Consider the following 41,537-nt stretch of genomic DNA (forward strand, 5'->3'; position numbering starts at 1 on the left):
CCTGTTGCGCCTGCTGCTTCTGCAGATCGCTCAGCCATTGCTGATAATCATCGAGGTCACCTTCAAACACATCCACTTTGCCATCGTGCACCAGATAGAGATCGTCGGTGGTCGCGCGCAGCAGGTGACGGTCGTGCGAGACCACGACCAGGGCACCTTCGAAGTCGATCAGCGCTTCGGTCAGCGCCTGGCGCATATCAAGATCAAGGTGGTTGGTAGGTTCATCCAGCAGCAGAAGGTTAGGGCGCTGCCAGACAATCAGCGCCAGCACCAGTCGCGCTTTCTCACCGCCGGAGAAGCGCTCGGTGTTTTCAGTGACTTTGTCGCCACGGAAATCAAAGCCGCCCAGGTAGTCGCGCAGTTGCTGTTCCAGTACTTTAGGCGCTATGCGTGCCAGATGCTGCAGCGGCGACTCATCAGCCCGCAGGTACTCCAGCTGATGCTGGGCGAAGTAACCAAGCTTGATCCCTTTCGCCAGCCCCATCTTGCCATCCATCGCTTCCAGCTCTCCCGCCAGCAGCTTAATCAGGGTCGATTTACCGGCACCGTTACGACCCAGCAGGCCAATGCGCGAGCCTGGCACCAGGTTGAGCTTGATGGCGTCGAGAATAATACGATCGCCATAACCTGCGGTGACCTTCTCCATCTTCATCAGCGGATTAGGCAGGTTTTCCGGCTTGCGGAAGGTGAAGCTAAAGGGGTTGTCGACATGGGCAGGCGCGATCATCTCCATGCGCTCCAGCATCTTGATACGGCTCTGTGCCTGCTTCGCCTTAGTGGCCTGAGCACGGAAGCGATCAATGTAGCTGTGCAAGTGCGCCACTTTCTCCTGCTGGCTCTCATACAGCGCCTGCTGCTGAGCCAGTTTGGCGACGCGCTGCCGTTCAAAGGAGCTGTAGTTGCCGGTGTATTCGAACATCGACTCCTGTTCGATATGGATAATTTTGTCGATGACCGGATCGAGGAAATCACGATCGTGCGAGATCAGAATCAGCGTGCCTTCATAACTCTTCAGCCAGCGCTCCAGCCAAATGACCGCATCAAGATCGAGGTGGTTGGTCGGTTCATCCAGTAGCAGCAGATCGGAACGACAAATCAGCGCCTGTGCCAGGTTGAGGCGCATGCGCCAGCCACCGGAGAAGTCGCTGACCGGACGCTGCAGCTGTTCCTGGCTGAAGCCCAGACCATGCAGCAGGCTTGAGGCGCGCGCATGGATGCTCCATGCCTGCACCGCATCCAGCTTGCCATGCAGCAGCGCGATAGCATTACCATCGTCGCGGAGATTAGCGTCTGCCAGTTCAGCTTCAAGCTGACGGAACTGGCGGTCGCCATCGATCACGTACTCCAGCGCGGCTTTATCCAGCGCAGGGGTTTCCTGATTCACCCAGGCCAGCGCCCAGTGAGTGGGGAATGTGGCGGTACCGGCATCGCTGGTGATTTCACCTTTTAACAGCGACAGCAGCGTAGATTTTCCACAGCCGTTTTTACCCACCAGCCCGACATTCTGGCCGGGATTAATGGTGGCGGTGGCGTTGTCGAGCAGGACGCGGATGCCGCGGCGAATTTGTAAGGCTGAGAAGACAATCATGTAAGCGCCGTATCGTCAGAATATGTTAATTTACTGGCAACATAATGAGATTTTGCTGCGTCGTGCATGGTAGCGGAAAACCGCACCAATGACGACGCTTTGGAGGGAAAGGATGTCGCAGCCACCCAGGGTTTTGCTGCTTTATGCTCACCCGGAATCACAGGATTCGATCGCGAATCGGATTTTGCTACAGCCGGCTCAGGCTCTGGAACATGTCACCGTGCACGATCTGTACGCGGCCTATCCGGATTTTTTTATCGATATTCATCATGAACAACAATTACTGCGCGAACATGACGTCATCATTTTCCAGCATCCAATCTATACCTATAGCTGTCCGGCGCTGCTGAAAGAGTGGCTGGACAGGGTTCTGTCACGCGGCTTCGCCAATGGCGTGGATGGCAATGCGCTGGAAGGAAAATACTGGCGCAGCGTGGTCACGACCGGAGAACCGGAAAGTGCCTTTAAACAACAGGGTCTGAACCGCTATTCGCTTAACGACATTATGCGTCCTTTTGAGCTGACCGCGCAGATGTGCCGTATGCACTGGATGCCGCCGATGATTATTTATATGGCGCGTCGTCAGAGTCCTGAATTAATGAAAAATTACGCTCGCGCCTATGGTGACTGGCTGGCAGCACCGCTGCCGAATGGAGGGGTATAGATGGAAGGGCAAACGCTGCTGACCGCCGGGGTGATTTATCTGGTCGCGGCGGTATTGATTGTACCGGTGGCAGCGCGCCTCGGTATTGGTGCTGTTCTGGGTTATCTGGTGGCGGGTATCGCCATCGGCCCGTGGGGATTAGGCTTTATCAGCGACGTCGATGAGATTCTCCACTTCTCTGAGCTCGGTGTGGTTTTCCTGATGTTTATTATCGGGCTGGAGCTGAATCCGGCAAAGCTGTGGGCGCTGCGCCGCTCCATTTTTGGCGTCGGCGCAGCGCAGGTCATCTTCTCAGCAGCCATTCTCGGCGGCTTATTGTGGCTGACCGCCTTTAGCTGGCAGGCTGCGATCATCGGCGGTATAGGTCTGGCGATGTCCTCGACCGCCATGGCGCTGCAGCTGATGATGGATAAGGGCATGAACCGCAGCGAAGCGGGGCAACTGGGCTTTTCAGTGCTGCTGTTTCAGGATATCGCGGTGATTCCTGCCCTGGCGCTGATCCCGCTGCTGGCCGGAACCGACAGCGGTCATATCGACTGGATGAAGGTCGGCATGAAAGTGCTGGCGTTTGCCGGGATGCTGGTGGGTGGACGCTATCTGCTGCGGCCGATCTTCCGCTACATCGCTGCATCGGGCGTGCGCGAGGTCTTTACCGCAGCTTCGCTGTTGCTGGTGCTGGGTTCCGCGCTGTTTATGGATGCGCTGGGCCTGTCGATGGCGCTGGGGACATTTATTGCGGGGATCCTGCTGGCGGAAAGCGAATACCGGCATGAGCTGGAAGTCGCTATCGACCCGTTCAAGGGTTTACTGCTGGGCCTGTTCTTTATTTCAGTTGGCATGGCGCTCAACCTCGGTGTGCTCTATACCCATATTGTGACCATTCTGCTGGGTGTCGTGACGCTGGTGGCAGTGAAAACGCTGGTGCTCTATGTGCTGGGGCGCATTTATGGCCTGCGCAGTTCCGAGCGTCAGCAGTTCGCGGGCGTGCTGAGTCAGGGGGGCGAATTCGCTTTCGTGCTCTTTTCAGCGGCCTCTTCTGCAAAACTCTTCTCTGGCGATCAACTGCCGATGTTGCTGGTGACGGTTACCCTGTCGATGATGACCACGCCGCTACTGATGAAAGGCATCGATCGTCTGCTGGCACGACGCTTCAACGAGCCGGATGAAGATGCAGAAAAACACTTTGTTGAAGATGACCAGCCGCAGGTGATTGTGGTGGGCTTTGGTCGGTTCGGGCAGGTGGTGGGCCGTCTGTTGATGGCGAATAACAAACGCATCACGGTGCTTGAACGCGATATTAGCGTGGTGAGTCTGATGCGGAAATATGGCTATAAGGTCTACTACGGCGATGCCACGGAGCTGGAGCTGCTGCGGGCGGCCGGTGCTGCCAGCGCTCAGTCAATTGTGATCACCTGTAATGAACCGGAAGATGTGATGAATATTGTACATCTGTGCCAGCAGCATTTTCCGCAGTTACAGATTCAGGCGCGCGCCCGTGGCCGCGTTGAAGCACATGAGCTGTTACAGGCGGGCGTCACGCAGTTCTCACGTGAGACGTTCTCCAGTGCGCTGGAGCTGGGACGTAAGACTCTGATGACGCTGGGGATGCATCCGCATCAGGCGCATCGCGCCCAGCAGCATTTCCGCCGGCTTGACATGCGTATGCTGCGCGAGCTGATGCCTAATCTCTCTGAGAGCGCGCAGGCTTCGCGCGTCCGTGAAGCGCGGCGTGAACTGGAAGATATCTTCCAGCGCGAAATGCAGCGCGAAAAGCGGCAGATCGACGGCTGGGATGATGAAGAATAACCTTTATAAACAGGCAGAAGAAAATGCGTAAACGTTTTATTGCCGGTGCGACATGCCCCCACTGCCAGGAGAAGGACACGCTGGCGATGTGGCGTGAAAATAATGTCGATGTCGTGGAGTGCGTGAAGTGTGGTCACCAGATGCGTGAGGCGGATAAGCAGGCGCGCGATCAGGTTCGTACCAATGAGCAGGTTATCGGCATTTTCCATCCTGAGTAGCGGAATCGGGCAGCTTTTTTTACGCTTAAACTTACAGCGGGATTGAATTCCGTTACAATTGTCGCCATTAAGGCTGAAGTCGCAAGAGAAAGTGAAACCCCTCTTGTACTCAGCCCCGAACCTTTCTGGTTGGTGTTATTGCACGCAAGAATAGACCAATGAGACGGGATCTCAGCTCTCAACGGTTAGGAGATATCATGAAAGTAGCAAAAGACCTGGTGGTAAGCCTGGCCTATCAGGTACGTACAGAAGACGGCGTGTTAGTTGACGAGTCACCGGTGAGTGCACCGTTAGACTACCTGCACGGTCATGGTTCCCTGATTTCTGGTCTGGAAAATGCGCTGGAAAACCACATTGCCGGCGACAAGTTTGACGTGCATATTCCTGCAAACGATGCTTACGGGCAGTACGACGACAACCTGGTACAGCGCGTTCCTAAAGACGTCTTCATGGGCGTTGACGAACTGCAGGTTGGCATGCGCTTCCTGGCAGAGACCGATCAGGGTCCGGTACCGGTGGAAATCACCGAAGTGGAAGATGACCACGTTGTGGTTGATGGTAACCATATGCTGGCGGGTCAGAACCTGAACTTCAACGTTGAAGTCGTTGCTATCCGTGAAGCCACCCCGGAAGAACTGGCTCATGGCCACGTTCACGGTGCAGATGGCCATCATCACGACCACGATCACGGCCATGATCATGATCACGACCATGATCAAGGTAAAGGCGGCTGTGGAACTGGCGGTTGCGGCTGCAGCCACTAAGTCTCAACAGACCTTTAAAGGCCACCTCCGGGTGGCCTTTCTTTTGGCTGTTACTCTGGTTCTGCCCGGTTGAACCGGGGCCAGATGACCCGCAATCAGTAGTGCGGGGGTGGCGTTTCTTCAGACTGTGAGGCGACGATCGAGGGCGCATTCGCTTTGAGCTTGTCGGTTAAGATGCGCATCTGTTCACGCATCTTATTCATCTCCAGCTCGTGCTGAACCACCGCGCTGTTCAGCTGATCGATAGTCATCTCCTGAAAGGCCAGTTTGCTCTCTAACGTCTCCAGACGTTGTTCCCACTCAGATTGTTGCATAACCTGTTCCTCTGTTAAGGTGCGACTCCGGGCGTGATTCTACGACCTGAATGTCAGGAATCACCTGTTTTTTTCATGATTGACGGCGTTGCGCTTGAAAAAAGGCAGCGCGGCATCATCTCTGATGAAACTTCCCGATGTTATAAAGGTCGGAGGTAGACCGGGTAATTACATTGTGGGAGTGTTCGACACTGCCACGTAAAGTTATAGTGTGGGCCCTGAAGTCCGCAATGTTTCCCGAGGTTAGACGCTTCGGTTTTGGAGAATGGATGAAATCACTGTTTAAAGTCACATTGTTAGCTACCACTATGGCTGTTGCACTGAATGCACCGATGGCAATGGCAGCAGACACCGCTGCGGCGCCACAGGCTGCACCAGCCGCTGCGCCGCAGTCCGCGCCTCAGGCACCTAAAAATGCTGCTTTCAAAGATGAAGACCAGCAGTCTGCCTACGCACTGGGTGCTTCACTGGGTCGCTACATGGACAACTCCCTGAAGGAACAGGAAAAACTGGGCATCAAACTGGATAAGCAGCAGCTTATTGCGGGTGTTCAGGATGCGTTTGGTGGCAAGAGCAAACTGTCTGATGAAGAGATTGAGCAGACGCTGCAATCCTTTGAAGGCCGCGTGAAAGGCGCAGCCTCAGCGAAAATGGAAAAAGATGCGAAAGAGAACTCTGAAAAGGGTGAAGCCTTCGCAACCAAATTTGCTAAAGAGAGCGGCGTGAAGAAAACCGAAAGCGGCCTGCTGTATAAAGTTGAGAAAGAAGGCACCGGCGACGCACCTAAAGACAGCGACACTGTAGTAGTGAACTACAAAGGTACGCTGATCGACGGTACTGAATTCGACAACTCTTATACCCGTGGCGAGCCACTTTCATTCCGTCTGGATGGTGTTATCCCGGGCTGGACTGAAGGTCTGAAGCACGTGAAGAAAGGCGGCAAAATTAAGCTGGTGATCCCACCAAACCTGGCTTACGGCAAAAATGGCGTTCCGGGCATCCCGGCTAACTCCACCCTGGTATTTGATGTCGAACTGCTTGATATCAAACCAGCGCCTAAAGCAGATGAAAAAGCACAGGCCCCTGCGCCTGCTGCTGCTGAAAAAGCGCAGTAATCTGCTGACCGCCGCCTCCGGGCGGCGGTTTCATTTTAGCCTCACGACAAACCTCTGGCATAAGCCGACGACATTTGCCAGACTAATGCCTGCCTAATTATCCCATATTGAGTCTGCCCATAAGCCGCTGTGACAGGCTCCAGCCATTCAGGGTGATACTCTTCAATGTCTAATCCATTCAATCCGGGTGAACTGAGCGACTTCGATCTTCTGGAGCAGCGCCCGTTCGAACAAACTGATTACGATATTCTGAAATCTTACGAGGCTGTCGTGGATGGCCTGGCGATGTTGATCGGCTCGCATTGTGAAATCGTCCTGCATTCGCTTGAAGATCTTAAGTGTTCGGCTGTGCGTATTGCCAATGGGGAACATACCGGCCGTAAAGTGGGTTCGCCCATCACCGATTTAGCCCTGCGTATGCTGCACGACATGCATGGCGCTGACAGCAATGTCTCCCGCGCCTATTTCACGCGTGCCAAAAGCGGCGTGCTGATGAAGTCGGTCACGATTGCGATTCGCAACCGTCAGCAACGGGTCATTGGCCTGCTCTGCATTAATATGAACCTGGATGTGCCGTTCTCACAGATCATGTCGACCTTTATGCCGCCCGAGATGCAGCAGGTTGATTCCAACGTCAACTTTGCCAGTTCAGTCGATGATCTGGTGATGCAGACGCTGGAGTTCACCATTGAAGAAGTGAGCGCTGACCGCAATGTGTCGAACAACGCCAAGAACCGTCAGATTGTGCTCAACCTGTATGAGAAGGGAATCTTCGATATCAAAGATGCCATCAACCAGGTGGCTGATCGGCTGAACATCTCGAAGCACACCGTCTATCTCTACATTCGCCAGTTCAAAAATGGCGACTTCCAGGGACAGGATCGGTAATGCGTTACACGCTGATGGTCACCGGCCCGGCTTACGGAACGCAACAGGCGACCAGTGCATACCTCTTTGCCCGCGCGCTGCTGGCGGCGGGCCATGAGCTTGAAAGTGTTTTCTTCTATCGCGAAGGGGTGCTGAATGCTAACCAGCTCACCGCGCCGGCCAGTGATGAATTTGACCTGGTGCGCGCGTGGCAGGCATTACATCAGGAGGAGGGTGTGGCACTGAACATCTGTGTGGCGGCCGCGCTGCGGCGAGGTGTCAGCGATGCGCAGGAAGCGGCCCGGCTCCAGCTGGCAGGCAGTAACCTGCAGCCGGGCTTTACACTGAGTGGTCTGGGGGCGCTGGCGGAAGCGGCGCTGAGCTGTGAACGCATGGTGCAGTTCTGATGAATCGTGTCGCATTTGTTTTTACCCGGGCACCTCACGGCAGCAGTGCAGGGCGTGAAGGATTGGATGCCGCGCTGGCCACGGGTGCACTCAGCGAAGATATCGGCCTGTTTTTTATTGGTGATGGTGTGCTGCAGCTGAATCTGCATCAGCACCCTGAGACGATTAAGAGCCGTCACTATGCGGCGACCTTTGGCGTGCTGGCGCTGTATGACATTGAGCAGTGCTATCTCTGTCGGACATCGCTGATAGCGCGTGGGTTAGAGGTTGACGCTGACCGGTTGCTGGATGTTACGCTACTGGACGCGCCGGCGTTGCGGCAGATGCTGGCCAGCTACGATCGCATCCTGACTTTTTAAGAGACGTTAATGCTGCACACTTTAATGCACTCACCGGCACACAGTGACCTTGAGACTCTGCTTTTAATGGCAGATGCAGGCGATGACCTGCTGCTGCTGCAGGATGGCGTGCTGGCCGCCTTAGCGGGGAGTCGCGCATTGATGCAGCTTTCCAGGAGCAACACGACACTGTGGGTGCTGGACGAAGATGTTCAGGCTCGCGGCCTCACTGCACAAATTTCGACCAGTGTGCAGTCAATAGACTATAATGGCTTTGTCACGCTAACGATCAGGCATCAGCAACAAATCGTGTGGTAATCGGCTAAAACCTGGTTATTTCTTGACACCCCTTTGACTCAGCCCTAAAATTCTGCCTCCTCGTAATTCTACGAGGCGATTTATTACGTGTTTACGAAGCAAAAGCAAATCCAGGAGCTATTTAATGGCAACAGTTAACCAGCTGGTTCGCAAACCACGCGTCCGCAAAGTTGCAAAGAGCAACGTGCCGGCGCTGGAAGCTTGCCCGCAAAAACGTGGCGTTTGTACTCGTGTGTACACCACCACTCCTAAGAAACCAAACTCCGCACTGCGTAAAGTCTGCCGTGTGCGTTTGACCAACGGTTTTGAAGTTACCTCCTACATTGGTGGTGAAGGTCATAACCTGCAGGAACACTCCGTGATCCTGATCCGTGGCGGTCGTGTAAAAGACTTGCCAGGTGTGCGTTACCACACCGTTCGTGGCGCGCTTGACTGCTCAGGTGTTAAAGACCGTAAGCAGGCTCGCTCCAAGTACGGCGTGAAGAAGCCAAAGGCTTAATGGTTCTCCGTTAAGTAAGGCCAAACGTTTTAAATTAAATGTCATAATAAACTCATAGAGTTTTGGACAATCCTGAATTAACAACGGAGTATTTCCATGCCACGTCGTCGCGTCATTGGTCAGCGTAAAATTCTGCCAGATCCTAAGTTCGGATCAGAGCTGCTGGCCAAATTTGTAAATATCCTGATGGTAGATGGTAAAAAATCTACTGCAGAATCAATCGTTTATACCGCGCTTGAGACCCTGGCTCAGCGTTCAGGTAAAAACGCACTGGAATCTTTTGAAGTAGCTCTGGAAAACGTGCGTCCGACTGTCGAAGTTAAGTCACGTCGCGTTGGTGGTTCTACTTATCAGGTACCAGTTGAAGTCCGCCCGGTTCGTCGTAATGCTCTGGCAATGCGCTGGATCGTAGATGCTGCTCGTAAACGCGGTGATAAATCAATGGCTCTTCGCCTGGCGAACGAACTTTCTGATGCTGCAGAGAACAAAGGTACTGCAGTTAAGAAACGTGAAGACGTTCACCGCATGGCAGAAGCCAACAAGGCGTTCGCACACTACCGTTGGTAATCACCACGTAGTTGTTAAACCAGCGGGCGCTCAATCAGCCAACCCGCTGGGGTCGACTTACCTTGAACGCCCGAGAATCAGAGGAATCAAATGGCTCGTAAAACACCCATTGCTCGCTACCGTAACATCGGTATCAGTGCGCACATCGACGCCGGTAAGACTACCACTACCGAACGCGTTCTGTTCTACACCGGTGTAAACCACAAAATCGGTGAAGTACATGACGGCGCAGCAACCATGGACTGGATGGAGCAGGAACAGGAACGTGGTATTACCATCACTTCCGCTGCGACCACCTGTTACTGGTCTGGTATGGCCAAGCAGTTTGAACCGCACCACATCAACATCATCGACACCCCAGGACACGTTGACTTCACCATCGAAGTTGAACGTTCTATGCGTGTGCTTGATGGCGCAGTAATGGTTTACTGTGCAGTTGGTGGCGTTCAGCCACAGTCTGAGACCGTATGGCGTCAGGCTAACAAATATAAAGTTCCACGCATTGCGTTCGTTAACAAAATGGACCGCATGGGTGCTAACTTCCTGAAAGTTGTTAACCAGATGGAAGTTCGTCTGGGCGCAACTCCAGTTCCTCTGCAGCTGGCTATCGGCGCAGAAGAGAAATTCACTGGTGTGGTTGACCTGGTGAAAATGAAAGCTATTAACTGGAACGACGCAGATCAGGGCGTCACCTTCGACTACGAAGATATTCCAGCTGATATGCAGGAACTGGCTGAAGAATGGCATGCGAAGCTGGTTGAAGCCGCTGCTGAAGGCTCTGAAGAGCTGATGGAGAAATTCTTCAGCGGTGAAGAACTGACTGAAGAAGAGATCAAAACATCTCTGCGTAAGCGTGTTCTGAACAACGAAATCATCCTGGTTACCTGTGGTTCTGCATTTAAGAACAAAGGTGTTCAGGCGATGCTGGATGCAGTTGTAGAATATCTGCCAGCACCGACTGACGTTACCGCGATCAACGGTATGCTGGACGACGGTAAAGACACGCCGGCTGTTCGCCATTCTGACGACAGCGAGCCGTTTGCTGCACTGGCGTTCAAAATCGCTACCGACCCGTTCGTGGGTAACCTGACCTTCTTCCGCGTTTACTCCGGTATTGTTAACACGGGTGACACTGTGTTCAACCCGGTTAAGTCAAACCGTGAGCGTCTGGGCCGTATCGTTCAGATGCACGCTAACAAGCGTGAAGAGATTAAAGAAGTTCGTGCGGGTGATATCGCAGCTGCGATCGGCCTGAAAGATGTGACCACTGGTGACACCCTGTGTGATCCAGATAACGTCATCATCCTTGAGCGCATGGAGTTCCCGGAGCCGGTAATCTCTATCGCCGTTGAGCCGAAAACCAAAGCTGACCAGGAAAAAATGGGTCTGGCTCTGGGCCGTCTGGCAAAAGAAGACCCATCATTCCGCGTATGGACTGATGAAGAATCAAACCAGACCATCATCGCGGGTATGGGTGAATTGCACCTCGACATCATCGTTGACCGTATGAAGCGTGAATTCAACGTTGAAGCAAACGTGGGTAAACCACAGGTTGCTTACCGTGAAGCGATTCGTACCAAAGTTACCGATGTCGAAGGTAAACACGCCAAGCAGTCTGGTGGTCGTGGTCAGTACGGTCATGTTGTTATCGACATGTACCCACTGGAGCCAGGTTCGAATCCGAAAGGCTACGAATTTGTCAACGACATCAAAGGTGGTGTAATTCCTGGTGAATACATCCCTGCGGTTGATAAAGGCATCCAGGAGCAGCTGAAATCAGGCCCTCTGGCTGGCTATCCGGTTGTGGATCTGGGCGTGCGTCTGCACTATGGTTCATACCATGATGTCGACTCCTCAGAACTGGCGTTTAAACTGGCCGCATCTATTGCCTTCAAACAAGGCTTTAAACAAGCGAAACCAGTTCTGCTTGAGCCTATCATGAAGGTTGAAGTTGAAACGCCTGAAGAGAACACGGGTGATGTCATCGGTGACCTTAGCCGTCGTCGTGGTATGCTTAAAGGGCAGGAATCTAACGCTACTGGCGTTCAGATTCACGCTGAAGTTCCGTTGTCTGAGATGTTCGGATACGCAACTCAGCTGCGTTCTCTGACCAAAGGTCGTGCTTCTTACTCCATGGAGTTCCTGAAGTATGACGATGCGCCGAACAACGTAGCGCAGGCCGTTATTGAAGCTCGTAGCAAATAAGCTACGGTTTAAATTTGAACTGATGCCTTCACCCAGATGGTGAAGGCACAACGTAAGGAATTATCGCCATGGCGAAAGAGCAATTTCAGCGTAACAAACTGCACGTAAACGTGGGCACCATCGGTCACGTCGACCACGGTAAAACCACCCTGACTGCAGCTATCACCACCGTACTGTCTAAAACTTACGGCGGCCAGGCTCGTGCATTCGATCAGATCGATAACGCACCAGAAGAGAAAGCACGTGGTATCACCATCAACACTTCACACGTTGAGTATGAAACCCCGACTCGCCACTATGCGCACGTTGACTGCCCAGGCCACGCCGACTATGTGAAAAACATGATCACCGGTGCTGCGCAGATGGACGGCGCGATCCTGGTTGTTGCTGCGACTGATGGCCCGATGCCACAGACCCGTGAGCACATCCTGCTGGGTCGTCAGGTTGGCGTTCCTTACATCATCGTGTTCCTGAACAAGTGTGACATGGTTGATGATGAAGAGCTGCTGGAACTGGTTGAAATGGAAGTTCGTGACCTGCTGTCAGCCTATGACTTCCCAGGCGACGATACGCCAATCGTTCGTGGTTCTGCTCTGAAAGCACTGGAAGGCGAAGCTGACTGGGAAGCTAAAATCCTGGAACTGGCTGAGCATCTGGACAACTACATCCCAGAACCACAGCGTGCGATCGACATGCCGTTCCTGCTGCCAATCGAAGACGTATTCTCAATCTCTGGCCGTGGTACTGTTGTTACCGGTCGTGTTGAGCGCGGCATCGTTAAAGTCGGCGACGAAGTTGAAATCGTGGGTATCAAAGATACTGCGAAATCAACCTGTACCGGTGTTGAGATGTTCCGTAAGCTGCTGGACCAGGGTCAGGCAGGCGAAAACTGTGGTGTTCTGCTGCGCGGTATCAAGCGTGAAGACATCCAGCGTGGCCAGGTTCTGGCTAAGCCAGGCTCAATCAAGCCACACACTCAGTTCGAGTCAGAAGTTTACGTTCTGTCTAAAGACGAAGGTGGCCGCCATACTCCGTTCTTCAAAGGCTATCGTCCACAGTTCTACTTCCGTACAACTGATGTGACCGGCTCAGTAGAGCTGCCAGAAGGCGTTGAAATGGTAATGCCAGGCGACAACATCAAAATGGTTGTTACCCTGATTCACCCAATCGCAATGGACGAAGGTCTGCGCTTCGCAATCCGCGAAGGTGGCCGTACCGTTGGCGCGGGTGTTGTTGCTAAAGTTATCGCTTAATTGTGATATCTGTAGTGGTCGTGTAACGGCCACTGTTGCAACACAGTGAAAAGAGCACTTCGGTGCTCTTTTTTTTTGCTTAAAAAGCGACATAACCCTGTAAAGGGTGGGTTTGTAATAAAAACGATTCGTATTTACACTGTGTGCAGAAAATGTACCCGAGTGATGAATCAATGTACGTCTGCCTGTGTAATGCCATCAGTGATAAAACGCTTCGTGAAGTCGTGCGCCGCTATCAGCCTAAATCTATCCAGCAATTGCGTCAGTTTGTGCCAGTTGGCAAACAATGCGGCAAATGCATTCGCGCTGCGCGGGAAATCATGGATGAAGAGATGCAACATGCACCGCTATATAAAGAGATAGCCTGACAGCGATTACTACGTGAATACCCACAATATTTGTCGAGTTTTTTTGACTTCTTTTTAACCGCATCTACGCTCTAATAAACCAGACGCGGAGAGTTAACAATGAAGGGCGATATAAAAGTTATCAGTCATCTCAACAAACTGCTTGGAAATGAACTGGTTGCCATCAATCAGTATTTTCTGCATGCACGCATGTTTAAGAACTGGGGTCTGACGCGCCTCAATGATGTGGAGTACCACGAGTCGATCGATGAGATGAAGCATGCCGATAAATATATCGAGCGTATTCTTTTTCTTGAAGGCATCCCAAACCTTCAGGATCTGGGACGGTTGCGAATCGGTGAGGATGTTGAGGAGATGCTGAGTTCAGACCTGAATCTTGAGCTGGAAGGTGCTAAGGATCTTCGTGAAGCTATCTCCTATGCTGACAAAGTCCATGACTATGTCAGCCGTGACATGATGATTGAAATTCTGGCGGATGAAGAACATCACATCGACTGGATTGAAACGGAACTTGAGTTAATCCAGAAGATGGGTATCCAGAACTATCTGCAGGCTCAAATCAAAGAAGCGTGAAACGGGTCTGTAGAACGATTGTTACCCAGCCCGCAATGGCCAGGAAAGGGCCAAACGGTAGCGGGCTGTCCCCCTGAATTAACCCTCGCACTTGCAGCATCATGATAGTCGCCAGTGCCAGAACAGTGGCACCCAGCGCAATCCAGGGTAATGCCTGCCAGCCACAGCAGGCACCTAACGCTGCGAATAGCTTCATATCGGCATAACCTAATCCTTCGCACCCGCGAACCTGCCGATAGCTCCAGGCAAGTAGCCATAATGCACAGTAGCCCGACAGGGCACCCCCTATCGCCGTTGTTTCGTTTCCAGTCAGGGTCGCGTGGAGTAATCCCAGCCAGAGCAGCAGATAGCTTAGCGGGTCAGGTATGCAGAAGTGATGACGATCAATGGCAGCTGCCAGGAACAAGAGGCTGGAAGCAGTGAGGATGAAAATAGCCTCGGTAGAATCAGTAAAGCTTTGCTGCACCAGCATGCAGAGCATTGCAAATAGCCATTCAGTGATAAAGCTATCTGCACTGAACGGATGATGACAGATACGACACCGTCCTTTTAACACCGGCCAGCTTATCAGGGGCAAAGTGTCGCGCCATAGCAGGCGCTGCTGACAATGGTCACAGTGTGAGCCGGGAAAGCAGACTGCCGCAAACCATTGAGCGGGTGAGAAAGCGGGGGAGAAGCGCGCACAGGCCAGCGAAAGAAAACTTCCTAATACGCTTCCGCCAGCCAGGGCAGCAATTTGAGTAGTGACAGTAGGTGACATCATTCAGCTCCAGACAAAAGACTACAGGCACTCTCATCGGCTTCAGGTTCTGTGTCATCCAGGAATAAAGAACTGCGGAAATTCCCTCACAGCCGAATGACAGAATTATCAGCAATATGGCAACGTAATGCGGCACACGCCTCACGAATCAGCCACTATTTCATGGGTAAAAGGTCAGCACGGGTTGCTTCCTGAACAGATTTACGTATAATGCGCGGGCCTGCAGATATTGCAGGCGCGATTCGAGCAGAATCGCAGACGGCTGAAATATAGGCCGCCTGACAATACTCCCAATTGGGGAGTTATATGCTGAACGATTACACTCTCCCATCAATCGTAATGGGCTCGAGTAGTAATTTTTTTCGTCTATAAAAAGTTTGGAGCTCTGGTCTCATGCAGAACCAAAGAATCCGTATCCGTCTTAAAGCGTTTGATCATCGTCTGATCGATCAATCAACCGCGGAAATCGTTGAGACCGCCAAGCGCACTGGTGCGCAGGTTCGTGGTCCAATCCCGCTGCCAACCCGCAAAGAGCGTTTTACCGTTCTGATCTCTCCGCACGTTAACAAAGATGCGCGTGATCAGTACGAAATCCGCACTCACAAGCGTCTGGTAGACATCGTTGAGCCAACTGAAAAAACCGTTGATGCTCTGATGCGTCTGGATCTGGCTGCCGGTGTTGACGTGCAGATCAGCCTGGGTTAATCAGGTCATCGAGCGATTGAGAGGTTGAAACAATGATTGGTTTAGTCGGTAAAAAAGTGGGCATGACCCGCATCTTCACTGAAGATGGCGTTTCTATCCCCGTCACCGTAATCGAAGTTGAAGCGAACCGCGTTACTCAGGTTAAAGGCCTGGAAAACGATGGTTACCAGGCAATTCAGGTTACCACCGGTGCTAAAAAAGCAAACCGTGTGACCAAACCTGAAGCTGGTCATTTTGCTAAAGCTGGCGTTGAAGCTGGCCGTGGCCTGTGGGAATTCCGCACCGCTGAAGGTGAAGAATACTCTGTAGGTCAGAGCATCAGCGTTGAGATTTTCGCTGAAGTTAAGAAAGTTGACGTAACCGGTACCTCTAAAGGTAAAGGTTTCGCCGGTACCGTTAAGCGCTGGAACTTCCGTACCCAGGACGCTACTCACGGTAACTCCTTGTCTCACCGCGTTCCGGGTTCTATCGGTCAGAACCAGACTCCGGGCAAAGTGTTCAAAGGCAAGAAAATGGCAGGTCAGCTGGGTAATGAGCGCGTAACCGTTCAGAGTCTGGACGTAGTACGTGTTGACGCTGAGCGCAACCTGCTGCTGGTTAAAGGTGCAGTTCCCGGTGCTACCGGTAGCGACCTGATCGTTAAACCAGCTGTGAAGGCGTAAGGGGATAGCAATGGAATTAGTATTGAAAGACGCGCAGAGCGCGCTGACTGTTTCCGAAACTACCTTCGGTCGTGATTTCAACGAAGCGCTGGTTCACCAGGTTGTTGTTGCTTACGCATCTGGCGCCCGCCAGGGTACTCGTGCGCAGAAAACTCGCGCCGAAGTAACTGGTTCAGGCAAAAAGCCATGGCGTCAAAAAGGCACCGGCCGTGCGCGTGCAGGTTCTGTAAAGAGCCCAATCTGGCGTTCAGGTGGTGTGACCTTTGCTGCGAAGCCGCAGGACCACAGTCAAAAAGTTAACAAAAAGATGTACCGCGGCGCGCTGAAAAGCATCCTGTCCGAGCTGGTACGTCAAGATCGTCTGATCGTTGTCGAATCATTTGCTGTAGAAGCACCGAAAACCAAGCTGCTGGTACAGAAACTGAAAGACATGGCTCTGGAAGACGTGCTGATCATCACCGGTGAACTGGATGAGAATCTGTTCCTGGCTGCGCGTAACCTGTACAAGGTTGACGTGCGTGATGCATCCGGTATCGACCCAGTTAGCCTGATCGCCTTCGACAAAGTCGTTATGACTGCTGATGCAGTTAAGCAAGTTGAGGAGATGCTGGCATGATCCGTGAAGAACGTCTGCTGAAAGTACTGCGCGCGCCGCACGTATCTGAAAAAGCATCTAGCGCGATGGAAAAAACCAATACCATCGTTCTCAAAGTTGCTAATGACGCGACCAAAGCAGAGATCGTTGCTGCTGTTGAGAAACTGTTCGAAGTAGAAGTTAAAGACGTAAACACCCTGGTAGTTAAGGGCAAAGTTAAGCGTCAAGGACAGCGTATCGGTCGTCGTAGCGACTGGAAAAAAGCTTACGTCACCCTGAAAGAAGGCCAGAATCTGGACTTCGCTGGCGGCGCTGAGTAAGTCGGAGGAGAAAGACAATGGCAGTTGTTAAATGTAAACCGACATCTCCGGGTCGTCGCCATGTAGTTAAAGTGGTAAACGCGGAGCTGCACAAGGGCAAACCATTCGCCCCGCTGGTAGAAAAAAACAGCAAATCCGGTGGCCGTAACAACAATGGTCGTATCACTACCCGTCATATCGGTGGTGGTCACAAGCAGGCATATCGTATTGTTGACTTCAAACGCAACAAAGATGGTATCCCGGCAGTTGTTGAACGTCTTGAGTACGATCCGAACCGCTCTGCGAACATCGCACTGGTTCTGTACAAAGACGGCGAGCGCCGTTACATCCTGGCCCCTAAAGGCCTGAAAGCCGGCGACCAGATCCAATCTGGCGTTGATGCTGCGATTAAAGCAGGTAACACTCTGCCGATGCGTAACATCCCGGTGGGTTCAACCGTGCATAACGTAGAAATGAAACCAGGCAAAGGCGGTCAGATTGCTCGCTCAGCCGGTGCTTACGTGCAGATCGTTGCGCGTGAAGGTTCTTACGTTACCCTGCGTCTGCGTTCTGGTGAAATGCGTAAAGTCGAGTCTGACTGCCGCGCAACACTGGGCGAAGTCGGCAATGCTGAGCATATGCTTCGCGTTCTGGGTAAAGCTGGTGCAGCCCGTTGGCGTGGTGTTCGTCCTACCGTTCGTGGTACCGCGATGAACCCAGTTGATCACCCGCACGGTGGTGGTGAAGGTCGTAACTTTGGTAAGCACCCGGTAACTCCGTGGGGCGTTCAGACCAAAGGTAAGAAGACCCGTAGCAACAAGCGTACCGATAAGTTTATCGTACGTCGCCGTAGCAAATAATATTAGAGGATAAGCCATGCCACGTTCTCTCAAGAAAGGTCCTTTTATTGACCTGCACTTGCTGAAGAAGGTAGAGAAAGCGGTGGAAAGCGGTGACAAGAAGCCTTTGCGCACTTGGTCCCGTCGTTCAACGATCTTTCCTAACATGATCGGTTTGACCATCGCTGTCCATAATGGTCGTCAGCACGTTCCTGTCTTTGTTTCCGACGAAATGGTTGGTCACAAACTGGGTGAATTCGCGCCGACACGTACTTATCGCGGTCACGCGGCTGATAAAAAAGCCAAGAAGAAATAAGTAGGAGGAAGAGATGGAAACTTTAGCTCAACATCGCCACGCTCGTTCTTCTGCTCAGAAGGTTCGCCTTGTTGCTGACCTGATTCGCGGTAAGAAAGTGTCGCAGGCACTGGACATTTTGACCTACACCAATAAGAAAGCGGCTGTACTGGTCAAAAAAGTTCTGGAATCTGCCATTGCTAACGCCGAACACAACGATGGCGCTGATATCGACGATCTGAAAATCACGAAAATTTTCGTTGATGAAGGTCCGACCATGAAACGCATTATGCCGCGTGCCAAAGGTCGTGCAGATCGCATCCTGAAGCGCACCAGCCACATTACTGTGGTTGTGTCCGATCGCTGAGACTCTGGAGACTAGCAATGGGTCAGAAAGTACATCCTAATGGTATTCGCCTGGGTATTGTAAAACCATGGAACTCTACCTGGTTTGCGAACACCAATGAATTCGCTGACAACCTGGACAGCGATTTTAAAGTACGTCAGTTCCTGACTAAGGAACTGGCTAAAGCATCTGTCTCTCGTATCGTTATCGAGCGTCCTGCGAAGAGCATCCGTGTGACTATTCACACCGCTCGTCCAGGCATCGTCATCGGTAAGAAAGGCGAAGATGTAGAAAAACTGCGTACGGTCGTCGCGAAAATCGCTGGCGTTCCTGCACAGATTAATATCGCCGAAGTCCGCAAGCCGGAACTGGACGCGAAACTGGTAGCTGACAGCATCACTTCACAGCTGGAGCGTCGTGTGATGTTCCGTCGTGCTATGAAGCGTGCAGTTCAGAACGCCATGCGTCTTGGCGCGAAGGGTATTAAAGTCGAAGTTAGCGGCCGTCTGGGTGGCGCCGAGATCGCACGTACCGAATGGTATCGTGAAGGTCGCGTGCCATTGCACACACTGCGTGCTGACATTGACTACAACACCTCTGAAGCGCACACCACTTATGGTGTAATCGGCGTTAAGGTATGGATCTTCAAAGGTGAGATCCTGGGTGGTATGGCTGCTGTTGAACAACCGGAACCGGCTGCTCAACCTAAAAAGCAGCAGCGTAAAGGCCGTAAGTAAGGAGAGTCGCTGATGTTACAACCAAAGCGTACGAAATTCCGTAAAGTGCACAAAGGCCGTAACCGCGGTCTGGCTGCGGGTACGGATGTCAGCTTCGGTACTTTCGGTCTGAAAGCTGTTGGCCGTGGTCGTCTGACTGCTCGTCAGATCGAAGCAGCACGTCGTGCTATGACCCGTGCAGTTAAGCGTCAAGGTAAGATCTGGATCCGAGTATTCCCGGACAAACCGATCACCGAGAAGCCGCTGGAAGTGCGTATGGGTAAAGGTAAGGGTAACGTAGAGTATTGGGTTGCCCTGATCCAGCCTGGTAAAGTCCTGTATGAAATGGACGGCGTACCAGAAGAGCTGGCCCGTGAAGCATTCAAGCTGGCAGCAGCAAAACTGCCTATCAAAACCACCTTTGTAACTAAGACGGTGATGTAATGAAAGCAACTGAGCTGCGTGAAAAAAGCGTTGAAGAGCTGAACACTGAGCTGCTTAATCTGCTGCGTGAGCAATTTAACCTGCGCATGCAGGCAGCATCTGGCCAACTGCAGCAGACTCATCTGCTGAAACAGGTTCGCCGTGATGTTGCACGCGTTAAGACTTTACTGACTGAGAAGGCGGGTTCGTAATGACCGATAAAATCCGTACTCTGCAGGGTCGTGTAGTAAGTGACAAAATGCAGAAATCTGCAGTTGTTGCTATCGAACGTTTCGTGAAACACCCGATCTACGGCAAATTCATTAAACGTACGACCAAGCTGCACATCCATGACGAGAACAATGAATGTGGAATTGGTGACGTGGTAGAAATCCGCGAATGCCGTCCACTGTCCAAGACTAAATCCTGGACCCTGGTTCGCGTAATCGAGAAAGCGGTTCTGTAATAAGAATTGTTTTTTCTGAGGAAACCCTCTGCTTCGGCAGAGGGTTTTTTTTTGTCTGTAATACAGCGTTGATCCATTTGTGCCTGTGACAGTCCAGATTTGATGGCGCTCAAAAATTTAGCAGATTGGCACGTCTAAGCTGAGACTCTTCAGGCAATGAAGCCTGAAAGCTACTGGCCCTAAAGGCCGGAGTTATCATAACTGTACAAGGAAATGTGCCGTGAAAATGGAGAGTCATGACCGCTTACGCCGGTCACTGTTATAGTTGCCACTGTTGGCTGCGTTACCTGCGATTAGCTCTGCCAAAAGCTTGCCGCTATTATCGGGTAGCATACAATCACAACCCACAGGCAATAGCATGGCACAAACGCTGTTACTGAAGAATGCCGAATGCGCGGTCTGCATGGATGCCGACCGTCGTGAAATACGTAATGCCAGCATTCTGATCAAAGGAAATCAGATCGTTGCTGTAGGGGAAGCAGGATCGTTACCCGATAGCGCGGATGAGATTATCGATCTGCGGGGACATATTGTTATTCCTGGCCTGATCAATACGCATCACCATATGTACCAGAGCCTGACCCGCGCTATCCCCGCCGTACAAAACGGCGAGCTTTTCAACTGGCTGACCCATCTCTATCCACTGTGGCAGAATCTGACGCCTGAGATGATTCGTATCTCAACGCAGATCTCGATGGCTGAGTTAATGCTTTCCGGCTGTACCACCACCAGTGACCACCTCTATGTTTACCCTAATGACTGTAAGCTTGATGACAGCATAGAGGCGGCAGCCTTGATGGGCATGCGTTTTCATGCAAGCCGGGGCAGCATGAGCGTCGGTAAATCCCTGGGTGGCCTGCCGCCCGATTCACTGGTCGAGAATGAAGCCGCAATCCTTAAGGATACGCAGCGCGTGATTGAGCGCTACCACGATGACAGTCATGGTTCGATGCTACGTATCGTGGTGGCGCCATGCTCGCCGTTCTCAGTCAGCCGTGAGCTGATGAAGCAATCCGCTGCGCTGGCACGCAGCTTCAAAGTTTCTATGCACACTCATCTGGCGGAAAACGACAGCGATATCCGTTATAGCCGCGAAAAATTCAATATGACGCCAGCGCAGTATGTTGAAGACCTTGGCTGGGTAGGGCCGGATGTCTGGCATGCACACTGCGTTAAACTGGATCAGCACGGTATAGAGCTCTTTGCGCGTACCGGTACAGGCATTGCTCACTGTCCCTGCTCGAACATGCGTCTCGGCTCGGGCATTGCGCCAATAAGACATATGTGCGATGCCGGTGTACACGTCGGAATGGGTGTGGATGGCTCCGCCTCTAATGACAGCTCAGACATGATGGCAGAGGTGCGTCAGGCGATGCTGCTACAGCGTGTCGGTTTCGGCCCGGATGCGATGACGGCCCGTCAGGCATTAGAGCTGGCAACCCTGGGCGGAGCAAAAGTGTTGAATCGTAATGACGTGGGCGCTATTGCGCCAGGCATGATGGCTGATCTTGCTATTTTTGATCTGAATCGCATTGGCCTGGGCGGGGCAGGGCACGATCCTGTCGCCGCTCTGGTGTTCTGTAATCCGGGACGGGTTGCTTACAGCATCATCAACGGAAAAGTCAGGGTGCGTGACGGACAACTGGCCGGAATTGAACTGCCAGCCGTGCTGCATCAGCATAACCAACTGGCCAGAAAACTGGTTGGTTGAGGGCTTAGGGCACTTTATTTGGGAGGCGACGAAAAATAAGGCAGATTACATTTGCTACTGTTCGCACTATTCCCTAGAATACGCCCTCCCTGTCATCAGGGAAAATCAGCGGCTCGATTGAGAGCCGTTTATTTTTTCTACCCATCTGTGAGAACCGGTGTTACAATGCCGCGCCCTCAATTATGGGGCTTTCTAACGACCTGAGGTTTAGGTCCCGAAGTAGTAGTTGACATTAGCGGAGCACTAAAATGATCCAAGAACAGACTATGCTGAACGTCGCCGACAACTCCGGTGCACGTCGCGTAATGTGTATCAAGGTTCTGGGTGGCTCGCACCGTCGCTACGCAGGCGTCGGTGACATCATCAAAGTTACCATCAAGGAAGCAATTCCTCGTGGTAAAGTCAAAAAAGGTGATGTCCTGAAGGCGGTAGTGGTGCGCACCAGGAAGGGTGTTCGTCGCCCGGACGGTTCTGTCATTCGCTTCGATGGTAATGCATGCGTTATTCTGAACAATAACAGTGAGCAGCCTATCGGTACGCGTATTTTTGGGCCGGTAACTCGTGAACTTCGTACTGAAAAGTTCATGAAAATTATCTCTCTGGCACCAGAAGTACTCTAAGGAGCGAACAATGGCAGCTAAAATCCGTCGTAACGACGAAGTTATCGTGTTAACCGGTAAAGATAAAGGTAAGCGCGGTAAAGTTAAGAATGTCCTGTCTTCTGGTAAGGTCATCGTTGAAGGTATCAACCTGGTGAAGAAACATCAGAAGCCGGTTCCGGCTCTGAATCAACCAGGTGGCATCGTTGAAAAAGAAGCTGCTATTCAGGTTTCTAACGTTGCGCTGTTCAACGCGGCAACTGGTAAGGCTGACCGTGTAGGCTTTAGATTCGAAGACGGCAAAAAAGTCCGTTTCTTCAAGTCTAATAGCGAAACTATCAAGTAATTTGGAGTAGTACGATGGCGAAACTGCATGATTACTACAAAGACGAAGTAGTCCAGAAACTCATGACAGAGTTTGGCTACAATTCTGTCATGCAAGTCCCTCGGGTCGAGAAGATCACCCTGAACATGGGTGTTGGTGAAGCGATCGCTGACAAGAAACTGCTGGATAACGCAGCAGCTGACCTGGCAGCAATCTCCGGTCAAAAACCGCTGGTCACCAAAGCACGCAAATCAGTTGCAGGCTTCAAAATCCGTCAGGGCTATCCGATCGGCTGTAAAGTAACTCTGCGTGGCGAGCGCATGTGGGAGTTCTTTGAGCGTCTGGTCACCATTGCTGTTCCGCGTATCCGTGACTTCCGTGGCTTGTCCGCTAAGTCATTCGATGGTCGTGGCAACTACAGCATGGGTGTACGTGAGCAGATCATCTTCCCAGAAATCGACTATGACAAAGTCGATCGCGTTCGTGGTTTGGATATCACCATTACCACTACTGCGAAATCTGATGATGAAGGCCGTGCTCTGCTGGCTGCCTTTGACTTCCCGTTCCGTAAGTAAGGTAGGGTTACTTAATGGCTAAGCAATCTATGAAAGCACGCGAAGTTAAGCGTGCAAAATTAGCAGACAAATTCTTCGCTAAACGCGCTGAACTGAAAGCGATCATCTCTGATGTGAACGCTTCCGACGAAGACCGTTGGGATGCTGTTCTGAAGCTGCAGAGTCTGCCGCGTGATTCCAGCCCTTCACGTCAGCGTAACCGCTGCCGTCAAACAGGTCGTCCGCACGGTTTCCTGCGGAAGTTTGGGTTGAGCCGTATCAAGGTCCGCGAAGCCGCCATGCGCGGTGAAATCCCGGGCCTGAAAAAGGCTAGCTGGTAATTGTCACCAATTGAATCACGGGAGTAACACAGATGAGCATGCAAGATCCGATCGCGGATATGCTGACCCGTATCCGTAACGGTCAGGCCGCAAACAAAGTTGCGGTCACCATGCCTTCCTCCAAGCTGAAATTGGCAATTGCCAACGTTCTGAAGGAAGAAGGATATATTGAAGATTTCAAAATCGAAGGCGACATCAAGCTGGAACTGGAACTTACTCTCAAGTATTTCCAGGGCAAAGCTGTTGTAGAAAGCATTCAGCGAGTAAGCCGTCCTGGTCTGCGCATCTATAAGAAAAAAGATGAGCTGCCAAAGGTAATGGCCGGTATGGGCATCGCTGTAGTTTCTACATCTAAAGGTGTCATGACTGATCGTGCAGCGCGCCAGGCAGGTCTTGGTGGCGAAATTATCTGCTACGTAGCGTAATCGGAGGATACATATGTCTCGTGTTGCTAAAGCACCTGTCGTTGTTCCTGCCGGCGTAGAGGTAAAACTCAACGGTCAGGTAATTTCGATTAAAGGTAAAAACGGCGAGCTGACTCGTACTATCAATGATGCTGTTGAAGTTAAGCATGCTGACAACGCTCTGACTTTCGCTCCGCGCGAAGGTTTCGTTGACGGCTGGGCGCAGGCGGGTACTTCTCGCGCGCTGCTGAACGCAATGGTTATCGGTGTTACCGAAGGCTTCACTAAGAAGCTGCAGCTGGTTGGTGTAGGTTATCGTGCAGCCGTTAAAGGCGACGTGGTTAACCTTTCTCTGGGCTTTTCTCATCCAGTCGATCACCAGCTGCCCGCGGGTATCACTGCAGAATGTCCAACTCAGACTGAGATCGTGCTGAAAGGCGCTGATAAACAGCTGATTGGTCAGGTTGCAGCGGACCTGCGCGCCTACCGTCGTCCTGAGCCTTATAAAGGCAAGGGTGTCCGTTACGCCGACGAAGTCGTGCGTACCAAAGAGGCTAAGAAGAAGTAAGGTAACACTATGGATAAGAAATCTGCTCGTATCCGTCGTGCGACCCGTGCACGTCGCAAGCTCAAAGAGCTGGGTGCTACTCGCCTGGTGGTACATCGTACCCCGCGTCATATTTACGCACAGGTAATCGCCCCGAACGGTTCCGAAGTTCTGGTCGCTGCTTCTACTGTAGAAAAAGCTATCACTGAACAACTGAAGTATACCGGTAATAAAGAAGCCGCAGCTGCAGTAGGTAAAGCTATCGCAGAACGCGCAATCGAAAAAGGCATCACTGGTGTTTCTTTCGACCGTTCCGGTTTCCAATATCATGGTCGCGTCCAGGCACTGGCAGATGCTGCCCGTGAAGCTGGCCTTCAGTTCTAAGGTAGAGGTCTAAGATGGCACACATCGAGAAACAAGCTGGCGAACTGCAGGAAAAACTGATCGCGGTAAACCGTGTTTCTAAAACTGTTAAAGGTGGTCGTATCTTCTCCTTCACAGCACTGACTGTGGTAGGCGATGGTAATGGTCGCGTAGGTTTTGGTTACGGTAAAGCGCGTGAAGTTCCAGCAGCGATCCAGAAAGCGATGGAGAAAGCCCGTCGCAACATGGTTAACGTCGCGCTGACCAACGGCACCCTGCAGCACCCAGTTAAAGGTGCACACACGGGTTCCCGCGTGTTCATGCAGCCGGCTTCAGAAGGTACCGGTATTATTGCCGGTGGTGCAATGCGCGCCGTTCTGGAAGTCGCTGGAGTTCATAACGTACTGGCAAAAGCGTATGGTTCTACAAACCCGATTAACGTGGTTCGTGCAACTATCGACGGCCTGGGCAATATGAAATCTCCGGAAATGGTCGCTGCTAAGCGTGGTAAATCCGTTGAAGAAATTCTGGGGTAATCACGATGGCTAAGACTATTAAAATCACTCAAACCCGTAGTTCAATCGGCCGCTTGCCTAAGCATAAAGCCACTCTGGTTGGCCTGGGTCTGCGTCGTATTGGCCACACCGTTGAGCGTGAAGACACGCCTGCAGTACGCGGTATGGTTAACGCGGTTTCCTATATGGTTAAAGTGGAGGAGTAAGAGATGCGTTTAAATACTCTGTCTCCGGCCGAAGGGTCTAAGCACGCTTCCAAGCGTCTGGGTCGTGGTATCGGTTCTGGCCTCGGAAAAACCGGTGGTCGTGGTCACAAAGGTCAGAACTCACGTTCTGGCGGTGGCGTACGTCGCGGTTTTGAAGGTGGCCAGATGCCTCTGTACCGTCGTCTGCCGAAGTTCGGTTTCACCTCTCGCAAATCAATGATCACTACAGAGATTCGTCTGTCTGATCTGGCGAAAGTTGAAGGCGGTATCGTCGACCTGAACGCGCTGAAAGCAGCCAACATTGTCGGTGTTCAGATTGAATTCGTTAAAGTAATTCTGTCTGGTGAAGTATCTACACCGGTAACGGTTCGCGGCCTGCGTGTCACCAAAGGTGCACGTGCTGCAATCGAAGCTGCTGGCGGTAAAATCGAGGAATAAGTAGCAGATGGCTAAACAACCGGGATTAGATTTTCAAAGTGCCAAAGGGGGCTTTGGTGAGCTGAAACGCAGACTGCTGTTTGTAATCGGCGCACTCATTGTCTTCCGTATTGGCTCTTTCATTCCAATCCCTGGTATTGATGCCACTGTACTTGCCAAACTGCTTGAGCAACAGCGTGGCACCATCATTGAAATGTTTAACATGTTCTCTGGTGGTGCTCTCAGCCGTGCTTCTATTTTCGCACTGGGCATCATGCCATATATTTCGGCATCGATTATCATCCAGTTATTAACGGTGGTTCATCCAGCGTTAGCGGAAATCAAGAAAGAAGGGGAGGCTGGCCGTCGTAAGATTAGCCAGTACACCCGATACGGTACGTTGGTATTGGCCATATTTCAGTCTATCGGTATTGCTACCGGTCTGCCGAATATGCCAGGGATGCAAGGCCTGGTAATGAATCCAGGCTTTGCCTTCTACTTTACCGCTGTTGTGAGTCTGGTCTCAGGAACGATGTTCCTGATGTGGCTGGGCGAACAGATTACTGAACGAGGTATCGGTAACGGTATTTCGATCATTATCTTCGCAGGTATCGTTGCGGGTCTCCCGCCGGCCATTGGCCATACCATCGAGCAAGCGCGGCAAGGTGACCTGCACTTCCTTCTGTTGCTGTTGGTTGCAGTACTCGTATTCGCAGTGACCTTCTTTGTTATCTTCGTTGAACGTGGTCAACGCCGCATTGTGGTGAACTACGCAAAACGTCAGCAGGGTCGTCGTGTTTACGCTGCACAGAGCACACATTTACCGTTGAAAGTGAATATGGCGGGCGTAATCCCAGCCATCTTTGCTTCCAGCATTATTCTGTTCCCGGCAACGATTGCATCGTGGTTTGGGGGCGGTACCGGTTGGAACTGGCTGACGACAATTTCGCTGTATTTGCAGCCAGGACAGCCGCTTTATGTGCTACTCTATGCGACTGCAATCATCTTCTTCTGTTTCTTCTACACGGCGTTGGTTTTCAACCCACGTGAAACAGCAGATAACCTGAAGAAGTCTGGTGCATTCGTACCGGGAATTCGTCCGGGAGAGCAAACGGCTAGGTATATTGATAAAGTAATGACGCGTTTGACCTTAATCGGCGCTTTGTACATTACTTTTATCTGCCTTATCCCGGAGTTCATGCGTGATGCGATGAAGGTTCCCTTCTACTTTGGCGGTACTTCACTGCTCATCGTAGTTGTCGTCATCATGGACTTTATGGCTCAGGTGCAAACTCTGATGATGTCAAGTCAGTACGAGTCGGCACTGAAAAAAGCTAACCTGAAAGGCTACGGCCGTTAATTCAGTTGGTTGAGAAGTTACGGAGAGTAAAAATGAAAGTTCGTGCTTCCGTCAAGAGATTATGTCGTAACTGCAAAATCGTTCGTCGCGACGGTGTCGTCCGTGTGATTTGCAGCTCCGAGCCAAAGCATAAACAGCGCCAAGGCTGATTTGTCACATATTTTTCTTGCAAAGTTGGGTTGAGCTGGCTAGATTAGCCAGCCAATCTTTTGTATGTCAGTACGTTTCCATTTGAGTATCCTGAAAACGGGCTTTTCAGCATGGGACGTGCTTGTTTAATTATAGGAGTGCATAGTGGCCCGTATAGCAGGCATTAACATTCCTGATCAAAAACATACCGTTATCGCATTAACTTCGATCTTCGGTATCGGTAAAACCCGTTCTAAAGCCATTTGCGCTTCAACGGGTATTGCTGAAAATGTTAAGATCAGTGAGCTGTCTGAAGAACAAATTGATCTGCTGCGTGATGCAGTGGCGAAATTCGTTGTAGAAGGTGATCTGCGCCGTGAAATCACCCTGAGCATCAAGCGTCTTATGGACCTTGGTTGCTACCGTGGTTTGCGCCATCGTCGTGGTCTTCCGGTTCGCGGTCAGCGTACCAAGACCAACGCACGTACCCGTAAGGGTCCGCGTAAACCGATCAAGAAATAATCGGGGTGAGTAAATAATGGCAAAGGCACCAGTTCGTGCACGTAAGCGTGTAAGAAAACAAGTCTCAGATGGCGTGGCTCATGTCCATGCTTCTTTTAACAACACCATCGTTACCATTACTGATCGTCAGGGTAACGCACTGGGTTGGGCAACCGCCGGTGGTTCCGGTTTCCGCGGTTCACGTAAATCCACTCCGTTTGCTGCTCAGGTCGCTGCAGAGCGCTGTGCAGAAGCGGTAAAAGATTACGGAATTAAGAACCTGGAAGTTATGGTAAAGGGTCCGGGTCCAGGACGCGAATCTACGATTCGTGCTTTGAACGCCGCTGGTTTCCGCATCACTAATATTACTGATGTGACTCCTATCCCTCATAACGGTTGTCGTCCGCCGAAAAAACGTCGCGTATAACGCCCGTTTTTTTAGGATAGTTGGAGAAAGAAAATGGCAAGATATTTGGGTCCTAAGCTCAAGCTGAGCCGTCGTGAGGGCACTGACTTATTCCTTAAGTCTGGCGTTCGCGCGATTGATTCCAAGTGTAAGATTGAACAAGCCCCTGGTCAGCATGGTGCGCGTAAACCGCGTCTGTCTGATTACGGCGGCCAGTTACGTGAAAAGCAAAAAGTTCGTCGTATCTACGGTGTGCTGGAGCGTCAGTTCCGTAACTATTATAAAGAAGCAGCTCGTCTGAAAGGCAACACCGGTGAAAACCTGTTGGCTCTGCTGGAAGGTCGTCTGGACAACGTAGTTTATCGTATGGGCTTTGGTGCCACTCGTGCAGAAGCACGTCAGCTGGTAAGCCATAAGTCTGTTCTGGTAAATGGCCGCGTTGTTAACATCGCTTCTTATCAGGTATCTCCGAATGATGTCGTTAGCATCCGTGAGAAAGCCAAAAAGCAATCTCGCGTGAAGGCCGCTCTGGAGCTGGCTGAGCAGCGTGAAAAGCCAACCTGGCTGGAAGTTGATGCGACTAAGATGGAAGGTGTGTTCAAGCGTATTCCTGAACGTACTGATCTGTCTGCGGACATTAACGAACACCTGATCGTCGAGCTTTACTCCAAGTAAGGCTTAGTACCAAAGAGAGGACACAATGCAGGGTTCTGTGACAGAGTTTCTAAAACCGCGCCTGGTAGATATCGAGCAAGTGAGTTCGACGCACGCCAAGGTGACCCTTGAGCCTTTAGAGCGTGGCTTTGGCCATACTCTTGGTAACGCACTGCGCCGTATTCTGCTTTCATCCATGCCGGGTTGCGCGGTGACCGAGGTTGAAATTGATGGTGTACTTCATGAGTACAGCACCAAAGAGGGCGTACAGGAAGATATCCTGGAAATCCTGCTCAACCTGAAAGGGCTGGCGGTAAGAGTTCAGGGGAAAGATGAAGTCATTTTGACTCTGAATAAATCTGGCATTGGCCCTGTGACTGCAGCCGACATCACCCATGATGGTGATGTCGAAATCGTCAAGCCTCAGCATGTCATTTGCCATCTGACCGATGAGAACGCTGCTATCAGCATGCGTATCAAAGTTCAGCGTGGACGTGGCTATGTGCCGGCTTCTGCCCGAATTCATTCGGAAGAAGATGAGCGCCCAATCGGCCGCCTGTTAGTTGACGCTTGCTACAGCCCTGTAGACCGTATCGCCTACAATGTTGAAGCAGCGCGTGTAGAGCAGCGCACCGACCTGGACAAGCTGGTCATCGAAATGGAAACCAACGGCACAATCGATCCTGAAGAGGCGATTCGTCGTGCGGCAACCATTCTGGCAGAACAACTTGAAGCTTTCGTTGACTTACGTGATGTACGTCAGCCGGAAGTTAAAGAAGAGAAACCAGAATTCGATCCGATCCTGCTGCGCCCTGTTGACGATCTGGAATTGACTGTCCGCTCTGCTAACTGCCTTAAGGCAGAAGCTATCCACTACATCGGTGATCTGGTACAGCGTACCGAGGTTGAGCTGCTTAAAACGCCTAACCTTGGTAAAAAATCTCTTACCGAGATTAAAGATGTGCTGGCTTCGCGTGGTCTTTCTCTTGGCATGCGCCTCGAGAACTGGCCGCCAGCAAGCATTGCTGATGAATAATCAGATCACAGGTTAAGGTTTCACTGAGAAGGATAAGGTCATGCGCCATCGTAAGAGTGGTCGTCAACTGAACCGCAACAGCAGCCATCGTCAGGCTATGTTCCGCAACATGGCCGGTTCTCTGGTTCGTCATGAGATCATCAAAACGACTCTGCCGAAAGCCAAAGAACTGCGTCGCGTAGTTGAGCCGCTGATTACTCTTGCCAAGACCGACAGCGTAGCTAATCGTCGTCTGGCATTCGCCCGTACTCGTGATAACGAGATCGTGGCAAAACTGTTTAATGAGCTTGGCCCGCGTTTCGCGAGCCGTGCAGGTGGTTACACTCGTATTCTTAAGTGTGGCTTCCGTGCTGGTGACAACGCTCCGATGGCTTACATCGAGCTGGTTGATCGTCCAGAAGCTCAAGCAGAAGCAGCCGCAGAGTAATCTGTAGCAACGTAAAAAACCCGCTTCGGCGGGTTTTTTATTGCCTGAAATTTACTACCTTAAAACATCGTCTTTTATGTTCAAAGGAGCCAGATATGTGGCTGGTTGACCAACTTGCCGAACAGCACATTAAAGCAGCGCTGGAGAAGGGAGAGCTAAGTAATCTTCCTGGGTCTGGCAAGGCGCTGCAGCTGGATGATGATAGCCATGTTCCGCCTGAGTTAAGAGCGGGCTATCGGTTACTTAAGAATTCGGGCTATTTGCCGCCAGAGCTTGAATTGCGGCGGGAAGCCATGGAAGTTAGCGATCTCATCCGGCAGCTCGATCCCGAGGATCATCGCTATCAGGATCATTGTCATCGGCTTCAGGTGCTGGAGCTAAGATTACGTCAGGCAGGTATGAGTACCGATTTTCTTCATGGCAGTTATTCCATAGCCATTCAGCATCGTTTCCGTGAGGAGGAGTAAATGTTTCGTATTGGTCAGCTAGCTAAACTTGCAGAGGTTACGCCAGACACGATCCGTTTTTATGAAAAACAGCAGATGATGGATCATGATGGTCGGACAGAAGGCGGTTTTCGACTGTATAGCGAGGGTGATCTTCAGCGTCTGAAGTTTATCCGTTACGGTCGTAAACTTGGCTTTAGCCTGGAAGCCATCAGAGAACTGCTCTCGATCCGGGTCGATCCTGCACACCACACCTGTCAGGAATCAAAAGCGATCGTTGAAAAACGGCTGAATGAAGTTGCTCAAATGATTGCAGAATTAGAAACGATGCAGCGTTCTCTGCGGCACCTCTCTGATGCCTGTTGTGGTGACAGCCACAGTAGCGTTTCGTGCTCAATTCTTGAGGCGCTGGAACGGGGAGAGGCTTTGAGCAAATAAGAATATTGTTTTTTAGCTGCAAAGGAATAAAGTATCAGACCATCTTCACAGGAGGCGTCATGAGTAAATATCAGCATACCAAGGGGCAGATTCGCGATAACGCGATTCAGGCTCTGTTGCACGACCCGTTATTTCGGCAACGCATTGAGCAAAAGCAAAAGGGTAAAGGTAGTTTCAAGCGGAAAGAGAAACATGGCAAGGGGACAGGATGGGAGGGCAGTGATAAGAAAGCGTCTTATCACTGCCCTTCTGCTTTTACAGTCAAAAAGCCACCAGAGCGGCGGCTGATTAACTATACGCGGGTGTTCTGCTGTTTCAGCAGATCGCGGATTTCAGTCAGCAACACTTCTTCGTTTGACGGTTTCGCAACAGGCTTCTCAACTTCCTTTTTCTTATACAAACGATTCATTAACTTGATTGCCATGAAGATTGCAAAAGCAATGATCACGAAATCGAAGATGGTCTGAAGGAAAATACCGTATTGCATTACAACGGCTGGCGCATCGCCAACTGCGGGCTTAAGTACCCAGGCGAATGATTTAAAATCGACGCCACCAATCAATAAGCCTAAGGGTGGCATGATGATGTTGGCGACTAATGATGAAACGATTTTACCGAAGGCAGCACCGATGATGACACCGACGGCTAAATCCATCACGTTGCCGCGCATTGCGAAGTCGCGAAACTCTTTGATTAAACTCATACTTATCTCCTTGCCTAAGCCAATGGCATAAAGTCTAACAAACCTTACTGGTTTTGCCATCACCACAGCCAATTAAGCAGCAGTTTTGCGTGCCTTATGCTCTGTTTCACTGTAAACGTGGCATTTACAGGAAAAAAGGGCTCGGCTGGAAGAGGCGTTCCACATCTGACACAAATTTCTTGTCGGTCAGGAACATGATGACATGATCGCCTTGTTCAATACGCAGGTTGTTATTGGCAATCATTACATCATCACCGCGAACCACTGCGCCAATGATGGTCCCTGGTGGCAGCTTGATATCATCAATCGAACGGCCGACCACGCGTGACGTTGATTCGTCGCCATGTGCTATGGCTTCGATTGCCTCTGCAATACCACGCCGTAACGACGAAACGCCCACGATATCCGCTTTGCGCACGTGACCCAGCAGGGCAGATATCGTGGCCTGTTGAGGTGAAATAGCGATATCAATGACGCTGCCCTGAACCAGATCGACATAGGCGCGGCGCTGAATAAGCACCATAACCTTCTTCGCACCCATCTTTTTCGCCAGCATGGCTGACATGATGTTGGCTTCATCATCATTGGTGACGGCGATGAACAGATCGACTTGCTCCACATGTTCTTCAGCCAGCAACTCCTGATCTGAGGCATCGCCGTAAAAGACTACGGTGTCATGCAGGTGCTCTGCCAGTTCCGCTGCGCGCTGAGGGTTACGTTCAATCAGCTTAACGCTGTAATGTTTCTCAAGACGTTGCGCCAGACCGAAACCAATATTACCGCCACCCACGAGCATAATCCGCTTGTAAGGTTTCTCCAGCCGCTGCATCTCACTCATTACCGCACGAATATTCTGACTGGCAGCGATGAAAAACACCTCATCACCTGCTTCTACGATGGTTGAGCCCTGCGGACGAATAGGACGGTCCTGACGAAAAATAGCGGCTACCCGCGTATCAATGTGTGGCATATGCTCACGCATTATCGACAGCGGATTTCCCACCAGCGGCCCGCCATAATAGGCTTTCACCACTGCCAGGCTGACTTTGCCTTCTGCAAAGTTAACCACCTGCAGCGCGCCAGGGTACTGGATCAAACGGTAGATATTGTCGATCACCAACTGCTCAGGCGAGATCAGATGATCGATGGGCACCGCTTCAGGAATAAATAACTTGTCCGCATCACGTAGATAGTCTGCCGCGCGAATACGAGCAATACGATTCGGCGTATTAAAAAGCGAATAAGCAATCTGGCAGGCAATCATGTTGGTTTCATCCGAGTTAGTCACGGCAACCAGCATGTCGGCATCTTCCGCACCCGCTTCACGCAAAATTCGTGGATGAGAACCATGACCCTGCACGACGCGCAGATCGAACTTATCCTGGAGATGACGAAGGCGTGAAGAGTCAGTATCAACCACCGTGATATCATTGTTTTCACCCACCAGATTTTCTGCCAGAGTTCCGCCAACCTGTCCTGCGCCCAGAATGATTATTTTCATCGCTTATCAATACTCATCTCAGTTTTTACCCGATATCTTTATCAGCTTAGCGTAGAAGAAACCATCTCCGCCTTCGGCCTGTGGGAATACCTGCAAGCCGTTCAACGGCGCACCTCTGAGGGATTCTGCCTGTGCATCATGCTGGCGCTGCAGGAAAGCATCTATCTGCTGGTAATTCTCTTCAGGCAGGATGGAACAGGTAGCATAAATCAGCGTACCGCCAGGTTTCAGGTGCGGCCAGACAGCGTCGAGAATTTCACTCTGAAGCTTTGCCAGCTCGGCGATATCACGATCGCGACGCAGCCACTTAATGTCGGGATGGCGTCGGATAACACCAGTAGCAGAGCAGGGGGCATCCAGCAGAATTCGGTCAAACTGACGATCCCCGCACCACTGCTGCGGCGTCCGTCCATCACCCTGTTTAACATTGGCTTTCATGCCCAATCGCTGCAGATTTTCCTCAACGCGTTTCAGGCGCTGTGCATCTACGTCGACGGCCATCACTTCTGCTTCCGGCGCAATTTCGAGAATATGGGTCGTTTTACCGCCGGGTGCAGCACATAGATCCAGAATCTGTTCGCCATTTTGGGGTTCAAGCAGCAAAGCACAGCGCTGAGCGGACAAGTCCTGCACGGTCACCCAACCCAGATCGAAGCCAGGTAACTGACTGACCGGGGCAGGGGCGTCAAGCCGCAGCGCATCCAGCACATCGTCAGCAGCCTGTGCATTCCTGCCACTTTCGACCAGCATAGCCAGCCATGCGTCACGCTCGTGGTGCTGGCGGTTAACCCGCAGCCACATCGGCGGACGAAGATTATTGGCTTCGACAATCTGCTGCCATTGTTCCGGCCAGGCATGCTGCAACCGCTTTAGAAGCCATCCCGGATGCAGATACCGCTGAGGGCCATCCTGAATGCTGGCGATCAACTCTTCACGCTGGCGCTGAAACTGGCGTAACACACCATTCAACAAGCCTTTCAGGCTGGTGCGCTTCAGGACTTCGGCGCCCGCGACTGTTTCTGCCAGGGCGGCATGAGCAGGCACGCGGGTATATTCCAGCTGGTAAAGCCCGACCATGATGAGGTAATGCAAAACCCGCTGTTTGCCGGTAAGTGGACGCTCCATCAGTTTGCCGATGAGCGCTTCCAGCTGCGGTAATGTGCGTAACACGCCAAAACAGATCTCCTGCACTAACGCGCTATCTTTGTCAGAGAGTTTTTTCTGGGCGGCAGGAAGTGCCGTATTCAGGGATTCACCCTTGTCGACAACGCGCTCAATAAGTTGAGCGGAGAGGCTACGCAGGTTGATTGATTTAGTCATAAGGTTTTGTCATTAAACAAAAGGCCCGGTGTGTGACCGGGCCTGAGAGTCAATCCAGAAGGGTTCCAGGTTCAAACCATTCCCGGCGCGAGTTGAGAAGATCCTGAGCCGACATCGGTTTTTTACCGGCGGGTTGTAACTGCAGCAGATTAAGCACGCCCTGAGCGGTCGCTACCTGAATGCCATGTTTATCCGCACTGATAATTTCTCCCGGCGAACGATCTCTGTGGGGCAGAACGCTTGCTTGCCAGACTTTAACGGGTTGATCGTCGATCGTGAAAAAGCTCATCGGCCACGGATTAAACGCGCGAATACAACGTTCAAGTTGTTCTGCTGAGAGTGTCCAGTCAAGACGCGCCTCCTCTTTACTGAGTTTCTCTGCATAGTTGGCCAGCGTCTCATCCTGTTTTTCAGGCGAAGCCTGTTGCGTGCTCAGTAAGGTCAGCGTATCCAGCAGCCCCTGTGGTCCAAGCTGTGCCAGCTTGGCATAGAGTGTTGCACTGGTATCCTGGGCAGTAATCGGGCAGGCCAGTTTATGCAGCATATCGCCGGTATCCAGTCCCACATCCATCTGCATGATCGTCACGCCAGTTTCGCTGTCGCCAGCCCAGAGCGCACGTTGAATCGGTGCAGCTCCACGCCAGCGAGGCAGCAGCGATCCGTGAACGTTGATACAGCCCAGACGGGGCATATCAAGCACTGCTTTTGGCAGAATCAATCCATAGGCGACAACAACCATCACATCGGCGTTCAGGTCAGCAACCAACTGCTGATTTTCTTCCGGCCGCAGTGACTTAGGCTGATAAACCGGAATGTCATGTGCCAGCGCCAGCGTTTTGACCGGGCCCGGGGTTAATTTGTTACCGCGACCAGCAGGACGGTCGGGTTGGGTGAATACGCCGATAACCTGATGTTCAGAAGCAAGCAGCGCGTCAAGATGACGCGCTGCAAAGTCAGGTGTGCCGGCAAAGATGATTTTTAGCGGGGCAGACACGTTTATCCCTTCTTAAGATCTCAGGAAGCCTGCGCGTTCTGACGCGCCAGTTTCTCTAACTTAGTTTTGATTCGTTGCCGTTTCAGAGGCGACAGATAATCGATAAACAGTTTGCCTTCCAGATGATCGATCTCATGCTGGATACAGATGGCCAGTAACTCGCTGGCTTCCAGCTCGAAACTTTTACCGTCGCGATCAAGTGCGCGAACCTTTACCCGCTCCGCACGCGGAACAAATGCGCGCTGTTCCGGAATCGAGAGGCAACCCTCTTCAATACCGGTTTCGCCGCTTTTTTCCAGCAGCTCAGGGTTAATCAGTACTAAACGCTCTTCACGACTTTCAGAGACATCTATCACGATAATGCGCTGATGAATATCGACCTGCGTAGCCGCAAGCCCGATACCTTCTTCGGCGTACATGGTCTCGAACATATCATCAACGATACGCTGAATGTCTGCGTTAACTTCTTTAACGGGCGCGGCGACTTTGCGAAGACGCTCGTCAGGGAAATGTAATACCTGCAAAACTGACATAAATATCCAGATCTGTATTCGGTTAAGAAAAGATTACTGCCTCATATTGTAGACTTTTCGAGGCCTGATTGACAGCATTGTGCGGCAGGAAGCAAGGGCGATCAGGGAGCCGGAGATGGACAAAATAGCGCAGTATGTACGGCTGGCAGCCGTCACTGGAATGACAGGCAAACGTTGGGTTGAAGTGGCGCAGCAGATGAGTGCTGAAGTGGCGGATAGTGACCAGCTTTTCCGGCTTGGGTTAGATGCCAGTCAGCGCAAGCAATATTTTGATTTTGATGAGAAGACGCTCTCTGAAGTTTATGCCTGGCTGGGGAAGCGTCCTGCACATCATCTGGTCACTGCTCTGGACGCAGCCTATCCTGCCCGACTTAAAGAGACGAGTCGCTTTCCGCCGCTACTCTATATTAATGGCGATCCTGAAGCGATTAGTACATCCCAGTTAGCGGTGGTAGGCAGCCGGAACTGTTCCCACAATGGACGTTACTGGTGCGACTGGTTTACCCAGCAATTAAGCCTTAGCGGTCTGACCATTACCAGTGGACTGGCCCAGGGTATTGATGGCGTTGCGCATCAGGCGGCACTCAACGTGAAGGGTAGAACGGTAGCGGTGTTAGGCAGTGGATTACAGCGGCTCTATCCAAAAAATCATGCCCAGCTTGCCGAAGCGATCGCAGAGCAGGGTGGTGCGGTTATTTCTGAGTTTCCGCTGATGACCCAGCCGCATCCGCTTAATTTTCCACGCCGCAATCGTATTATCAGCGGCCTGAGTCATGGGGTGCTGGTGGTCGAAGCCTCATTAAAGAGTGGTTCACTGGTGACGGCACGCTATGCGCTGGAACAAAACCGCAATGTTTACGCCTTACCTGGCGCACTCGGCAACCCGTTAAGCGAAGGCGTAAACTGGCTGATTCAGCAGGGGGCGCTGCTGGTGGCCCATCCCAATAACATCGTCGAAGATTTGGCAAGTGCGCTTAACTGGCGGCCAGCGACCCAGGTCAACGAAATTTATTCTGAGGTGAGTGACGATGCTCCATTGCCATTTGCTGATGTGTTGGCTAACGTAGGTGATGATGTTACACCTGTTGACGTTGTCGCTGAACGTGCCGGCCAATCTGTGCCAGTTATCTCAGCTCAGTTGCTGGAACTGGAGTTAGCAGGATGGATCGCAGCTGTACCCGGCGGCTATGTCCGATTGAGGAGGGCATGCCATGTTCGACGTACTGATGTATTTGTTTGAGACATATATCCACAACGAAGCAGAAATGGGTGTTGATCAGGACAGATTGACAGACGACCTAACGGATGCCGGGTTCCATCGTGAAGATGTTTACAGTGCGCTGAACTGGTTAGAAAGACTGGCTGACTATCAGGAAGGACTGGTAGCGCCAATTTTACTGACAAATGATCCGCTCTCCATGCGTATTTATACTGATGAAGAGAGCAAACGTTTAGATGCTGACAGCCGTGGTTTCCTGCTGTTCCTGGAGCAGATTCAGGTGCTGAACCTGGAAACCCGTGAAATGGTCATTGAACGTATCATGGCGCTGGATACCTCTGAGTTTGACCTGGAGGATCTCAAATGGGTGGTGCTGATGGTGTTGTTCAACATCCCGGGATGTGAAAATGCCTATCAGCAAATGGAAGAACTGCTATTCGACGCCAATGAAGGTATGCTGCATTAAATTTTCATTCATGCATTGATCGCTATGAGTAAAGCTGCACTCTTCACCGTGCGTAAACAGGACCCCTGCCCCGCTTGCGGGGCAGAACTGGTTATTCGTTCCGGTAAACACGGTCCTTTTCTGGGCTGCGCGAACTACCCGGCGTGCGACTACGTTCGACCATTAAAAGGTCAGGCGGATGGCCATGTGGTCAAAGTGCTGGAAGGTCATGCCTGCCCCGAATGCGGGGCGGATAAAGTATTGCGGCAGGGACGTTTTGGCATGTTCATTGGATGTAGCCTCTATCCGGAATGCGGATACACGGAAACCATCGACAAACCTGATGAAACCTCGCTGGCCTGTCCACAGTGCCATGAAGGCCGCTTAGTACAGCGGCGTTCCCGTTATGGCAAAACGTTTCACTCCTGCGATCGCTATCCAGCCTGCCAGTTTGTCGTGAACCTGACGCCCGTTGCCGGAACCTGTCCTTATTGTAACTATCCACTGTTAGTGGAAAAAAAGACCGCGCAGGGCGTAAAGCGCTTTTGTGCCAGTAAGAGTTGTGGCAAAGCCATTGCTGAAGAGAATTCATAGACCATGGAAATTCAACACATCGCCGATTCACTTGAGACCTGCTTAGGGCATCTGAATCGTCAGGCGGTCATCGCCTATCCTACTGAAGCCGTATTTGGGCTGGGGTGTGACCCTGACAGTGAATCTGCCGTCATGGCCTTGCTAACGCTGAAACAGCGTCCGGTAGAAAAGGGACTCATCCTGATTGCGGCTGATTACACCCAGCTTGAACCTTACATCTCTGCACGCGAACTTTCGGTGACTCAGCGTGAGCGGATGTTTTCCTCCTGGCCAGGCCCGGTGACCTTTGTTGTTCCCGCTCCACCGCAAACGCCTCGCTGGCTGACCGGACAATTTGATTCACTGGCAATTCGCGTCAGTGACCATCCTGATGTACAGGCCCTTTGCCGCGCATTCGGTAAACCGCTGGTTTCAACCAGTGCAAATTTGACTGGCCTGCCTCCATGCCGCACGGCTGAAGAAGTGAAGCAGCAGTTTGGCGAGCATTTCCCGGTTCTGTCGGGAAAAACGGGCGGACGACTCAATCCTTCTGAAATTCGCGATGTTATCAGCGGCGAACTTATACGTCAGGGTTAATTCATGGATCAATTCGCCGTTTTCGGTAATCCTATCAGCCACAGTAAATCTCCGCTTATCCATCAGGCTTTTGCTGAGCAGACGGGTATTGAACATCGTTATGGCCGTATTTGTGCACCGGTTGATGGTTTTCCCCAGGCGCTCTCTGCCTTTTTCGACCATGGAGGTCGTGGTGCCAACGTGACGTTGCCTTTCAAACAGCAGGCATGGGAATTTGCCGATCAGCTGAGTGAACGAGCTGCACTATCCGGCGCGGTTAACACAGTAAAGAGGCTCAGTGATGGGCAGATCCTGGGTGATAACACGGATGGGATTGGCCTGTTAAGCGATCTTGAACGGCTGAAGATGATCAACGCTGGCGATAATGTATTGCTGGTAGGAGCGGGCGGTGCCGCACGCGGTGTCATCCTGCCACTGCTTTCAGCAGGCGTGACGCTTACAGTGGTTAATAGAACGGCTGCGCGGGCAGAAGAGCTTGCGACTCTGTTTGGAGAGAGCGGTCCTATTCGTGCATGTAGTTTTGAGCAGCTGGCGGATCAAAACTTTGATCTGATCATCAATGCCACTTCAAGCGGTATTAATGGAGAAACGCCTCATTTATCTGCGGAAGTCATCCATCCGGATGTGTGCTGTTACGACATGTTTTACCAAAGCGGGCTGACGCCTTTCCTGCTCTGGTGTCAGGCGCAGGGTACACATCATCTTGCAGATGGACTGGGAATGCTGGTGGGTCAGGCTGCGCACGCCTTCTATATATGGCACGGTGTAATGCCGGAAATTGCCCCTGTTATTGCTCAGCTCAAGCAGGCCATGCAGCCATGAATCAGGCGATACAGTTTCCGGATGAGGAAACGTATGACGCTGAACTGAACGCAGTCTGTTTTCCGGTACTGGTTAACGGCATGCGGCTTAACTGTGCGATCAGTATGGAGTCGCTGGCTTCGCGGTTTGGTGAAGGAGAGGCGATGGCACTGTTTCAGCACCATCGCTGGGATCTGGAAGATGAGGCCGAAGCGGCTATTCGTCAGGATGATGTGGATGCTCAGGGCTGGATCTGGTTATCTCCAGCCAGATAATCATCTTTCCAGCTGACATAGTTATTAGCGGAATAGAGTAAACCTTCCTTCTCACTGTCATTCAGCGGTCTGATCTGCTTCACCGGACTACCCAGATAGAGATAACCGCTCTCCAGCCTTTTACCTGGCGGTACCAGACTTCCGGCACCAATCATGACCTCTTCTTCTACGATTACACCATCAAGCAGAATCGATCCCATTCCGACCAGCACGCGATCGCCAATGGTGCAACCGTGCAGCATCGCTTTATGTCCTATCGTGACGTCCTCGCCAATAATAAGAGGGAAGCCTTGTGGATTGGAGGCAGATTTGTGCGTAACGTGCAGAACACTGCCGTCCTGTACATTGGTGCGGGCACCAATCCGGACCTGATTCACGTCACCCCTGATCGCAACCAGCGGCCAGATGCTCACGTCATCCTCCATAATTACATCACCAACAATAACACTGCCTGGATCGACCATAACGCGCTGACCAGTTTGCGGGAAAAGATCTTTATATGGGCGTAGGGCGGAAGTCATCATGTTCTCCTTTGTTCTGTTTTCACTGCAGACTGATGCGATTATAGCCAGCTGACAAGGCAATTCTGACCCGGATCGGTGGCGATCTCATCAATCTGGATCATTTATAACCGTTCAGATAAAAGATCCCAAAAAAGGGTTGTGCTATGAAGCGGGATCCCTATAATGCGCCTCCATCAACACGGAACACCGGCAACGGGAAACGGGCTGAGAGGCACAGGAGACTGCGCCGCCGGAGAAAAACTTCTGAAATAGAGGTTGACTCTGCAGGAGGAAAGCGTAATATACGCCACCTCGCGACAGGACGCTAACGCACTGTTCGCACTGCTCTTTAACAATTTATCAGACAATCTGTGTGGGCACTCGCAGGATTGATATCAGCGTCTCCGGACGTAAAAAATATCAAGCCTCACGAGTGAACACATAATGAAATTCATTATGACGTTTTACAGATGAGCACCGCTTAACTTGTTTAAGCAAATCAAACTTAAATTGAAGAGTTTGATCATGGCTCAGATTGAACGCTGGCGGCAGGCCTAACACATGCAAGTCGGACGGTAGCACAGAGAGCTTGCTCTTGGGTGACGAGTGGCGGACGGGTGAGTAATGTCTGGGGATCTGCCCGATAGAGGGGGATAACCACTGGAAACGGTGGCTAATACCGCATAACGTCGCAAGACCAAAGAGGGGGACCTTCGGGCCTCTC

At 51.6% G+C, this 41,537-nt stretch carries 61 protein-coding genes, 1 rRNA gene and 1 pseudogene (1 of these 63 running past the window's edge); 54 read left to right on the forward strand and 9 right to left on the reverse strand.

Going from position 1 to position 41,537, the window contains the following annotated elements; genetic code table 11:
- On the reverse strand, positions 1 to 1,588 hold the 5' portion of the coding sequence (locus HZZ01_RS17970) for an ABC transporter ATP-binding protein (protein WP_179898870.1). 317 nt of this gene lie to the left of the window's left edge; only the first 1,588 of its 1,905 coding nucleotides appear in the window; its start codon is at positions 1,586 to 1,588; the stop codon falls past the left edge of the window.
- Between the two features lie 112 nt (positions 1,589 to 1,700).
- On the opposite strand from HZZ01_RS17970, the gene kefG reads away from it, so the two are divergent.
- The 4 genes from kefG (at position 1,701) to slyD (ending at position 5,040) form a co-directional block, all read left to right on the forward strand.
- Complete coding sequence (gene kefG / locus HZZ01_RS17975; protein WP_179898871.1) at positions 1,701 to 2,252, forward strand: glutathione-regulated potassium-efflux system ancillary protein KefG; 552 nt, start codon at positions 1,701 to 1,703, stop codon at positions 2,250 to 2,252.
- On the forward strand, positions 2,253 to 4,058 hold the full coding sequence (gene kefB, locus HZZ01_RS17980; protein WP_179898872.1) for a glutathione-regulated potassium-efflux system protein KefB: 1,806 nt from the start codon (positions 2,253 to 2,255) through the stop codon (positions 4,056 to 4,058).
- 23 nt (positions 4,059 to 4,081) lie between these two features.
- Positions 4,082 to 4,276 (forward strand): YheV family putative zinc ribbon protein, encoded by a 195-nt coding sequence (locus HZZ01_RS17985; protein WP_010253033.1) that lies wholly within the window; start codon positions 4,082 to 4,084, stop codon positions 4,274 to 4,276.
- Positions 4,277 to 4,473: 197 nt separating this feature from the next.
- Positions 4,474 to 5,040 (forward strand): peptidylprolyl isomerase, encoded by a 567-nt coding sequence (gene slyD / locus HZZ01_RS17990; RefSeq protein WP_010671583.1) that lies wholly within the window; start codon positions 4,474 to 4,476, stop codon positions 5,038 to 5,040.
- A 95-nt stretch (positions 5,041 to 5,135) separates the two neighbouring features.
- On the opposite strand, the gene HZZ01_RS17995 is transcribed toward slyD, so the two are convergent.
- The gene (locus tag HZZ01_RS17995) at positions 5,136 to 5,354 is read right to left on the reverse strand and encodes a SlyX family protein (RefSeq protein WP_010253031.1); all 219 of its coding nucleotides are present in this window, start codon (positions 5,352 to 5,354) and stop codon (positions 5,136 to 5,138) included.
- A 269-nt stretch (positions 5,355 to 5,623) separates the two neighbouring features.
- On the opposite strand from HZZ01_RS17995, the gene fkpA reads away from it, so the two are divergent.
- The 11 genes from fkpA (at position 5,624) to bfr (ending at position 13,864) form a co-directional block, all read left to right on the forward strand.
- Positions 5,624 to 6,469 carry an FKBP-type peptidyl-prolyl cis-trans isomerase gene (gene fkpA / locus HZZ01_RS18000; RefSeq protein ID WP_179898873.1) on the forward strand — a complete coding sequence of 282 codons (846 nt, stop codon included), beginning with the start codon at positions 5,624 to 5,626 and terminating at the stop codon, positions 6,467 to 6,469.
- 165 nt (positions 6,470 to 6,634) lie between these two features.
- Positions 6,635 to 7,357: a transcriptional regulator gene (locus HZZ01_RS18005; protein WP_136196209.1), complete on the forward strand. Its 723-nt coding sequence runs from the start codon at positions 6,635 to 6,637 to the stop codon at positions 7,355 to 7,357.
- Positions 7,357 to 7,743, forward strand: a complete 387-nt coding sequence (gene tusD, locus HZZ01_RS18010; RefSeq protein ID WP_179898874.1) for a sulfurtransferase complex subunit TusD — start codon at positions 7,357 to 7,359, stop codon at positions 7,741 to 7,743. The genes HZZ01_RS18005 and tusD overlap by 1 nt, the downstream gene beginning before the upstream one ends.
- On the forward strand, positions 7,743 to 8,102 hold the full coding sequence (gene tusC / locus HZZ01_RS18015; RefSeq protein ID WP_179898875.1) for a sulfurtransferase complex subunit TusC: 360 nt from the start codon (positions 7,743 to 7,745) through the stop codon (positions 8,100 to 8,102). The genes tusD and tusC overlap by 1 nt, the downstream gene beginning before the upstream one ends.
- A 9-nt stretch (positions 8,103 to 8,111) precedes the next feature.
- A complete protein-coding gene (gene tusB, locus HZZ01_RS18020; RefSeq protein WP_179898876.1) occupies positions 8,112 to 8,399 on the forward strand; it encodes a sulfurtransferase complex subunit TusB in 288 nt (95 codons plus the stop codon).
- Between the two features lie 124 nt (positions 8,400 to 8,523).
- Positions 8,524 to 8,898 carry a 30S ribosomal protein S12 gene (gene rpsL, locus HZZ01_RS18025; protein WP_003852912.1) on the forward strand — a complete coding sequence of 125 codons (375 nt, stop codon included), beginning with the start codon at positions 8,524 to 8,526 and terminating at the stop codon, positions 8,896 to 8,898.
- 96 nt (positions 8,899 to 8,994) lie between these two features.
- On the forward strand, positions 8,995 to 9,465 hold the full coding sequence (gene rpsG / locus HZZ01_RS18030; RefSeq protein ID WP_003852909.1) for a 30S ribosomal protein S7: 471 nt from the start codon (positions 8,995 to 8,997) through the stop codon (positions 9,463 to 9,465).
- Between the two features lie 90 nt (positions 9,466 to 9,555).
- Entirely contained in the window at positions 9,556 to 11,670 is a 2,115-nt protein-coding gene (fusA, locus tag HZZ01_RS18035; RefSeq protein ID WP_179898877.1) for an elongation factor G, read from the forward strand.
- A gap of 68 nt (positions 11,671 to 11,738) precedes the next feature.
- On the forward strand, positions 11,739 to 12,923 hold the full coding sequence (tuf, locus tag HZZ01_RS18040) for an elongation factor Tu (protein ID WP_179898878.1): 1,185 nt from the start codon (positions 11,739 to 11,741) through the stop codon (positions 12,921 to 12,923).
- Positions 12,924 to 13,096: 173 nt separating this feature from the next.
- Positions 13,097 to 13,291, forward strand: coding sequence for a bacterioferritin-associated ferredoxin (gene bfd / locus HZZ01_RS18045; RefSeq protein ID WP_179898893.1), 195 nt, complete (start codon positions 13,097 to 13,099; stop codon positions 13,289 to 13,291).
- Between the two features lie 99 nt (positions 13,292 to 13,390).
- Positions 13,391 to 13,864 carry a bacterioferritin gene (gene bfr, locus HZZ01_RS18050; RefSeq protein WP_179898879.1) on the forward strand — a complete coding sequence of 158 codons (474 nt, stop codon included), beginning with the start codon at positions 13,391 to 13,393 and terminating at the stop codon, positions 13,862 to 13,864.
- Here the strand turns inward: bfr and HZZ01_RS18055 are convergent.
- Positions 13,851 to 14,624: an A24 family peptidase gene (locus HZZ01_RS18055; RefSeq protein WP_179898894.1), complete on the reverse strand. Its 774-nt coding sequence runs from the start codon at positions 14,622 to 14,624 to the stop codon at positions 13,851 to 13,853. The genes bfr and HZZ01_RS18055 overlap by 14 nt on opposite strands.
- Positions 14,625 to 15,017: 393 nt before the next feature.
- On the opposite strand from HZZ01_RS18055, the gene rpsJ reads away from it, so the two are divergent.
- The 32 genes and pseudogenes from rpsJ to HZZ01_RS21210 form a co-directional block, all read left to right on the forward strand.
- Positions 15,018 to 15,329: a 30S ribosomal protein S10 gene (rpsJ, locus tag HZZ01_RS18060; RefSeq protein WP_001181005.1), complete on the forward strand. Its 312-nt coding sequence runs from the start codon at positions 15,018 to 15,020 to the stop codon at positions 15,327 to 15,329.
- 32 nt (positions 15,330 to 15,361) lie between these two features.
- Positions 15,362 to 15,991 (forward strand): 50S ribosomal protein L3, encoded by a 630-nt coding sequence (gene rplC, locus HZZ01_RS18065; RefSeq protein WP_003850712.1) that lies wholly within the window; start codon positions 15,362 to 15,364, stop codon positions 15,989 to 15,991.
- A gap of 10 nt (positions 15,992 to 16,001) precedes the next feature.
- Complete coding sequence (gene rplD, locus HZZ01_RS18070; RefSeq protein WP_003850711.1) at positions 16,002 to 16,607, forward strand: 50S ribosomal protein L4; 606 nt, start codon at positions 16,002 to 16,004, stop codon at positions 16,605 to 16,607.
- Positions 16,604 to 16,906, forward strand: a complete 303-nt coding sequence (rplW, locus tag HZZ01_RS18075) for a 50S ribosomal protein L23 (protein WP_003850708.1) — start codon at positions 16,604 to 16,606, stop codon at positions 16,904 to 16,906. Before rplD ends, rplW begins: the two co-directional genes overlap by 4 nt.
- A gap of 17 nt (positions 16,907 to 16,923) precedes the next feature.
- Positions 16,924 to 17,745 carry a 50S ribosomal protein L2 gene (rplB, locus tag HZZ01_RS18080; RefSeq protein ID WP_008927137.1) on the forward strand — a complete coding sequence of 274 codons (822 nt, stop codon included), beginning with the start codon at positions 16,924 to 16,926 and terminating at the stop codon, positions 17,743 to 17,745.
- Between the two features lie 16 nt (positions 17,746 to 17,761).
- Positions 17,762 to 18,040, forward strand: a complete 279-nt coding sequence (rpsS, locus tag HZZ01_RS18085) for a 30S ribosomal protein S19 (protein WP_001138115.1) — start codon at positions 17,762 to 17,764, stop codon at positions 18,038 to 18,040.
- 13 nt (positions 18,041 to 18,053) lie between these two features.
- The gene (gene rplV / locus HZZ01_RS18090; RefSeq protein ID WP_008927136.1) at positions 18,054 to 18,386 is read left to right on the forward strand and encodes a 50S ribosomal protein L22; all 333 of its coding nucleotides are present in this window, start codon (positions 18,054 to 18,056) and stop codon (positions 18,384 to 18,386) included.
- A gap of 17 nt (positions 18,387 to 18,403) precedes the next feature.
- On the forward strand, positions 18,404 to 19,102 hold the full coding sequence (gene rpsC / locus HZZ01_RS18095; RefSeq protein WP_008927135.1) for a 30S ribosomal protein S3: 699 nt from the start codon (positions 18,404 to 18,406) through the stop codon (positions 19,100 to 19,102).
- A 12-nt stretch (positions 19,103 to 19,114) separates the two neighbouring features.
- Complete coding sequence (rplP, locus tag HZZ01_RS18100; RefSeq protein ID WP_008927134.1) at positions 19,115 to 19,525, forward strand: 50S ribosomal protein L16; 411 nt, start codon at positions 19,115 to 19,117, stop codon at positions 19,523 to 19,525.
- The gene (rpmC, locus tag HZZ01_RS18105) at positions 19,525 to 19,716 is read left to right on the forward strand and encodes a 50S ribosomal protein L29 (protein WP_003850146.1); all 192 of its coding nucleotides are present in this window, start codon (positions 19,525 to 19,527) and stop codon (positions 19,714 to 19,716) included. Before rplP ends, rpmC begins: the two co-directional genes overlap by 1 nt.
- On the forward strand, positions 19,716 to 19,970 hold the full coding sequence (gene rpsQ, locus HZZ01_RS18110; protein ID WP_003850147.1) for a 30S ribosomal protein S17: 255 nt from the start codon (positions 19,716 to 19,718) through the stop codon (positions 19,968 to 19,970). The genes rpmC and rpsQ overlap by 1 nt, the downstream gene beginning before the upstream one ends.
- A 358-nt stretch (positions 19,971 to 20,328) precedes the next feature.
- Positions 20,329 to 21,681 (forward strand): 8-oxoguanine deaminase, encoded by a 1,353-nt coding sequence (locus tag HZZ01_RS18115; protein WP_179898880.1) that lies wholly within the window; start codon positions 20,329 to 20,331, stop codon positions 21,679 to 21,681.
- Positions 21,682 to 21,929: 248 nt separating this feature from the next.
- Positions 21,930 to 22,301 carry a 50S ribosomal protein L14 gene (rplN, locus tag HZZ01_RS18120; RefSeq protein WP_006120590.1) on the forward strand — a complete coding sequence of 124 codons (372 nt, stop codon included), beginning with the start codon at positions 21,930 to 21,932 and terminating at the stop codon, positions 22,299 to 22,301.
- Positions 22,302 to 22,311: 10 nt separating this feature from the next.
- On the forward strand, positions 22,312 to 22,626 hold the full coding sequence (rplX, locus tag HZZ01_RS18125) for a 50S ribosomal protein L24 (protein ID WP_003850150.1): 315 nt from the start codon (positions 22,312 to 22,314) through the stop codon (positions 22,624 to 22,626).
- Positions 22,627 to 22,640: 14 nt separating this feature from the next.
- A complete protein-coding gene (rplE, locus tag HZZ01_RS18130) occupies positions 22,641 to 23,180 on the forward strand; it encodes a 50S ribosomal protein L5 (protein ID WP_003850155.1) in 540 nt (179 codons plus the stop codon).
- 14 nt (positions 23,181 to 23,194) lie between these two features.
- Positions 23,195 to 23,500: a 30S ribosomal protein S14 gene (gene rpsN, locus HZZ01_RS18135; protein ID WP_008927132.1), complete on the forward strand. Its 306-nt coding sequence runs from the start codon at positions 23,195 to 23,197 to the stop codon at positions 23,498 to 23,500.
- A gap of 32 nt (positions 23,501 to 23,532) precedes the next feature.
- Positions 23,533 to 23,925 (forward strand): 30S ribosomal protein S8, encoded by a 393-nt coding sequence (rpsH, locus tag HZZ01_RS18140; RefSeq protein ID WP_003850158.1) that lies wholly within the window; start codon positions 23,533 to 23,535, stop codon positions 23,923 to 23,925.
- A gap of 13 nt (positions 23,926 to 23,938) precedes the next feature.
- The gene (gene rplF / locus HZZ01_RS18145) at positions 23,939 to 24,472 is read left to right on the forward strand and encodes a 50S ribosomal protein L6 (RefSeq protein ID WP_003850161.1); all 534 of its coding nucleotides are present in this window, start codon (positions 23,939 to 23,941) and stop codon (positions 24,470 to 24,472) included.
- Between the two features lie 9 nt (positions 24,473 to 24,481).
- Complete coding sequence (gene rplR, locus HZZ01_RS18150) at positions 24,482 to 24,835, forward strand: 50S ribosomal protein L18 (RefSeq protein WP_003850163.1); 354 nt, start codon at positions 24,482 to 24,484, stop codon at positions 24,833 to 24,835.
- A gap of 14 nt (positions 24,836 to 24,849) precedes the next feature.
- The gene (rpsE, locus tag HZZ01_RS18155) at positions 24,850 to 25,350 is read left to right on the forward strand and encodes a 30S ribosomal protein S5 (RefSeq protein WP_003850164.1); all 501 of its coding nucleotides are present in this window, start codon (positions 24,850 to 24,852) and stop codon (positions 25,348 to 25,350) included.
- 5 nt (positions 25,351 to 25,355) lie between these two features.
- The gene (gene rpmD / locus HZZ01_RS18160; protein WP_003850166.1) at positions 25,356 to 25,535 is read left to right on the forward strand and encodes a 50S ribosomal protein L30; all 180 of its coding nucleotides are present in this window, start codon (positions 25,356 to 25,358) and stop codon (positions 25,533 to 25,535) included.
- Positions 25,536 to 25,538: 3 nt separating this feature from the next.
- The gene (gene rplO, locus HZZ01_RS18165) at positions 25,539 to 25,973 is read left to right on the forward strand and encodes a 50S ribosomal protein L15 (protein ID WP_090967264.1); all 435 of its coding nucleotides are present in this window, start codon (positions 25,539 to 25,541) and stop codon (positions 25,971 to 25,973) included.
- 7 nt (positions 25,974 to 25,980) lie between these two features.
- On the forward strand, positions 25,981 to 27,312 hold the full coding sequence (gene secY / locus HZZ01_RS18170) for a preprotein translocase subunit SecY (RefSeq protein WP_090967263.1): 1,332 nt from the start codon (positions 25,981 to 25,983) through the stop codon (positions 27,310 to 27,312).
- 32 nt (positions 27,313 to 27,344) lie between these two features.
- Positions 27,345 to 27,461, forward strand: coding sequence for a 50S ribosomal protein L36 (rpmJ, locus tag HZZ01_RS18175; protein ID WP_090967262.1), 117 nt, complete (start codon positions 27,345 to 27,347; stop codon positions 27,459 to 27,461).
- A gap of 145 nt (positions 27,462 to 27,606) precedes the next feature.
- On the forward strand, positions 27,607 to 27,963 hold the full coding sequence (gene rpsM / locus HZZ01_RS18180; RefSeq protein WP_090967261.1) for a 30S ribosomal protein S13: 357 nt from the start codon (positions 27,607 to 27,609) through the stop codon (positions 27,961 to 27,963).
- Positions 27,964 to 27,979: 16 nt separating this feature from the next.
- Positions 27,980 to 28,369, forward strand: a complete 390-nt coding sequence (gene rpsK, locus HZZ01_RS18185; RefSeq protein WP_004160563.1) for a 30S ribosomal protein S11 — start codon at positions 27,980 to 27,982, stop codon at positions 28,367 to 28,369.
- A 33-nt stretch (positions 28,370 to 28,402) separates the two neighbouring features.
- Positions 28,403 to 29,023 (forward strand): 30S ribosomal protein S4, encoded by a 621-nt coding sequence (gene rpsD, locus HZZ01_RS18190; RefSeq protein WP_008927131.1) that lies wholly within the window; start codon positions 28,403 to 28,405, stop codon positions 29,021 to 29,023.
- A 25-nt stretch (positions 29,024 to 29,048) separates the two neighbouring features.
- Positions 29,049 to 30,038, forward strand: a complete 990-nt coding sequence (gene rpoA / locus HZZ01_RS18195; protein WP_003850179.1) for a DNA-directed RNA polymerase subunit alpha — start codon at positions 29,049 to 29,051, stop codon at positions 30,036 to 30,038.
- Between the two features lie 40 nt (positions 30,039 to 30,078).
- Entirely contained in the window at positions 30,079 to 30,465 is a 387-nt protein-coding gene (rplQ, locus tag HZZ01_RS18200) for a 50S ribosomal protein L17 (protein WP_003850180.1), read from the forward strand.
- A gap of 95 nt (positions 30,466 to 30,560) precedes the next feature.
- Positions 30,561 to 30,932: a DUF1992 domain-containing protein gene (locus HZZ01_RS18205; RefSeq protein ID WP_179898881.1), complete on the forward strand. Its 372-nt coding sequence runs from the start codon at positions 30,561 to 30,563 to the stop codon at positions 30,930 to 30,932.
- The gene (zntR, locus tag HZZ01_RS18210) at positions 30,933 to 31,349 is read left to right on the forward strand and encodes a Zn(2+)-responsive transcriptional regulator (RefSeq protein ID WP_136196218.1); all 417 of its coding nucleotides are present in this window, start codon (positions 30,933 to 30,935) and stop codon (positions 31,347 to 31,349) included. It begins immediately after the preceding gene.
- A 59-nt stretch (positions 31,350 to 31,408) separates the two neighbouring features.
- Positions 31,409 to 31,606: pseudogene (locus HZZ01_RS21210) on the forward strand (alternative ribosome-rescue factor A); the annotation flags it as partial.
- 35 nt (positions 31,607 to 31,641) lie between these two features.
- Here the strand turns inward: HZZ01_RS21210 and mscL are convergent.
- The 5 genes from mscL to def form a co-directional block, all read right to left on the reverse strand.
- Positions 31,642 to 32,052 carry a large-conductance mechanosensitive channel protein MscL gene (gene mscL / locus HZZ01_RS18220; RefSeq protein WP_022625142.1) on the reverse strand — a complete coding sequence of 137 codons (411 nt, stop codon included), beginning with the start codon at positions 32,050 to 32,052 and terminating at the stop codon, positions 31,642 to 31,644.
- A 124-nt stretch (positions 32,053 to 32,176) separates the two neighbouring features.
- Complete coding sequence (gene trkA, locus HZZ01_RS18225) at positions 32,177 to 33,553, reverse strand: Trk system potassium transporter TrkA (RefSeq protein WP_179898882.1); 1,377 nt, start codon at positions 33,551 to 33,553, stop codon at positions 32,177 to 32,179.
- Between the two features lie 18 nt (positions 33,554 to 33,571).
- Positions 33,572 to 34,873, reverse strand: a complete 1,302-nt coding sequence (rsmB, locus tag HZZ01_RS18230; RefSeq protein WP_179898883.1) for a 16S rRNA (cytosine(967)-C(5))-methyltransferase RsmB — start codon at positions 34,871 to 34,873, stop codon at positions 33,572 to 33,574.
- Between the two features lie 49 nt (positions 34,874 to 34,922).
- A complete protein-coding gene (fmt, locus tag HZZ01_RS18235; protein WP_179898884.1) occupies positions 34,923 to 35,867 on the reverse strand; it encodes a methionyl-tRNA formyltransferase in 945 nt (314 codons plus the stop codon).
- Positions 35,868 to 35,887: 20 nt separating this feature from the next.
- Complete coding sequence (def, locus tag HZZ01_RS18240) at positions 35,888 to 36,400, reverse strand: peptide deformylase (protein WP_013359230.1); 513 nt, start codon at positions 36,398 to 36,400, stop codon at positions 35,888 to 35,890.
- A 115-nt stretch (positions 36,401 to 36,515) separates the two neighbouring features.
- On the opposite strand from def, the gene dprA reads away from it, so the two are divergent.
- Genes dprA through HZZ01_RS18270 form a run of 6 tightly spaced genes read left to right on the forward strand, consistent with a single transcriptional unit; the run spans position 36,516 to position 40,310 of the window.
- Complete coding sequence (dprA, locus tag HZZ01_RS18245; RefSeq protein ID WP_179898885.1) at positions 36,516 to 37,640, forward strand: DNA-protecting protein DprA; 1,125 nt, start codon at positions 36,516 to 36,518, stop codon at positions 37,638 to 37,640.
- Positions 37,612 to 38,085: a DUF494 family protein Smg gene (smg, locus tag HZZ01_RS18250; protein WP_033784131.1), complete on the forward strand. Its 474-nt coding sequence runs from the start codon at positions 37,612 to 37,614 to the stop codon at positions 38,083 to 38,085. The genes dprA and smg overlap by 29 nt, the downstream gene beginning before the upstream one ends.
- Before the next feature lie 24 nt (positions 38,086 to 38,109).
- Positions 38,110 to 38,658, forward strand: coding sequence for a topoisomerase DNA-binding C4 zinc finger domain-containing protein (locus HZZ01_RS18255; protein WP_179898886.1), 549 nt, complete (start codon positions 38,110 to 38,112; stop codon positions 38,656 to 38,658).
- A 3-nt stretch (positions 38,659 to 38,661) separates the two neighbouring features.
- Entirely contained in the window at positions 38,662 to 39,234 is a 573-nt protein-coding gene (gene tsaC, locus HZZ01_RS18260; protein ID WP_179898887.1) for an L-threonylcarbamoyladenylate synthase type 1 TsaC, read from the forward strand.
- Between the two features lie 3 nt (positions 39,235 to 39,237).
- Complete coding sequence (gene aroE / locus HZZ01_RS18265; RefSeq protein WP_179898888.1) at positions 39,238 to 40,056, forward strand: shikimate dehydrogenase; 819 nt, start codon at positions 39,238 to 39,240, stop codon at positions 40,054 to 40,056.
- Entirely contained in the window at positions 40,053 to 40,310 is a 258-nt protein-coding gene (locus HZZ01_RS18270; protein ID WP_179898889.1) for a DUF1488 domain-containing protein, read from the forward strand. The genes aroE and HZZ01_RS18270 overlap by 4 nt, the downstream gene beginning before the upstream one ends.
- On the opposite strand, the gene HZZ01_RS18275 is transcribed toward HZZ01_RS18270, so the two are convergent.
- Entirely contained in the window at positions 40,277 to 40,831 is a 555-nt protein-coding gene (locus HZZ01_RS18275; protein ID WP_179898895.1) for a gamma carbonic anhydrase family protein, read from the reverse strand. The genes HZZ01_RS18270 and HZZ01_RS18275 overlap by 34 nt on opposite strands.
- 489 nt (positions 40,832 to 41,320) lie before the next feature.
- Here HZZ01_RS18275 and HZZ01_RS18280 point away from each other — a divergent pair.
- A 16S ribosomal RNA gene (locus tag HZZ01_RS18280) occupies positions 41,321 to 41,537 on the forward strand; the annotation flags it as partial.

The sequence above is a fragment of the Pantoea sp. WMus005 genome (assembly GCF_013415305.1).
GTDB lineage: Bacteria > Pseudomonadota > Gammaproteobacteria > Enterobacterales > Enterobacteriaceae > Pantoea > Pantoea rara.

Excerpts from the sequence above, each read along its gene's own strand:
- kefG (WP_179898871.1), top strand. The coding sequence starts at position 1,701 with ATGTCGCAGCCACCCAGGGTTTTGCTGCTTTATGCTCACCCGGAATCA.
- kefB (WP_179898872.1), top strand. The coding sequence starts at position 2,253 with ATGGAAGGGCAAACGCTGCTGACCGCCGGGGTGATTTATCTGGTCGCG.
- HZZ01_RS17985 (WP_010253033.1), top strand. The coding sequence starts at position 4,082 with ATGCGTAAACGTTTTATTGCCGGTGCGACATGCCCCCACTGCCAGGAG.
- slyD (WP_010671583.1), top strand. The coding sequence starts at position 4,474 with ATGAAAGTAGCAAAAGACCTGGTGGTAAGCCTGGCCTATCAGGTACGT.
- HZZ01_RS17995 (WP_010253031.1), bottom strand. The coding sequence starts at position 5,354 with ATGCAACAATCTGAGTGGGAACAACGTCTGGAGACGTTAGAGAGCAAA.
- fkpA (WP_179898873.1), top strand. The coding sequence starts at position 5,624 with ATGAAATCACTGTTTAAAGTCACATTGTTAGCTACCACTATGGCTGTT.
- HZZ01_RS18005 (WP_136196209.1), top strand. The coding sequence starts at position 6,635 with ATGTCTAATCCATTCAATCCGGGTGAACTGAGCGACTTCGATCTTCTG.
- tusD (WP_179898874.1), top strand. The coding sequence starts at position 7,357 with ATGCGTTACACGCTGATGGTCACCGGCCCGGCTTACGGAACGCAACAG.
- tusC (WP_179898875.1), top strand. The coding sequence starts at position 7,743 with ATGAATCGTGTCGCATTTGTTTTTACCCGGGCACCTCACGGCAGCAGT.
- tusB (WP_179898876.1), top strand. The coding sequence starts at position 8,112 with ATGCTGCACACTTTAATGCACTCACCGGCACACAGTGACCTTGAGACT.
- rpsL (WP_003852912.1), top strand. The coding sequence starts at position 8,524 with ATGGCAACAGTTAACCAGCTGGTTCGCAAACCACGCGTCCGCAAAGTT.
- rpsG (WP_003852909.1), top strand. The coding sequence starts at position 8,995 with ATGCCACGTCGTCGCGTCATTGGTCAGCGTAAAATTCTGCCAGATCCT.
- fusA (WP_179898877.1), top strand. The coding sequence starts at position 9,556 with ATGGCTCGTAAAACACCCATTGCTCGCTACCGTAACATCGGTATCAGT.
- tuf (WP_179898878.1), top strand. The coding sequence starts at position 11,739 with ATGGCGAAAGAGCAATTTCAGCGTAACAAACTGCACGTAAACGTGGGC.
- bfd (WP_179898893.1), top strand. The coding sequence starts at position 13,097 with ATGTACGTCTGCCTGTGTAATGCCATCAGTGATAAAACGCTTCGTGAA.
- bfr (WP_179898879.1), top strand. The coding sequence starts at position 13,391 with ATGAAGGGCGATATAAAAGTTATCAGTCATCTCAACAAACTGCTTGGA.
- HZZ01_RS18055 (WP_179898894.1), bottom strand. The coding sequence starts at position 14,624 with ATGTCACCTACTGTCACTACTCAAATTGCTGCCCTGGCTGGCGGAAGC.
- rpsJ (WP_001181005.1), top strand. The coding sequence starts at position 15,018 with ATGCAGAACCAAAGAATCCGTATCCGTCTTAAAGCGTTTGATCATCGT.
- rplC (WP_003850712.1), top strand. The coding sequence starts at position 15,362 with ATGATTGGTTTAGTCGGTAAAAAAGTGGGCATGACCCGCATCTTCACT.
- rplD (WP_003850711.1), top strand. The coding sequence starts at position 16,002 with ATGGAATTAGTATTGAAAGACGCGCAGAGCGCGCTGACTGTTTCCGAA.
- rplW (WP_003850708.1), top strand. The coding sequence starts at position 16,604 with ATGATCCGTGAAGAACGTCTGCTGAAAGTACTGCGCGCGCCGCACGTA.
- rplB (WP_008927137.1), top strand. The coding sequence starts at position 16,924 with ATGGCAGTTGTTAAATGTAAACCGACATCTCCGGGTCGTCGCCATGTA.
- rpsS (WP_001138115.1), top strand. The coding sequence starts at position 17,762 with ATGCCACGTTCTCTCAAGAAAGGTCCTTTTATTGACCTGCACTTGCTG.
- rplV (WP_008927136.1), top strand. The coding sequence starts at position 18,054 with ATGGAAACTTTAGCTCAACATCGCCACGCTCGTTCTTCTGCTCAGAAG.
- rpsC (WP_008927135.1), top strand. The coding sequence starts at position 18,404 with ATGGGTCAGAAAGTACATCCTAATGGTATTCGCCTGGGTATTGTAAAA.
- rplP (WP_008927134.1), top strand. The coding sequence starts at position 19,115 with ATGTTACAACCAAAGCGTACGAAATTCCGTAAAGTGCACAAAGGCCGT.
- rpmC (WP_003850146.1), top strand. The coding sequence starts at position 19,525 with ATGAAAGCAACTGAGCTGCGTGAAAAAAGCGTTGAAGAGCTGAACACT.
- rpsQ (WP_003850147.1), top strand. The coding sequence starts at position 19,716 with ATGACCGATAAAATCCGTACTCTGCAGGGTCGTGTAGTAAGTGACAAA.
- HZZ01_RS18115 (WP_179898880.1), top strand. The coding sequence starts at position 20,329 with ATGGCACAAACGCTGTTACTGAAGAATGCCGAATGCGCGGTCTGCATG.
- rplN (WP_006120590.1), top strand. The coding sequence starts at position 21,930 with ATGATCCAAGAACAGACTATGCTGAACGTCGCCGACAACTCCGGTGCA.
- rplX (WP_003850150.1), top strand. The coding sequence starts at position 22,312 with ATGGCAGCTAAAATCCGTCGTAACGACGAAGTTATCGTGTTAACCGGT.
- rplE (WP_003850155.1), top strand. The coding sequence starts at position 22,641 with ATGGCGAAACTGCATGATTACTACAAAGACGAAGTAGTCCAGAAACTC.
- rpsN (WP_008927132.1), top strand. The coding sequence starts at position 23,195 with ATGGCTAAGCAATCTATGAAAGCACGCGAAGTTAAGCGTGCAAAATTA.
- rpsH (WP_003850158.1), top strand. The coding sequence starts at position 23,533 with ATGAGCATGCAAGATCCGATCGCGGATATGCTGACCCGTATCCGTAAC.
- rplF (WP_003850161.1), top strand. The coding sequence starts at position 23,939 with ATGTCTCGTGTTGCTAAAGCACCTGTCGTTGTTCCTGCCGGCGTAGAG.
- rplR (WP_003850163.1), top strand. The coding sequence starts at position 24,482 with ATGGATAAGAAATCTGCTCGTATCCGTCGTGCGACCCGTGCACGTCGC.
- rpsE (WP_003850164.1), top strand. The coding sequence starts at position 24,850 with ATGGCACACATCGAGAAACAAGCTGGCGAACTGCAGGAAAAACTGATC.
- rpmD (WP_003850166.1), top strand. The coding sequence starts at position 25,356 with ATGGCTAAGACTATTAAAATCACTCAAACCCGTAGTTCAATCGGCCGC.
- rplO (WP_090967264.1), top strand. The coding sequence starts at position 25,539 with ATGCGTTTAAATACTCTGTCTCCGGCCGAAGGGTCTAAGCACGCTTCC.
- secY (WP_090967263.1), top strand. The coding sequence starts at position 25,981 with ATGGCTAAACAACCGGGATTAGATTTTCAAAGTGCCAAAGGGGGCTTT.
- rpmJ (WP_090967262.1), top strand. The coding sequence starts at position 27,345 with ATGAAAGTTCGTGCTTCCGTCAAGAGATTATGTCGTAACTGCAAAATC.
- rpsK (WP_004160563.1), top strand. The coding sequence starts at position 27,980 with ATGGCAAAGGCACCAGTTCGTGCACGTAAGCGTGTAAGAAAACAAGTC.
- rpsD (WP_008927131.1), top strand. The coding sequence starts at position 28,403 with ATGGCAAGATATTTGGGTCCTAAGCTCAAGCTGAGCCGTCGTGAGGGC.
- rpoA (WP_003850179.1), top strand. The coding sequence starts at position 29,049 with ATGCAGGGTTCTGTGACAGAGTTTCTAAAACCGCGCCTGGTAGATATC.
- rplQ (WP_003850180.1), top strand. The coding sequence starts at position 30,079 with ATGCGCCATCGTAAGAGTGGTCGTCAACTGAACCGCAACAGCAGCCAT.
- HZZ01_RS18205 (WP_179898881.1), top strand. The coding sequence starts at position 30,561 with ATGTGGCTGGTTGACCAACTTGCCGAACAGCACATTAAAGCAGCGCTG.
- zntR (WP_136196218.1), top strand. The coding sequence starts at position 30,933 with ATGTTTCGTATTGGTCAGCTAGCTAAACTTGCAGAGGTTACGCCAGAC.
- mscL (WP_022625142.1), bottom strand. The coding sequence starts at position 32,052 with ATGAGTTTAATCAAAGAGTTTCGCGACTTCGCAATGCGCGGCAACGTG.
- trkA (WP_179898882.1), bottom strand. The coding sequence starts at position 33,553 with ATGAAAATAATCATTCTGGGCGCAGGACAGGTTGGCGGAACTCTGGCA.
- rsmB (WP_179898883.1), bottom strand. The coding sequence starts at position 34,873 with ATGACTAAATCAATCAACCTGCGTAGCCTCTCCGCTCAACTTATTGAG.
- def (WP_013359230.1), bottom strand. The coding sequence starts at position 36,400 with ATGTCAGTTTTGCAGGTATTACATTTCCCTGACGAGCGTCTTCGCAAA.
- dprA (WP_179898885.1), top strand. The coding sequence starts at position 36,516 with ATGGACAAAATAGCGCAGTATGTACGGCTGGCAGCCGTCACTGGAATG.
- smg (WP_033784131.1), top strand. The coding sequence starts at position 37,612 with ATGTTCGACGTACTGATGTATTTGTTTGAGACATATATCCACAACGAA.
- HZZ01_RS18255 (WP_179898886.1), top strand. The coding sequence starts at position 38,110 with ATGAGTAAAGCTGCACTCTTCACCGTGCGTAAACAGGACCCCTGCCCC.
- tsaC (WP_179898887.1), top strand. The coding sequence starts at position 38,662 with ATGGAAATTCAACACATCGCCGATTCACTTGAGACCTGCTTAGGGCAT.
- aroE (WP_179898888.1), top strand. The coding sequence starts at position 39,238 with ATGGATCAATTCGCCGTTTTCGGTAATCCTATCAGCCACAGTAAATCT.
- HZZ01_RS18270 (WP_179898889.1), top strand. The coding sequence starts at position 40,053 with ATGAATCAGGCGATACAGTTTCCGGATGAGGAAACGTATGACGCTGAA.
- HZZ01_RS18275 (WP_179898895.1), bottom strand. The coding sequence starts at position 40,831 with ATGACTTCCGCCCTACGCCCATATAAAGATCTTTTCCCGCAAACTGGT.